Annotated in this window: 42 protein-coding genes and 2 pseudogenes; 30 read left to right on the forward strand and 14 right to left on the reverse strand. The window is 37.4% G+C overall.

The window, feature by feature from the left end; translation table 11 throughout:
* Position 1 precedes the first annotated feature (1 nt).
* Entirely contained in the window at positions 2–400 is a 399-nt protein-coding gene (gene rpoZ, locus ACFIMP_RS00500; protein ID WP_273791104.1) for a DNA-directed RNA polymerase subunit omega, read from the reverse strand.
* 570 nt (positions 401–970) lie between these two features.
* Between rpoZ and ACFIMP_RS00505 the strand changes: the two genes are divergently transcribed.
* Positions 971–1,639, forward strand: a complete 669-nt coding sequence (locus ACFIMP_RS00505; protein ID WP_375638131.1) for a uracil-DNA glycosylase — start codon at positions 971–973, stop codon at positions 1,637–1,639.
* A gap of 48 nt (positions 1,640–1,687) precedes the next feature.
* Here ACFIMP_RS00505 and smpB read toward each other — a convergent pair whose 3' ends face one another.
* Positions 1,688–2,164: an SsrA-binding protein SmpB gene (gene smpB, locus ACFIMP_RS00510; RefSeq protein WP_012231306.1), complete on the reverse strand. Its 477-nt coding sequence runs from the start codon at positions 2,162–2,164 to the stop codon at positions 1,688–1,690.
* Positions 2,165–2,182: 18 nt separating this feature from the next.
* Positions 2,183–3,067, reverse strand: a complete 885-nt coding sequence (gene dapA, locus ACFIMP_RS00515) for a 4-hydroxy-tetrahydrodipicolinate synthase (RefSeq protein WP_375612952.1) — start codon at positions 3,065–3,067, stop codon at positions 2,183–2,185.
* 250 nt (positions 3,068–3,317) lie between these two features.
* Here dapA and ACFIMP_RS00520 point away from each other — a divergent pair, with 250 nt between their 5' ends.
* On the forward strand, positions 3,318–5,408 hold the full coding sequence (locus ACFIMP_RS00520) for a lytic transglycosylase domain-containing protein (RefSeq protein ID WP_375612953.1): 2,091 nt from the start codon (positions 3,318–3,320) through the stop codon (positions 5,406–5,408).
* A gap of 968 nt (positions 5,409–6,376) precedes the next feature.
* Here ACFIMP_RS00520 and ACFIMP_RS00525 read toward each other — a convergent pair.
* Positions 6,377–7,147 carry an energy transducer TonB family protein gene (locus ACFIMP_RS00525; RefSeq protein ID WP_375612954.1) on the reverse strand — a complete coding sequence of 257 codons (771 nt, stop codon included), beginning with the start codon at positions 7,145–7,147 and terminating at the stop codon, positions 6,377–6,379.
* A gap of 243 nt (positions 7,148–7,390) precedes the next feature.
* Between ACFIMP_RS00525 and ACFIMP_RS00530 the strand changes: the two genes are divergently transcribed.
* The 5 genes from ACFIMP_RS00530 to ACFIMP_RS00550 all read left to right on the forward strand — a co-directional run bounded on the left by ACFIMP_RS00530 (position 7,391) and on the right by ACFIMP_RS00550 (position 13,729).
* Positions 7,391–9,568 carry a TonB-dependent hemoglobin/transferrin/lactoferrin family receptor gene (locus ACFIMP_RS00530; protein WP_375612955.1) on the forward strand — a complete coding sequence of 726 codons (2,178 nt, stop codon included), beginning with the start codon at positions 7,391–7,393 and terminating at the stop codon, positions 9,566–9,568.
* A 263-nt stretch (positions 9,569–9,831) separates the two neighbouring features.
* Complete coding sequence (locus ACFIMP_RS00535) at positions 9,832–10,875, forward strand: hemin-degrading factor (RefSeq protein ID WP_375611207.1); 1,044 nt, start codon at positions 9,832–9,834, stop codon at positions 10,873–10,875.
* An 18-nt stretch (positions 10,876–10,893) separates the two neighbouring features.
* Positions 10,894–11,796: a heme/hemin ABC transporter substrate-binding protein gene (locus ACFIMP_RS00540; RefSeq protein WP_375612957.1), complete on the forward strand. Its 903-nt coding sequence runs from the start codon at positions 10,894–10,896 to the stop codon at positions 11,794–11,796.
* A 5-nt stretch (positions 11,797–11,801) separates the two neighbouring features.
* The gene (locus tag ACFIMP_RS00545) at positions 11,802–12,899 is read left to right on the forward strand and encodes a FecCD family ABC transporter permease (RefSeq protein ID WP_375617630.1); all 1,098 of its coding nucleotides are present in this window, start codon (positions 11,802–11,804) and stop codon (positions 12,897–12,899) included.
* Positions 12,896–13,729: a heme ABC transporter ATP-binding protein gene (locus ACFIMP_RS00550; protein WP_375629313.1), complete on the forward strand. Its 834-nt coding sequence runs from the start codon at positions 12,896–12,898 to the stop codon at positions 13,727–13,729. Before ACFIMP_RS00545 ends, ACFIMP_RS00550 begins: the two co-directional genes overlap by 4 nt.
* A gap of 1,119 nt (positions 13,730–14,848) precedes the next feature.
* Here ACFIMP_RS00550 and bgtC read toward each other — a convergent pair.
* Positions 14,849–15,823, reverse strand: a complete 975-nt coding sequence (gene bgtC, locus ACFIMP_RS00555; RefSeq protein WP_375631689.1) for a gene transfer agent tail collar protein BgtC — start codon at positions 15,821–15,823, stop codon at positions 14,849–14,851.
* Positions 15,824–17,687: 1,864 nt separating this feature from the next.
* Here bgtC and thiC point away from each other — a divergent pair.
* The 9 genes from thiC to ACFIMP_RS00600 all read left to right on the forward strand — a co-directional run bounded on the left by thiC (position 17,688) and on the right by ACFIMP_RS00600 (position 29,393).
* Positions 17,688–19,523: a phosphomethylpyrimidine synthase ThiC gene (gene thiC, locus ACFIMP_RS00560; RefSeq protein ID WP_375645487.1), complete on the forward strand. Its 1,836-nt coding sequence runs from the start codon at positions 17,688–17,690 to the stop codon at positions 19,521–19,523.
* Entirely contained in the window at positions 19,520–20,470 is a 951-nt protein-coding gene (locus ACFIMP_RS00565; protein WP_375665962.1) for an FAD-dependent oxidoreductase, read from the forward strand. The genes thiC and ACFIMP_RS00565 overlap by 4 nt, the downstream gene beginning before the upstream one ends.
* A 3-nt stretch (positions 20,471–20,473) precedes the next feature.
* Positions 20,474–20,671, forward strand: a complete 198-nt coding sequence (thiS, locus tag ACFIMP_RS00570) for a sulfur carrier protein ThiS (protein WP_273791115.1) — start codon at positions 20,474–20,476, stop codon at positions 20,669–20,671.
* Between the two features lie 4 nt (positions 20,672–20,675).
* On the forward strand, positions 20,676–21,449 hold the full coding sequence (locus tag ACFIMP_RS00575; protein WP_375612963.1) for a thiazole synthase: 774 nt from the start codon (positions 20,676–20,678) through the stop codon (positions 21,447–21,449).
* Positions 21,446–22,051 (forward strand): thiamine phosphate synthase, encoded by a 606-nt coding sequence (locus ACFIMP_RS00580; RefSeq protein ID WP_375611199.1) that lies wholly within the window; start codon positions 21,446–21,448, stop codon positions 22,049–22,051. The genes ACFIMP_RS00575 and ACFIMP_RS00580 overlap by 4 nt, the downstream gene beginning before the upstream one ends.
* Entirely contained in the window at positions 22,042–22,800 is a 759-nt protein-coding gene (locus tag ACFIMP_RS00585; protein WP_375613049.1) for a hydroxymethylpyrimidine/phosphomethylpyrimidine kinase, read from the forward strand. The genes ACFIMP_RS00580 and ACFIMP_RS00585 overlap by 10 nt, the downstream gene beginning before the upstream one ends.
* Before the next feature lie 444 nt (positions 22,801–23,244).
* On the forward strand, positions 23,245–24,084 hold the full coding sequence (locus ACFIMP_RS00590) for a uracil-DNA glycosylase (protein ID WP_273791211.1): 840 nt from the start codon (positions 23,245–23,247) through the stop codon (positions 24,082–24,084).
* A 73-nt stretch (positions 24,085–24,157) separates the two neighbouring features.
* Complete coding sequence (gene pepN / locus ACFIMP_RS00595; protein WP_375612964.1) at positions 24,158–26,785, forward strand: aminopeptidase N; 2,628 nt, start codon at positions 24,158–24,160, stop codon at positions 26,783–26,785.
* Positions 26,786–27,071: 286 nt separating this feature from the next.
* On the forward strand, positions 27,072–29,393 hold the full coding sequence (locus ACFIMP_RS00600) for a sensor histidine kinase (RefSeq protein WP_375620708.1): 2,322 nt from the start codon (positions 27,072–27,074) through the stop codon (positions 29,391–29,393).
* Here ACFIMP_RS00600 and ACFIMP_RS00605 read toward each other — a convergent pair.
* The gene (locus tag ACFIMP_RS00605) at positions 29,390–29,914 is read right to left on the reverse strand and encodes a methylated-DNA--[protein]-cysteine S-methyltransferase (protein WP_375611196.1); all 525 of its coding nucleotides are present in this window, start codon (positions 29,912–29,914) and stop codon (positions 29,390–29,392) included. The two genes, ACFIMP_RS00600 and ACFIMP_RS00605, sit on opposite strands and share 4 nt — an antisense overlap.
* A gap of 817 nt (positions 29,915–30,731) precedes the next feature.
* Between ACFIMP_RS00605 and carB the strand changes: the two genes are divergently transcribed.
* The 3 genes from carB to ACFIMP_RS00620 all read left to right on the forward strand — a co-directional run bounded on the left by carB (position 30,732) and on the right by ACFIMP_RS00620 (position 36,199).
* Positions 30,732–34,217 carry a carbamoyl-phosphate synthase large subunit gene (carB, locus tag ACFIMP_RS00610; RefSeq protein WP_375612966.1) on the forward strand — a complete coding sequence of 1,162 codons (3,486 nt, stop codon included), beginning with the start codon at positions 30,732–30,734 and terminating at the stop codon, positions 34,215–34,217.
* A gap of 247 nt (positions 34,218–34,464) precedes the next feature.
* Positions 34,465–34,674, forward strand: coding sequence for a cold-shock protein (locus tag ACFIMP_RS00615; protein ID WP_012754908.1), 210 nt, complete (start codon positions 34,465–34,467; stop codon positions 34,672–34,674).
* A gap of 322 nt (positions 34,675–34,996) precedes the next feature.
* The gene (locus tag ACFIMP_RS00620; RefSeq protein WP_375612967.1) at positions 34,997–36,199 is read left to right on the forward strand and encodes a pyridoxal phosphate-dependent aminotransferase; all 1,203 of its coding nucleotides are present in this window, start codon (positions 34,997–34,999) and stop codon (positions 36,197–36,199) included.
* A 1,162-nt stretch (positions 36,200–37,361) separates the two neighbouring features.
* Here the strand turns inward: ACFIMP_RS00620 and ACFIMP_RS00625 are convergent.
* Both ACFIMP_RS00625 and trxB read right to left on the reverse strand, forming a co-directional pair.
* Positions 37,362–38,267, reverse strand: a complete 906-nt coding sequence (locus ACFIMP_RS00625; protein ID WP_273791217.1) for a LysR family transcriptional regulator — start codon at positions 38,265–38,267, stop codon at positions 37,362–37,364.
* A 42-nt stretch (positions 38,268–38,309) separates the two neighbouring features.
* The gene (gene trxB, locus ACFIMP_RS00630) at positions 38,310–39,266 is read right to left on the reverse strand and encodes a thioredoxin-disulfide reductase (RefSeq protein WP_375685890.1); all 957 of its coding nucleotides are present in this window, start codon (positions 39,264–39,266) and stop codon (positions 38,310–38,312) included.
* Between the two features lie 310 nt (positions 39,267–39,576).
* Between trxB and ACFIMP_RS00635 the strand changes: the two genes are divergently transcribed.
* Positions 39,577–40,971, forward strand: a complete 1,395-nt coding sequence (locus ACFIMP_RS00635) for a TrkH family potassium uptake protein (RefSeq protein ID WP_375685891.1) — start codon at positions 39,577–39,579, stop codon at positions 40,969–40,971.
* A gap of 1,208 nt (positions 40,972–42,179) precedes the next feature.
* On the opposite strand, the gene ACFIMP_RS00640 is transcribed toward ACFIMP_RS00635, so the two are convergent.
* Both ACFIMP_RS00640 and greA read right to left on the reverse strand, forming a co-directional pair.
* A complete protein-coding gene (locus ACFIMP_RS00640) occupies positions 42,180–43,238 on the reverse strand; it encodes a glycosyltransferase family 4 protein (RefSeq protein WP_375628658.1) in 1,059 nt (352 codons plus the stop codon).
* A 17-nt stretch (positions 43,239–43,255) separates the two neighbouring features.
* Positions 43,256–43,729 carry a transcription elongation factor GreA gene (gene greA, locus ACFIMP_RS00645; protein WP_007347010.1) on the reverse strand — a complete coding sequence of 158 codons (474 nt, stop codon included), beginning with the start codon at positions 43,727–43,729 and terminating at the stop codon, positions 43,256–43,258.
* A 338-nt stretch (positions 43,730–44,067) separates the two neighbouring features.
* Between greA and ACFIMP_RS00650 the strand changes: the two genes are divergently transcribed.
* From ACFIMP_RS00650 to ACFIMP_RS00660, 3 genes are all read left to right on the forward strand, one after another.
* Positions 44,068–44,382 carry an SH3 domain-containing protein gene (locus tag ACFIMP_RS00650; protein WP_375612971.1) on the forward strand — a complete coding sequence of 105 codons (315 nt, stop codon included), beginning with the start codon at positions 44,068–44,070 and terminating at the stop codon, positions 44,380–44,382.
* 258 nt (positions 44,383–44,640) lie between these two features.
* The gene (uvrB, locus tag ACFIMP_RS00655; RefSeq protein ID WP_375612972.1) at positions 44,641–46,950 is read left to right on the forward strand and encodes an excinuclease ABC subunit UvrB; all 2,310 of its coding nucleotides are present in this window, start codon (positions 44,641–44,643) and stop codon (positions 46,948–46,950) included.
* A gap of 630 nt (positions 46,951–47,580) precedes the next feature.
* Entirely contained in the window at positions 47,581–48,366 is a 786-nt protein-coding gene (locus ACFIMP_RS00660) for a BA14K family protein (RefSeq protein ID WP_375685892.1), read from the forward strand.
* Positions 48,367–48,434: 68 nt separating this feature from the next.
* Here ACFIMP_RS00660 and ACFIMP_RS00665 read toward each other — a convergent pair.
* A pseudogene (locus tag ACFIMP_RS00665) lies at positions 48,435–48,746 on the reverse strand (MBL fold metallo-hydrolase); the annotation flags it as partial.
* Positions 48,747–48,750: 4 nt separating this feature from the next.
* Between ACFIMP_RS00665 and ACFIMP_RS00670 the strand changes: the two are divergent.
* Both ACFIMP_RS00670 and ACFIMP_RS00675 read left to right on the forward strand, forming a co-directional pair.
* Positions 48,751–49,149, forward strand: a pseudogene (locus ACFIMP_RS00670) (sensor histidine kinase); the annotation flags it as partial.
* Between the two features lie 471 nt (positions 49,150–49,620).
* The gene (locus tag ACFIMP_RS00675) at positions 49,621–50,244 is read left to right on the forward strand and encodes a BA14K family protein (protein WP_375612974.1); all 624 of its coding nucleotides are present in this window, start codon (positions 49,621–49,623) and stop codon (positions 50,242–50,244) included.
* A gap of 71 nt (positions 50,245–50,315) precedes the next feature.
* On the opposite strand, the gene ACFIMP_RS00680 is transcribed toward ACFIMP_RS00675, so the two are convergent.
* The gene (locus ACFIMP_RS00680; protein WP_375612975.1) at positions 50,316–50,966 is read right to left on the reverse strand and encodes an MBL fold metallo-hydrolase; all 651 of its coding nucleotides are present in this window, start codon (positions 50,964–50,966) and stop codon (positions 50,316–50,318) included.
* Positions 50,967–51,111: 145 nt separating this feature from the next.
* Here ACFIMP_RS00680 and ACFIMP_RS00685 point away from each other — a divergent pair, with 145 nt between their 5' ends.
* Positions 51,112–51,816 carry a response regulator gene (locus ACFIMP_RS00685; RefSeq protein ID WP_375612976.1) on the forward strand — a complete coding sequence of 235 codons (705 nt, stop codon included), beginning with the start codon at positions 51,112–51,114 and terminating at the stop codon, positions 51,814–51,816.
* An 8-nt stretch (positions 51,817–51,824) separates the two neighbouring features.
* Entirely contained in the window at positions 51,825–53,165 is a 1,341-nt protein-coding gene (locus ACFIMP_RS00690; protein WP_375685893.1) for an ATP-binding protein, read from the forward strand.
* Positions 53,166–53,210: 45 nt separating this feature from the next.
* Here ACFIMP_RS00690 and ACFIMP_RS00695 read toward each other — a convergent pair whose 3' ends face one another.
* Both ACFIMP_RS00695 and ACFIMP_RS00700 read right to left on the reverse strand, forming a co-directional pair.
* Complete coding sequence (locus ACFIMP_RS00695; RefSeq protein WP_273724125.1) at positions 53,211–53,711, reverse strand: type III secretion system chaperone family protein; 501 nt, start codon at positions 53,709–53,711, stop codon at positions 53,211–53,213.
* Between the two features lie 403 nt (positions 53,712–54,114).
* Positions 54,115–54,360 (reverse strand): accessory factor UbiK family protein, encoded by a 246-nt coding sequence (locus ACFIMP_RS00700; RefSeq protein ID WP_273791228.1) that lies wholly within the window; start codon positions 54,358–54,360, stop codon positions 54,115–54,117.
* 305 nt (positions 54,361–54,665) lie between these two features.
* Between ACFIMP_RS00700 and lgt the strand changes: the two genes are divergently transcribed.
* The 3 genes from lgt (at position 54,666) to pgeF (ending at position 57,492) form a co-directional block, all read left to right on the forward strand.
* Entirely contained in the window at positions 54,666–55,544 is an 879-nt protein-coding gene (lgt, locus tag ACFIMP_RS00705) for a prolipoprotein diacylglyceryl transferase (protein WP_375628181.1), read from the forward strand.
* Positions 55,519–56,598 (forward strand): class I SAM-dependent methyltransferase, encoded by a 1,080-nt coding sequence (locus ACFIMP_RS00710; RefSeq protein WP_375612979.1) that lies wholly within the window; start codon positions 55,519–55,521, stop codon positions 56,596–56,598. The genes lgt and ACFIMP_RS00710 overlap by 26 nt, the downstream gene beginning before the upstream one ends.
* A 102-nt stretch (positions 56,599–56,700) precedes the next feature.
* Complete coding sequence (gene pgeF / locus ACFIMP_RS00715) at positions 56,701–57,492, forward strand: peptidoglycan editing factor PgeF (protein ID WP_375612980.1); 792 nt, start codon at positions 56,701–56,703, stop codon at positions 57,490–57,492.
* The last annotated feature ends 179 nt before the right edge of the window (positions 57,493–57,671 follow it).

Consider the following 57,671-nt stretch of genomic DNA (forward strand, 5'->3'; position numbering starts at 1 on the left):
ATTAATAATCGTCACTTTTTTCTGGAACAACCAAACCTTCAATACCCGCTAAAAGCTCTTCTTCTGACATATGATCAAATGAAGTACCTTCTTCTTGCGACGACGTATTAAAAACACTTTCAGCTTCACCTGAATGGGTAATAAATTCACTTGCCATTTCTGGCTCATCTACTTCCACATGCTTTTGCAACGAATGAATAAGGTCTTCCTTTAAATCAGCAGGCGACAATGTTTCTTCTGCTATTTCACGCAAAGCAACAACTGGATTTTTATCATTATCACGATCAACCGTAATCTGCGCTCCTTGTGAAATCTGACGCGCCCGATGACCTGCTAAAAGTACCAATTCAAAGCGGTTGTCAACTTTATCAATACAATCTTCTACCGTTACGCGGGCCATTTATGCCTCTTTCTCAAATAAAAAAATTTAATAGCGGATAGAGGAGTATATACAATAATCAAAATAAAACACAAGAAAAACAACACAAACTTTTATATTTTTTGATTAAAGAACTTATTTAAAAAAATTCTTGGAAAATTTATAAAAATGTATAACCTATTCATGCTTGTTATCAAAATTTCTTTTAAAAGCATTCCAATAGATTGACTTCAAACAAAGGGAGGTCTTTCTTGACAAAATACTTGTCTGGAGTCCTTATCCTTTTAAAAGGAATACCTGCTGTTTAAACCCTTTGCAATAACAGCAGCCTTATACATACTTTTTATGATAATATCTTTATCTAAAGAGAAAACTTTTTTCTTTGAACATCATGTGTATCGCACTCTTATTCATCGAATAAATTACTGAAAGATGATCTCTCTTTACACAATAATGAGCAATAAGTTTATATTAAACTTTCTTCTAAAAAAGTTTATTTATATTCATTATAGATTGTTTATCAAAACATAACCCGTCATATACGCTATATAAAGACTCAAAAAAATAGAAAAACGATTGATGCCTAACACCATGAATAGCCAATTAACATCACTTTACCCAGAACCACCCCAAAATTGCAATTTATGTCCTAGGCTTCATCAATTTATCGCTGGCTGGCGTGTAAAAGAACCAAGTTGGTATAACGCACCGGTGCGCCCATTCTTTCCTTATAAAGGGCCAGATACAACACGCCTTCTTATTGTTGGGCTTGCTCCTGGATTACGCGGAGCAAATCGAACTGGACGTCCATTTACTGGTGATTATGCTGGGCACTTACTTTATTCAACTTTAAAAAAGTTTGGTTTTGCCCAAGGAACCTTTGAAGAAAGAGCAGACGATACTCTTGAACTTATTGATGCAGCAATCGTTAACTCTGTTCGTTGCGTTCCACCAGAAAATAAACCCACCGGTGCAGAAATTAACACGTGCCGCTATTTCTTTTCACCTCTTTTAACAAATCTTCCCAAACTTAAAGCCGTTATTACCTTAGGCACCATTGCGCACCATTCAACGATACGTGCCCTTAATGCAAAAGTTTTATCTCACCCTTTTGGACACGGTGAAATCAATAACATCGGCAGATTACGCATCTTTTCGAGCTATCACTGTTCTCGTTATAATACAAATACTGGGCGCTTGACAGACGCCATGTTTCACCAAATCTTTCAAGCAGCAAAAACATACTTAGATCAATGCTAAAACTGTTTTAAACAGCGCTATGAATAAAGAATATCTAGATCGCATCCATTAGCCATATCTTTTTAAAAGTCTTGCTTTTTCACGTCCCCAATCGCGTTTTTTTTCCGTTTCGCGCTTATCATGAAGCTTTTTCCCACGCGCTAGAGCGATCTCCAACTTAACGCGCCCTCGTTCATTAAAATAAAGTTTGAGAGGAACAAGTGTCATTCCTTCACGAGACGTTGCATTAAAAAAACGTGCCATCTCACGTTTTGAAAGTAATAATTTGCGCAAACGTCGTGGTTCATGATTAAAACGATTAGCCTGCGTATATTCAGGAATATAGCTGTTTACTAACCATAATTCCCCATTCTCAAAACTCGCATAGCTTTCAGCAATATTGGCATGATTAGAACGTAAGGACTTCACTTCCGCTCCCTGAAGGACAAGACCAGCCTCGAGATTATTAAGGATTTCAAAATTAAAACGTGCTTTACGATTGTCAGCAATTATTTTCCGTACGGGCGCGTTCTTTTTTTTATTCATGGCTTTGTCAATATCATTTTATGCTTTTAAAAGACCAGCATGACTGAGGGCTGCATCAATAATCTTCTTTGTTCTTTCTGTTAATGGAACAATAGGAGAACGCACAGTATCACCACAAAATCCTAATTTTGCAGCAGCATATTTAATACCTGCTGGACTAGGTTCAATAAACACAGCACGATTAAGAGGCATCAAGCGATCATTTAATTCTCGTGCTGTTTTATAATCACCACGAAAACAAGCGGCTTGAAGTTCAGCACAAAGCTTTGGAGCAACATTGGAGGAAACTGAAATACACCCCATACCTCCATGTGCATTAAAACCTAACGCCGTACAATCATCACCGGAAAGCTGTACAAAATCTTTTCCACACTTTTCACCTTGTTCACTAACACGCTCAATTCTGCTCGTTGCATCCTTAACACCAATGATATTGTTAAAATCTTGATAAAGGTCTTTCATCGTTTCTACAGCCATATCGATAATAGAACGACCAGGAATATTATAAATTATAATCGGAATAGAAACAGCTTTGGCAATGGAAGAAAAATGCTTGTATAAGCCAGATTGATTTGGTCTATTATAATAGGGAGTGACAACCAAAACTGCATCTGCACCAGCTTTTTGCGCGTATTGTGCAAGCTCTACAGCCTCGCTTGTGCTATTTGATCCCGCTCCAGCAACAACAGGAACACGCTTTGCAACCTGCTCAACACACAATTCTATAATCCGCTTATGTTCTTCATGACTTAACGTTGCTGATTCACCTGTTGTCCCAACAGGGCTTACACCGTTAATCCCTTGTGTGATCTGCCATTCAACAAAATCACAAAACGCCTTCTCATCAATCGCGCCCTTGTTATCAAACGGTGTGATAAGCGCAGTTATAGCTCCCTTGAGCATGATAAACTCCCTATAATGTTTGCTTTTATTTTTTTATAATCGCCTTTTATAAATTTTAAATAGAGCATAATCTTGCTCTATCATTGAAGCAAGATGAATTTCAAAAAAAGCCCCCATAAGATGAAAATGTCCCTCCTTAAATGTTGAACATTTCTTTAAAATAAGCCGTCTATATTAACGCGTTTTTCATGCTTGTGTTCTATAAATCCTTAAGTTTTTACAAAAAGCAAGGTCTCAAGGTCTTTTCTCTATGCGTGTATTTTCCACCTCTCTTTTCGTATCAACCTTTACTACACTTATACTGGCAATAAGAATTTTATTTTCAAGTGCATACGCGCAAACACCCCTTTTGCAAGGGAAAGTACCAATCCCTTTGGTTCGCCCTACTCCCTTTACCGCAAAAGAAGCTCAAGAATCTCTTCAACAGATACACACTACATCACACAATACTGCTACACTTCAGCAACTGAAAACTGGGCTAGATGCACTAGCAAACAACAATATTGCAAAAACAATAAATCTTCGTAATTCAATGGAAAAACATAGCCTTGATCGTCATATTTTGACATGGGCGCTGGGGGTGTCAAACCAAGCTAATATACCCAGTTCTGAAATATTTAATGCAATCAACATGCTAAAAGGATGGCCCGGTATAGAAACGATGCAACGCAATGCTGAACGTGCTTTTCTTAACGAAACCAACGTCACACGCGCAATCATCCAAAAATTTTCTCATCACCCGCCCCAAACAGCACAAGGGATGGCTCTCTTCGCTAAAGCACTTATCGCAACGGGACAAACCACTCGTGCTCAACACGTTATTGCGCCATGGTGGCATAAAACACAGCTTAATGCAAAAGAAGAAGTATTTGTTCTTAAAAATGCAAACGCTGCATTAAAACCTATTGATCATTTGAGACGCATGCAGTTTATGCTCTATGCACATCGTTTTGATTCAGCAGCACGCGTTGCAAAATTAGCCCATGCTCAATCTCTTTTTAATGCTTTTGTGGCCGTTGAAAAAAATGATCCTAGAGCTACACAAAAATTAAAAGCTGTAGAGAGATCATGGCAAAAAGATCCTCTTTTTCAGTTTGCTCGAATACGCCATCTTCGACGAACAGAGCAATATGATGCAGCAGCAGCACTCATGATGAAAACATCAAAAGATGCATTCCGCCTTATGAACCCTCATTCATTGTGGAAAGAACAACGCGCCCTTTCTCGTGAAATGCTCGATTTAAACAAACCAAAAATTGCTTATCAACTTGTTGCAATGCACACTGGTATAACATCTGCATTAGCCGTCGATGCTGAGTTTCATGCAGGGTGGTATGCACTACGGTTTCTTCATAACCCTAAATTGGCAATGCAGCATTTTTCACGTATTCCTCAACTCTCTTCTTTACCTTTTTATGCATCACGTGGATATTACTGGATGGGACGAACAGCAGAAACGCTAGAAGAACATCAAAATGCCCAGCAATACTTTCATCGCGCAGCTCATTTTGGTGCAACTTACTATGGTCAATTAGCCGCTGCACGACTCAACCAAAAAAAGCTTAAAGTTTTCTTTCCCAAACCAACAACCGCTGAGCGACAACATTTTAGTGCACGAAAAGCGATCAAAGCAATTCAACGTCTTGAAGCAGCCGGCTATGCTGATTTTGCTAAAATTTTTTATAGAGAGCTCGGAAAAAAAATAGAAAGCCCCGGTGAATTAGCTCTTCTGGCTGTTATGGCAGAAAAAAATGGAGACTATTATACCAGCCTCAAAATTGGAAAAATGGCTGTTTTTCAGGGGAAAAATGTCGGTGCACTCTCTCATCCTCTGGGAGCTATACCAGCTTCTGCTAATATTTCTGTAGAAGAAAAATCGCTTATCTATGCCATTGCACGCCAAGAAAGCGAATTTAATCCAACAGCCATATCAAAAGCAGGTGCACAAGGTATACTCCAATTGCTTCCTACAACAGCAAAAGCACTGGCAAAAAAATACTCAATCGCATGGTCTCCTAAAAAATTTAGCAGTGATGCTCATTATAATGCAACATTAGGTGCTCATTTTCTCAATGAACAATTAGAACGTTTTAATGGATCCTATATACTAACTCTTATTGGCTATAATGCGGGTCCCCGTCGAGTCAATGAATGGATAAAACGTTATGGCGATCCTCGAGGTCAATCTCTCGATAACGTCATTGATTGGATTGAACGTATTCCTTATACAGAAACACGTAATTACGTGATGCGTGTCATGGAAAATTATGGTGTCTACAAAGCAAGACTCACTGGGAAAATAGATATAAAAACCGACTTGCTTTCTGGTCGACGGAAATAATATGCCTTAACTTCCCAAATAGCATTTGAAAGCGTTGATAAGAAGTGTTTTTATTCCTTTTTAAATAGTACCATACCCACTTTCTTAGGACGTATAAGAAAGTAATTTTAATTGATTCAGTATTAATAAATTCGAAATGATGAATTATCATTATAAATCAACAGGTAGTACAAATAATTCATTTCTTCTCAACATAGACGACAATATCATAGAGATTACAAATATAGGAGAAGAGTGAAACAAATAGCTCATCCTTTTACTGTTGCTTATTAGTCAATATTCAAATCTTGTGAAACAGCATCTTTTAAGACTATTTTTCCTGCTTATAACATTGCTATAACAAATAAGAGTACGTTATTATATATATCGTTTGGATTATCTCTGATAACAGAAAGACAGACTCATTGAGTTAGAAAGCCTTAAAGACAAACAATTCTCTTCTGCCCCTTCCCTTTTCATTCGGTTCTACGACTTTTAAATATGTCAATATCTTTTAATGATGAAGATGAAGCTTTGCTTTTTTTTCTTATTTTTACATATAAGCTCACATCCTTCACACAAAACAGAGCATCCCAAAATAGTATGTTTTTCTTATTTATATTATTGTTTTATTTTAATGTTTCTAAGTCCATTTCACAACGGTGTATCTGAAAAGTACTTACGAAAATCCTCTCACAAATGGTATAAAAATCGATTAGACCTTTAATTAATAAAAGCTATAGCTCTATCATCCCTTAACTCCCAATGTTGCAAAAGCCCTTTCATTTAGAGCACTCATAAGAAGTATATTCACTGCTTTTTAGAAGTTTTTTATCCATGCTCCTCCTCAACTTGTATCATAAGTAAGCGGATGGTTTTGATTGATTCAACATCAAAAAAATTCGAATAAATTATATTTGAACTTTCATTAAAATTATAAACAATCATTATAAATCAATATATTATAAGAAAGCGCCCCGCATAAAAAATCAGCTAAATATTAGGGATACTCTAATTGTTTTATTCACTTTTGATGGTGGTGGTGGTGGAAAAGAACCAACGCGTCGAAGGGCTGCCATCGCTAATCGATCAAGTTCCGGGTCACCAGCAGAGACTGCTACACGACTAGAAAAAATACTCCCCTGCTCATGCACCATAAATTCTAACTTCACCGTTCCTTTTGTACGATTGGTGCGCTGTCCCACAATATAATTTTTTTGCCTTTCTAATTGTGACTGTACCTTTGCTAACCACTCCATTAACAACATATCTTCAAGCCCTGCTGTCCCGCCGCCCTTGTTGATGGAAGAAGAACGTACCGCCTTTGCATTGGAGCGCTTTACTACAGCCTTTGGCATCGGTATTGTTTTTTTGATAAACGCTTTATGCTCCACTTTTTGAGGTAGGGGTTCTTCCAAAGGCTTTAAGTCATCTTGTTCTACTATATGCTGAGGTTCTTCCGATTGAACTTCATCCACGGATTCCAATCCTTCTGACTCCTGCTCTAGGAGATCAGACTGTAATACTTCTTGCTCTGTATTAATATCCGACTCTCTATGAATATCTGGCAAGTCTGTATCAACATCCGGATATACAGTTTCTTGCACAAAAGTCAGCATAATCTCCGATGAGAGCAAACCATTACTTATACCAGTACTTTGAAAATAAAACTGTGCTGCCAATAATACATGCAAAAAGAAAGCCCCAATAAATGCACCAATCCAAAGAGTTAATAATTGTTTCGTATTTGCAAAATTCATCGTTTCTTCTGCCACTATTTTAAGCTTAATATTGGTGTTCAATCTCATTAAAACAGGCTATTTTGAAATTGCAACTTTTTTCTTGACTGATTTTGTCATGTTTAATATGGTCTTCTAATGATTTTGTGCCGTTGTCAAAATCATTCCTACTTGGCTGGCAAGTTTTAATCAGTGAGTCCAGCCTTTTTGTATTAAAAAAATTTCAAAACAGAGAGGGGATGTTTAAAAGGGTTATGATGTGTTATGCAAATAAGACGAAAAAATATCTATAAAAGCTGTGTAATTTTAAGTGCATTATCGGTCTGTATACCTTCATTTGTTTTTGCACAAAATAAAGATGGAAGTGCTGTCACTGAACTTAAACCAATCCTTATTAAAGGAAAAAAAATAGAAGATGCTTCAAATTCAATAACCATTCTGACTGATCGTAAGACCAACAAGAATATTGATGAAAGACAAATAACTGATGTTTATGATGTGAGTCGTCTTAATCCTTCCGTATCCTATAACTCAGAAAATAACAGTTTCGTTATTCGGGGTTTAGATGCAAACCGTGTTCTTACGACAATGGATGGTATTTCTCTTCCATGGTTTAATGATATATTCCGTGGTGGAGGTGGAAACACAACTTTTGATTTCAATGCTCTTTCTACGTTTGATACTATTCAAGGATCAGATTCTAGTCTTTATGGTTCTGGCGCCTTAGGGGGAATCATTGCGTTGCGTACCCTTGATCCTGAAGACCTGATCGTGGAAGAAAAGAATTGGGGAAGCCTTATAAAAGGTGGTTATAATTCTGTTGATAACAGCTGGCGCATCGATCAAGCTTTTGCTGTGCGTAATTACCGGACATTTTTACTTTTTCAAGGATCTTATGTAGAAGGTCATGAGCGCAAAAATATGGGAACAGTAGAAGGGTATGAGGAACGCACGCGCAAAAACCCTTCTCACTTTGATAAAAATAACTTGCTTTTTAAAATTCATCAATATTTGAGTGATAATCACCGCCTTGGTTTTACCGCAGAGCGTTTTGGTCATAATAGTAACACACATGAATTAAATTCGTCTAAAAGATACGCTCCAGGTTCCGTTTATGAGCAGGATAATAAACTTCGTGAGCGCTTTTCTCTTTCTTATAATTATAATGGTAATGGTGATGCAGTTCTTGATGCGTTTAATGGGCAGCTTTATTGGCAAAGGCAATCAAGTCGTTACGTTATGACAGGCGTTCGTGTTTCAGCTCCCAAAGGGGATTATTTGAGAGATAATTTCTTGCGTAATATCAATTATGGTTTCAATGCTGATGCCCTTAAAAAAGTGGATTTTGGCACTATAAACCATACGTTAAAGTTTGTAATGAATGTTTCGTCATCTAAATTTCATCACTATTTGTTAGGTAAAGACAATTGTCATATAAAAGAATACGCTCGGGGATGTCTTTTTGTTCCTGCTAATCGATCAGATTCACCAGACACAAATGGTTACAATTTAGGTTTTGTTTTTGAAGATGAAATTGGGTTGGTTGATGATCGTTTTCGTGTAACACCAGGAATCCGGTATGATTGGTACAAATATGTTCCTCAGAAAACACCTTCTTATGAGAAAGCACTGATTTCTGATAAATTCCCTCCAGAAAGAAGTGGTTCACGCTTTTCTCCTAAATTACGCGTGGAGTGGGATGTTCGTAATCAAGTAACGCTCTATGCTCAGTGGGCACAGGCTTTTCGTGCACCACGTATTTCAGAACTTTACGTCTCTTATATCAAACCTTCTGCTTATTACGTGAAAGGGAATCCTGATCTTCAACCAGAAACAAGCAATGGGTATGATGTTGGTCTACGGTATGGAAATGTAAATTTCGGTGGTTCCTTCAATGCCTTTTTCAATCAATATAAGAATTTCATAGATACTGAGGATAGAGGGCCATCAGAGGAATTTAGATTTGCGCGTCGGCATTACATGAATCGTTTTCACGTGCAAATTTTTGGTGTTGAGACAAAAGCCCATTTAGTTCTTAAAAATGGTTTTCATACCAATGTTGCTCTTGCTTATTCACAAGGAAAAGATCTTGATAAAAAGGAGTATCTTAACTCAATTCCTCCTTTGAAAGCAGTTATCGGATTAGGATATGCAAAAGAGGTTTGGGGAAGCGATATTTTCCTTACTTTGGCAGCTAAACGTGACAAAGTAGCCGGAGAATCTGATTACCAAAAAATTCCAGGATATCATGTCGTTGATATGACAGGGTGGTGGAAACCATTCGGTGAAACGGGACCTATTCTAAGAGCCGGTGTTTATAATCTTTTCAATACAAAATATTGGAATGTATCTGAACTTCCTTCAGGTAAAAGTTCAACACCAAAAGATTATTATAGCCAGCCTGGTCGTAACTTTAAGGTGTCGTTTGTACAAAAGTTTTAGTCACTTCTGTTAATTATTCGGTCAATAAAATCGTATTGATAAAAGGATTAATTATTGTGTTTCTATTTTCAACGTCTTTAAAATTACAAAGATTTGGTAGAAAAGTTTTAATTCTTTCTGTTTTATCGTTTTTTGATTGCTCAGCTGTTGGCGATAGAGTGTTATTTTGTGATAGATTGAACTCTTAAAAGAATTTAATTTATTGCCTTGGAATTGTAAAATTTGAAAGTTAGTTTTTGAGTTAAGTAACATAAGGTAAATTCATGGCACATACAGCTGAAATGATTCTTCGTTTGCGTGAAGAAAAAAAAGAAATGCGAAACCGCGATTTTGCGGTTTCGATTGGTATATCTGAAGCGGAGCTTATTGCGGCTTATTGTACCATTGGAAAAGCAAAAAGGCTACAAACTGATGTTGCTACTCTCTTGGAAAATGCACCTCGACTTGGAACCGTCATGGTCTTAACTCGCAATGAATATGCTGTTCACGAAATAACGGGACGCTTTGAAAAAATTGTTCAAAACGAACATATTCCTATCACACTTGGTGAAATTGATTTGCGTATTTTTACAAAACAATGGAAGTTCGGTTTTGAATATGATGTCGTTATTCTTGGAAAACCTACAAAAAGTCTGCAATTCTTTGATCAACATGGCGTTGCTATTTTAAAGGTCTATTCTAAAGATATGACAAATATGGAAGAGTGGAATAAACTTGTTGAAAAGCTCCTTCTTGAAGATCAGTCTCCTGTTCTTAACATTCTTCCCGTTTCTCTCCCAGCCCAATGTGACATAACAGAATTGGATATTGAGAGTTTTCGGGATCGTTGGCGGAAAATGACAGATGTACACCAACTTCACAAAATTATTTCCGAATTTAAAATTAATCGACATCATGCTGTAAAATATGTTGGTAATGAATTTGCCGATGAATTACAGGTAAATGCTGTTGAAATAATGCTTAACCAAGTCGCACAACAAGAACTGCCAATCATGTGTTTTGTTGGGAATAAAGGGTGTATTCAAATTTTTAGTGGGACTGTAAAAAATATTAAGCAAATGGGACCTTGGCTTAATGTTCTTGATCCAAGATTTGACCTTCATTTACTCACGTCCGGGATTGCTAGAGTATGGCATGTTCGCAAACCTACCCGTGATGGTTATGTCAGTTCACTTGAAGTTTTCGATAAAGATGATGAGATGGTTATTCAATTTTTTGGCGTACGCAAGGAGGGTCAAAAAGAACGTGAAGATTGGCGTTCTTTATTGAATAGTTTGCCATCATGCCAAGAAAACAGCAGTAACTAAGATAAGATAAGGTTAGACATGTTCATATCTCTTTTACATAGGTTATCAAACCTTTTTCTTACGTGTTTACTGCTCTCTCTTACTTGTTTTTCTAAACAAGTAATTGCTGAACCTGCAACGCGTTTTCCTGAAAATGCTCGAATTGTTTCTATCGGCGGAGCACTTACAGAAATTGTCTATGCATTGGGAGCCCAAGATCAACTTGTCGCCCGTGATAGTACAAGCGTCTACCCACAAGAAGCGCTCAAGCTTCCTGTGCTTGGATATATGCGTGCTCTTTCACCTGAGGGGGTTTTATCACTTGCTCCAGAGGGTATATTGCTTGTTGAAGGAAGTGGTCCCGCTTCAACAATTGATATTCTCAAAAAAACATCAATACCTCTGGTGATCATACCAGAAGACTACTCCCGTGAAAATGTGATAGAAAAGATTCGCCTCGTTGGTCAAGCCATTCATCGCGAAGTGCAAGCGGCGGCGTTAATTGAGAAATTGAAGCGTAATTTTTTAGACAACGATGCGCTTTTGGCGAAAGTAACAACACCAAAGCGTGTTCTTTTTGTTTTCTCTGTGCAAAATGGACGCGTCATGGCATCTGGAACAGGTACTGCAGCTGATAGTATGATCAAACTTTCAGGTGCTATCAATGCTATCACCGATTATAAAGGATATAAACTTCTCAACGGCGAAGCATTATTGAAATCAGATCCTGATGTTATTTTGCTTGTAAAACATGGTGCAAGATCAACCAGCATTGATAAGATTTTAGCCATACCGGCAATTCAAGCAACAACTGCAGCGAAAAATCATGCCATAAAACAGATGGATGCTATGTATTTTTTGGGATTTGGTCCACGTACTGCAGACGCATCAAGAGAGCTTATTGAGATACTTTATGGTGCACATCAAAACGGTAAGAGCTGATAAAAATGGTAGACGGTACATCCAGGATGCATTTACCTAAAGAAAAAGAAGGTAAAAAAATAAACCGTTCAAAACAGGGGAAGATTTTATTATTAAGCTTAATAATATTCCTTATTTTCAGTATTTTTGGTGGGCTCTTGAATGGTGCAGCAAAGGTTTCTTTCGTTGATCTCCTCCATGTGATGCTTACACAAGATTTTTCGGTAAGTAGTAAAACGCGTGATTACCTCGTGCTCATCGACATAAGGCTTCCCCGTGTTATCTTGGGATTATTGATTGGAGCAGCTTTAGCTGTCTCCGGTGTTCTTATGCAAGGGCTTTTTCGTAATCCTCTTGCAGATCCCGGAATTGTAGGTGTATCAGCAGGTGCTGGACTTGGAGCAGTCTTAGCAATTGTTGTCGGCATTGCTTTTCCTGTTTCTTTTGCACCTTTTCTAGAGCCTTATAAAGTTATCATAGGTGCTTTTTTTGGTGGACTTTTATCAACGATTATTCTCTACATAATAGCAACGCATAACAGCTTTACCTCTATTGCAACCATGCTGCTTGCTGGTATTGCTCTTGGTGCATTAAGCAGTGCTGTTGTCGGAACATTGATTTTTGTCGCAAATGACCAACAACTGCGTGATATCACTTTTTGGAGTCTGGGCTCTCTTGCGGGCGCTACATGGTTGAAAGTATGGCTCGTTCTCCCTTTTATCGTTATTGGTCTTCTTTTCTCTCCCTTTTTATCACGAGCACTTAATGCCCTTGCTCTTGGAGAAGCTGTTGCTGGCCATATTGGTTTCCATATTCAACGCGTCAAAAATATTGCTATTCCCCTTGTTGCTCTTATGTGCGGTAGTGCTGTTGCTGTCAGTGGTGGTATTGGTTTTATTGGTATTATTGTTCCTCATATTTTACGTCAACTCATAGGTCCTGATCATCGCTATCTCATTCCTTGCTCTGCTCTCTTGGGAGCAGCATTACTTATTTTTGCTGATATGTTTGCACGCTTAATTGTTGCCCCCGCAGAATTGCCGATTGGGATTGTAACAGCACTTTTTGGTGCACCTTTCTTTCTATGGATCCTTATATGCAAACGAGGAACAGACTTTTCATGATTGAAGCGACAAATATTTGTGTTCAGCGCGGAAAGAAGCAGATTCTTAAACACATTAATCTTCAAGCTAAAAGTGGTGCTTTTACCATTATTATTGGTCCTAATGGATCAGGAAAAAGTACTTTTATCAAAGCTCTGAGTGGTGAAATTCCTTACAGTGGAAAAATAACCTTAAATGGTTATAATGTATGCCAAACAAAAACTCATGTAATGGCAAAAATGCGCGCTGTACTACCACAATCAACAACGCTCGTATTTCCATTCTTAGTCCATGAAGTTGTAGGGCTTGGCCTTTCTGTAAACCAATTTAGCATTGCCAAAGCCGAATTGCAAAATCTTATCCAGAAAGCTTTAGAGTGCGTTGACCTTTCTGATTATGGCAACCTGTATTATCACCAATTATCAGGTGGAGAACAAGCTAGAGTACAACTTGCCCGTGTACTTTGCCAAGTCTGGAAACCTGTTCATAATGGGATTCCTCGCTGGATGATATTAGATGAACCTATTGCTAGCCTCGATATTCAACATCAAATCATCGTTATGGATATTGCTAAACAATTTGCTCATTCTGGTGGCGGCGTTCTTGCTGTTCTTCATGACCTCAATCTCGCGGCACATTATGCAGATAACATGATCTTGCTCAAGGAAGGTGAGATTTATTGCGAAGGAAATGCAACTAATGTGTTGACAACACAAAATCTCCGCAATGTTTATCATTGTTCTTTAAACGTTTCTGAATTACCTAAAGAAGATATCCCTTTTATACTCCCTCAAACGACATCCTCCTATGAAATTAGATCTCTAGGCTATCGGCTTCAATCTAAAAACTAAAGTCCATAGCAAAATAAAACACGCAAATATTCAAGAATCTTTTTTATTTTCATATGAACTCCTTTTTGTCATCTGTCATTAAAAAAGAAGACCAATTACCCTAAAGATATTTTTGGAAAAAAATACCAGTTTAAAATCTTTTAAGATTTTACGTAACTAAAAACATGTGAAATTTTATTTGCTATCAAACTGTTATATCATACAAATTTATACAACATAAACATGCGTTTTCCCACTCTTTCTATCACTTTTATCTTTATAAAAATGATTCAAGAAATGCGTATAAATGCCTTTGTTATAATAACGGGTGTATTATTATATCTTCTAAGGACCATATAGAAATCAAGTACCTTTCTCCCCTGCATAAAAGATTTATTTGTAGCTTTAATGGTAATGTTTTCTTTATAATACATATACTTTAGCTTATTTGTATAAATAAATATTGATTTACAATGATATTTTTACTTTTCTCTCTCTATTAAAAAATTGTTTATTGGCATATCACAAAGAATTAACCTATTGAATAAAAACTTTAAAATAAACTCAATAACGCTTTTTGTAAGCCCCCTAATGCAAAAACAATGCGGAATATAGGGATGAGGAGAGAGTATAGAAATAGCGTTTGTCTTCTGCTTCATAAGCATAATGATGATTCCACTCAAAGGGGAACTATCATTTACAGATAAAGCCTCCTACCATGGCAATGCAAAGAAATGAAATCGACAACAAGGTGAGAAATATCTTTATAAGATGAATTAACTCATACAGGGGTATGCTATTTTTGCACAAAAAACGCTAAAAATATTGTACTTTTTTATGCCTCAGGTTGAATAATTTTATTACCTTCCCCTATCAAAACACCTTATGAAAAAATATATCTCCAGATCTCTTCACGGCACAGTTTAAATGATTTTTACACATTTTCCCTATGTTATCATATAATTATAAAATAAATTATATCCTTAACTCTTTCTTTCAATCATTTTAAAATTGTTTTTTGACTCTCTCAAGTATCCTATTAACAATATAGATTTCCTTTTCATATGTAAAAAATAACGCGGAATTGCTCCGCGTTAACAAAATTATCAAGGTGTATAGATTATTATTACTTAAACATACTCATGATTTTATAGCATAGACAACGGTTGTATTAACAGGGCGCGTTTCTGCCTCACCCGTATGGGAAAGAGTTACCTTGTGTGTATGTGCACCAGCAGAAGCTGTTCTCCCTTTCAGGGTCGTATTATAAGTATAATGATTCGGGAGTCTCCCAATATCACCAACGGGCCATCCTACCCCTTGATACTCAAAATTATGCGCATGCTCGCCTGCGTTTTCAATACTCCCAATATGCGTATGTGATTTTATGCTATCTTGTTGTTCATCTGCAAACTTTCTACCACCATCTAAACCCCGACCATTATCAAAGCCGCGTAAAAACATGCCTCTAAAATCAGGAACTTTAAAAGTTTTATTGCTGTCTTTTCCCCATTTATCACCTATTGCCTCGAATAACTGCGGATAATCTTCACGCTTATAGGCCTTACCATCACATAAAAGCCAACCATTTGGCACATTTTGCATAGCAAATGTTGCAATGAATCCAGAGGGGAAACTTTCTATCTTTGGTGGTGTAGGGTTTAATAAATACCAACCCTCATGCTCTTTTATTAAAACACCATTATTGTATACCATTTCATAAATGCCATCTGTTTGAAATTCTCCACCTTCTAATGGTATAACCCCCGTATCAGTGGCTTTATAGATAAGCTTTTCTCCTATATTATTAACAGTTATTGTTGTCACGCCAATATTTACACCACAAGCTTTAAAACGTATGACGATATCATTGTTGTATTTCTTTATAGGCGAAACTGTCTTTAAGGTAATTAATGTTGTTTTATCTTCCAAATTTACTATAAAGCTTGAATTAATAGATCCACCATTATCTGCAAGATATTCGCGCACGCGCTGCATCATCGCCCTTGCACTATCATTAACAGAACTAGGCGGCTGTCCTTCTGCCCAATTAATGATACTATCTGAATAAGCATTTTCATCAGCCTTTAGAGACCAATCATAGATATTAGACATTTTAAATCCCCCATTATTTTCATAGTTTTTCTAACAACTTCTCGTTCTGTGCACTAAAATGTGCTGCCGCTGTTGATTGGTACATCATAACCACTGCACCATCCTTATTTACGCATTTTATCTCTCTTCACTCCTTCCAATTTTATAACCTAAATTCACCAGACGCTTTTCATAACATTAGTATTAATGCTTTCTCTTCTAATGTATAATGTAACCACCTCATCTGATGTTACTTAATATCTTGTTTTGTTGCTTTGCTGTTGTTATATAATTATTTTTTCAATTTTGCATCTTGTTGCAAAATTTATAAATACTTCCAAAATTTTTCTTATTATGGATTTCATATAACCATTACTGAATGTAATAACTTATCACCCACATAGAAAGTTTCTGACTTAAACATTATCTTTTTTTATTTTTTCAATAGTTTAAATCTATCTCGTCGATATTTTATACCATATATTTTAAACAAAGAAATTCTATCTTTTAGCTATCATTTGTATTAAAACTTTAAAAATTAGCTTCAAATTTTTTGCATGCTTCATTATGTTTTTATTCACATGCAGATACTTTGTTCTATTTTATTCAATTGATTTCTGAAATTGTGTCACAAGATTAGCACCAATGTTTTTTTGAACAAGCTTTTGTTCAATCTAAATACATCATAGAGAATATATTCAATATGGCTATTTCCTCACGCTTTCATTAAACTGAAAATGAAATACTTTGAAATACTAAAGAAACACCTCACACCTTCACAAAATTTGAAGGTTGTATCCGATCCGGAAAAAATTAAAAAGCATAACCTAGCGCCCTCCCCCAATTTTTATGAACAATATCCTTGTTTTTTAAACGCCCCATAACCAACTTTTCCCCTCCCACACTTAGCACACCTGCCTCTATATATTATTATATGTATATCTTTTTTGCAAGAACAATAAATCATTCTAAACAACATCTTGCAATTATTGGTGTTCTTTTTAATTCATGGCAATATTATTTTTATAATAAAGATTAGGTATTGTTTCACGCTTTTGTTTATCGCATTCTTAATGGGAACATCCCCCTCATAAAGAATAAAGTACCCCAAACAAAATATAATGATATTGCATATTACGCACTTTTTAAGAAATATTGCTCAAAATATACTCCTTTCATTTTACGACAGCGCACGTCAATGATACAATAGCAAGCCATTATAGATCATCAGCTTTAAGCTTTTGAAGATACAAGTGGAATCCATCATACATTTTGTTGGCTCCCACGTTTTGACAGCCTCACTCTTAGAATGTTCATTAAATGACATTTGGCTTCCTTTCTTCAAGTGCTTTGCCCCATACGCTCCCACTTATGACGTGCAAGGAAGTGTTTTTATACGAAAAGATATATGATGAGAGGATCTTATGGTATTCTGAGTTATTATTTTAATATGAAAAAAATCTCAATCAAAGCCATAAACTATCTACTTTTCCCTGATAATCCGTTTTTAACTTTATTCTGGTTTATAAAAGCTTCAATATCATAGTTTATCACTTCATAATATCTATTTTCACTCTTAAAAACACACCAAAATCGTTTAAAATATATTTTTATGATTGACAATATAGATATTTAAGCCAACCATATTCGTATTAACAAAAATACTTCAAGTGGGAGGAGGCATGCAAATATTAGAATAGATATTGTATCAGTTTTTCAAAATAACTTTTCTTGAGCTGTATTGGGTTTTCTTTGCTACAAAGCAATACTATCCCTATTCATCTGAATGCTCGTGATTGATAATTTGAATACATCTCCATTAACATCGTAACTCCATTAACATCGCAACCTATTTTTGAACTCCGTGTCTATAAGGAAAAAGTTTGTGCAGAAAAATACTCCATCAATCAGTTGTAGCCCCTTTCCCGCTTCACGCAAAATTTATCAACAGAGCCTTCTCTTTTCTGATGTGCGCGTACCATTGCGTGAAATTTCACTGGCTGATGGCAGTGGTGAAAAACCTTTAAACGTCTACGATACTTCTGGCCCCTACACAGATAAAGATATGATCATTGATATTACAAAAGGCTTGCCGGCAATTAGCTTGCCTTGGCTCTCTAAGCGGGATGATACTGAAACTTATCCTGCACGATTAGTTAAACCTGAAGATAATGGATTGACTTCTGATAAAAACCTTACACCAGCCTTTAAGCAAAAACGTTCTATTTTACGAGCAAAAAATGGCAAAGCAATTACACAAATGGCTTACGCACGCGCAGGCATTATTACCGAAGAAATGGAATATGTGGCTATACGAGAAAATGAAGGATTAGTAGTAAAAGAACGGCAGAATGTACCATCAAATGAAACATTTGCTGGATCAATACCAGAAATTTATACTGCGGAATTTGTTCGCAATGAAATTGCTTGTGGACGCGCCATTATTCCACAAAACATTAATCATCCAGAGTGCGAACCCATGATTATTGGGCGTAATTTTCGTGTTAAAATTAATGCTAATATTGGCAATTCAGCAGTAACTTCATCTATGGAAGAAGAAGTTGATAAAATGGTTTGGGCCATTCGCTGGGGAGCAGATACAGTTATGGATCTTTCTACAGGTCGAAATATTCACAATATTCGTGAATGGATTATTCGAAATTCTCCTGTGCCCATCGGAACAGTTCCTCTTTATCAAGCTCTCGAAAAAGTACAAGGTATTGCCGAAAACTTAACATGGGATATTTTCCGTGATACCCTTATTGAGCAAGCAGAGCAAGGAGTTGATTATTTTACCATTCACGCAGGATTAAGATTACCATTTATTCCTATGACCATTGATCGTGTAACAGGTATTGTTTCACGAGGCGGTTCTATTATGGCAAAATGGTGTCTCCATCATCACAAAGAAAGCTTTCTCTATGAACATTTTGATGAAATTTGTGATATTGCAAAAACATATGATATCTCTCTTTCATTAGGAGATGGGTTACGCCCTGGCTCTATTGCCGATGCCAATGATGAGGCCCAATTTGCAGAGCTTAAAACCTTGGGAGAATTGACAAAAATTGCTTGGAAAAAGGATGTACAGGTTATGATTGAAGGACCAGGACATGTCCCAATGCACAAAATTAAAGAAAATATGGAGCAACAATTAGATCTTTGTCATGAGGCGCCTTTTTATACTTTGGGACCTCTTACAACGGATATTGCTCCTGGTTATGACCATATTACATCAGCAATTGGTGCCGCTATGATTGGATGGTTTGGAACTGCTATGTTGTGTTATGTAACACCTAAAGAACACCTAGGACTCCCCGATAGGAATGACGTAAAAACTGGTGTGATCACTTATAAAATTGCTGCTCATGCCGCTGATCTTGCAAAAGGTTTGCCCAGAGCACAGTTGCGCGATAATGCTCTTTCACGTGCACGATTCGACTTTAGATGGCATGATCAATTCAACCTGTCGCTTGATCCAGAAACAGCTTGTACCTTTCATGATGAAACAATGCCGAAAGATGCCCATAAATTGGTGCATTTTTGTTCCATGTGTGGACCAAAATTCTGTTCTATGCGTATTTCCCATGATATTCGTGAGGCAGCCGCAATAAGAAAAACAAAAGGGGAAGGTATGATTGCCATGGCCGAAAAATATCAGAAAAATGGTGACCTTTATATGGAAATTGTTCCTCCTCAAAAAAAGAAAGTAAATAGTTGAAGAACATTCTTATCAAAGGTGCAGGTGTAGGCGGCTTAACAGCTGCCTTTATGTTACAGCAAAAAGGTGCTTCTGTTACTGTATCAGCCCCCCCTCATTCACCTATAGGAAGTGCTAGTTGGTATGCAGGAGGAATGCTCGCACCTTACTGTGAAAGGGAAAGTGCAGAACAAATTGTTGAAGATCTTGGTGTACAAGCTATACAATGGTGGCGTAAAACGCTCCCCAACCTTGTCATACAAAAAGGCACTTTAGTGGTTGCACCTACACGAGATAGAGGAGAGCTTGAACGATTTTCTGTGCGTACGCATAATCACAAAACTATAGATAATACAGAAATAGCTCATCTTGAACCAGATCTTGCTGAACGTTTTAACTGTGCGCTCTTTTATGAAAATGAAGCCCATATTGATCCTCGCAAAGCACTTATGGCTTTAAAAGAAAAGCTTCTCAACAATGGAGCCTGTTTTGTTGATGTAGAGAAGGCTGAAAAAAATTTTGATATTGTTATTGATGCGACAGGAATAGCACGTTTAGGAAAAGATAAAAATATACGGGGCGTACGCGGTGAAATGCTTCTCGTGCGCTGCACCGATATTAAAATTTCGCGTCCAATTCGTCTTCTTCACCCACGGTTTCCTCTCTACATTGTACCTCGACAAGATAATATTTTTATGATTGGTGCAACGATGATTGAAAGTGACTTTGATGGTGCAATCTCTGTAAGATCAATGATGGAACTGCTCAACGCGGCTTATACTTTACATCCTGCTTTTGCTGAAGCAGAAATTATTGAATCTGGCGTTGGTGTTCGTCCATGTTATCCTAATAACTTCCCTTCTGTGCATAAAGATGGTAACTTTATTTCTATTAATGGATTTTATAGACATGGTTTTCTGTTGTCTCCAGAAATGGCAAAACGAGCAATGAAATTGGCATTGGAATAAAACATGCAAATATTTGTTAATGGTGAAACAGTCCAAACAGAAGTTATGACTCTCGGTCTCTTGCTTGAAGAATTGGGGTATGAAGGAAATTGGCTTGCAACTGCTGTTAACGCTGAAGTTGTTCCCATAGATGCACGAAGCCAATTTGTCTTGCATGAAGGAGATAAAATTGAAATTTTAAGCCCAATGCAAGGAGGCTAAAATTATGCTGAATCTTTATGGACGACAATTCTCTTCCCGTCTTCTATTAGGTACAGCGCAATATCCTTCACCAGCAATCCTTCGTGATGCTATTCATAAATCGAATACGGAAATTGTAACTGTTTCCTTGCGCCGTGAAACTGCAGGTGGAAAACAAAGTGGACAATTTTGGAAATTTCTTCAAGAACTTGGGGTAACAGTGCTTCCTAATACTGCTGGTTGTTATACTGTTAAAGAGGCCGTAACCACAGCCCAATTAGCAAGAGATCTTTTTAAAACGGCTTGGATTAAACTCGAAATTATCGGTAATTCAGATACCTTACAGCCAAATATTTTTTCCTTAATCGAAGCTGCTCAAATTTTAAACAATGAAGGTTTCAAAATTTTTGCCTATACAACGGATGATCTCATTGTTGCTGAAAAACTTTTTGACATTGGTTGCCGTGTTATTATGCCTTGGTGTGCTCCTATTGGTTCTGCCAAAGGACCTCATAATACTGATGGATTGCGTTCTATCCGTGCTTACCTTCCTGATGCTATTCTTGTTATTGATGCCGGCATTGGACGCCCATCACATGCCGCCATTGCGATGGAACTGGGTTATGATGCAGTACTGCTTAATACCGCAGTTGCTAAAGCAGCTGATCCTGTTTTGATGGCTGAAGCATTTTCTAAAGCTGTTCAAGCAGGACGTATGGGATATAAAGCTGGCATGATCGAAGCACGCAATGTAGCAGTCCCTTCAACACCAATCATTGGAAAAGCGGTATTTTCATGAAACTGGATCCATTTTACCTCATCGTTGATAACGCTGATTGGATTGAACGTTTGCTTCCTCTTGGTATCAAGCTCGTACAATTGCGTATGAAACATGAAAATCAACAAATAATCCGTCAACATATTAAGCGTGCAAAAAACATATGCAATAAATTGGGAGCACAATTAATTATTAATGATCATTGGGAAATAGCAATTGATGAAAAGTGTAATTTTATTCATCTGGGACAAGAAGACCTAAGCAATGCTGATCTTCACGCAATTCGTAAAAGTGGTATAAAAGTTGGTCTTAGTACACATGATGAACATGAATTGGATATCGCACTCTCTGCTAATCCTGAGTATATTGCACTTGGTCCTATTTATCCGACAATCTTAAAAAAAATGAAATGGATGCCGCAAGGACTAGAGAAAATCAAACAATGGAGAAAGCGGATTGGTGCTTTACCTTTGGTGGGTATTGGTGGTTTAACACCAGAACGCGCAGTTGGTGTTTTAAAAGCAGGAGCAAATAGTGCTGCTGTTGTGACTGATATTATCCTCCATAAAAAACCTGAAGAGCGTGTACAACAGTGGATAAAAGTGACACAAACATGGCGTTGATACCTTCCATTCTTATTGTTGCGGGCACTGATCCAACAGGAGGTGCTGGTATTGTTCGTGATATAGAAACCTCTGCGCATTTTCAAATAAAAGCAAATTTAGCAATTACTTGTGTTAACGTACAAGATGATAATCGCGTTGTCGAAATCATTCCAATGCGTGGAGACCTCGTCGCTGCGCAAATGCGTGCTGCCCTAGAAGCAAATCCAATAAGCGCAATAAAAATCGGTATGACGGGGACAAAAGCAATTATAGCAGCAATCTGTAACGTACTCAAAGACTATCCCCATGTTCCAGTTATTTGGGACCCTGTACTTGTCGCTTCATCAGGAGGAAAACTAATAACGGAAGCAATCATCGACACGATGATCGATAAACTGCTTCCTCATGTTGATCTTTTAACACCGAATAGAGAAGAACTCGCTCTTCTTAGCCAAAGTCCATTGGCATCTCATGATAAGCAAGCAATACAACAAGCAAAAAAACTTTTGTCATTGGGAGCTCGCTCTATTTTAGTAAAAGGGGGACATGCGGAGGGTCCTCTTGCAATTGATAGCTTCATTGACAAAACTGAAGTCATAAATATCTCTACTCCACGTTTAAAAGGAACAATGCGAGGAACAGGTTGCATTCTCTCAAGCGCTATTGCAGCGCATTTAGCATTAAATGAACCTCTCATTTCAGCTGTAAAAAAAGCAAAAGAATATATCCACACATTGCTTTTAACCCATTGTAAAAATAGTTTATAATGTCTTAGTATTTTTCTCATATAAAAGTAATATTTATATATTCATTAATATATTTATTTTTTAATAAAAATTATTTAAAAAATATAATAATAAAAATTTATACTTTATTTTATAAATAAAATACTACAAAAGTAACTTTCATTAAGTATTAAATATAGAATATAATGATAACAAATATTATAACACCACTTGCATTCAGTAAAAAAATCTTTTATTATGAATGCGTTTAGTCTGTTTAAAAAGTTGAAATAGCGCAATTTAAACAAATTGTACATTTAAAGATGTATATAATCGCGAACATTCGCATTTTACGATTTGCCTTTTTTGTGAAAAGAGAGAATCCTATCAGCGTTCTTATACATTAATGGCTAGCGAATACATTTAATAAAACTTGAAGGATAATTTTGTTTGATCTATAATCGCTAGATCATTAGAAAAAGTAAAATGTTAAATCAAACGCCGTGCTCAATTTCCTATGAAGAACTCTTAAACTTTTATAAAGAAAGTGGTGCGGATGCCGTTCTGACGGATTTCCCTATTGATCGTTTTAAGCAGTCTGCTTGTTCAGAGAGAAAATTAATATCTGTCGTGAACATTTCTCATAATCAACAAGCATCTCCCAAAACATCTCCAACCGTAAAATTAGATCATCATCAGCTGCATAACTCTAGGACTATACAAAATGAATCCACAGCTATAGAGAGTGCAAAAAGTGCAAAGACACTTGATGAATTAAAATCTGCTCTCCTTGCATTTAATGGCTGTTCATTAAAATTGACAGCAAAAAATACCTGTTTTTCAGATGGAACAGCAGGAAGCCCCCTGATGCTTATAGGCGAAGCACCAGGACGAGACGAGGATATACAAGGAATTCCTTTTGTGGGAAAAGCCGGGATGTTGCTTAATAAAATCCTCGCATCAATTGGTTTAACAAGAAATAATGTTTACATTGCCAACACTATTCCTTGGCGTCCGCCAGGAAATCGTACACCAACACCAAGAGAAGTTGCCTTGTGCCGCCCTTTTATTGAACGGCACATTTATTTAGCGCGTCCTCGTGTTCTTATAGCACTGGGAGGTGTTGCTGCACAGTTTCTTACTGGATCTCAAAATGGGATTATCCGAACAAGAGGGAAATGGCATATCTATGAAAGCGAGGATAATATAAAAATACCTGTTATGCCAACTTTCCACCCAGCTTACCTTCTTAGAACCCCTAGTCAAAAGAAGCTTACATGGATAGACTTCTTAGAAGTAAAAAATCGCCTCGACAGCCTTTTGTAATTCTTTAATCCTATCTTGCTTCTAAAATTAACACACCCTTCTTTAACTCTTAAAATACAAATGGGAAAAAACTATGAAACAGCCAATAACATCTATTTATCGTTTGGAAGACTACCAACCAACCCCTTACGTTATCCCTAAAACACAACTTTCTTTCCAATTGGCACCGACAAAAACCTATGTTACAGCCATATTGTCTATTGAATCCCGTCACGATACAAAAGAATTAACACCTCTTATTCTTTCTGGTGATGATCTTACTTTAATTTCCGTTTCTATTAATGATGAGATATTAGCTCCAAACACTTATAAAGTGACGCCTTCACGTTTAGAAATTACAACGCCACCAACGGCTCCTTTTACATTGAAATTGGTTACAGAACTGAATCCTGAAAGCAACCGCCAACTTATGGGGCTTTACCTTTCAAATGGTGTTTATTGCTCACAATGCGAATCGGAAGGTTTTCGTCGTATTACTTATTTTTACGACCGCCCAGATGTTCTTTCTACCTATAGAGTGAAAATTGAAGCAGATACCCAAACAATCCCAATCTTGCTTTCAAATGGTAATCTGGTGGAAACAGGAACTTTAGAAAATAATCGCCATTTTGCCATTTGGGAAGATCCTTATCCCAAACCATCTTATCTCTTTGCTTTAGTAGGTGGAGATCTTGATAAGTTAGAAGACCATTTTACAACTGTATCTGGACGACGTATCGAGCTTGGTATCTATGTAGAAAAAGGAAAAACCGAACGCGCAACCTATGCAATGGATGCTCTTAAACGTTCCATGCGTTGGGATGAACAATGTTTTGGGCGCGAATATGATCTTGATGTTTTCAATATTGTTGCTGTTTCCGACTTTAATATGGGAGCAATGGAAAACAAAGGCCTTAACGTTTTTAATGATAAATATGTTCTTGTCGATCCTGAAACAGCAACCGATCAGGATTATAGAAATGTTGAACGTGTCATTGCACATGAATATTTCCATAATTGGAGCGGTAATCGTGTTACCTGTCGCGATTGGTTTCAACTCTGTTTAAAAGAAGGATTCACTGTTTATCGTGATCAGGAATTTTCATCAGATCAAAATGTACGCAGCCTACAGCGAATTGAAAATGTAAAAGCATTAAAAGCAACGCAATTTGCAGAAGATGCAGGACCTCTTGCGCATCCTGTGCGTCCTCGTCAATATAGCCAAATTAATAATTTTTACACAACAACTGTTTATGAAAAAGGTGCTGAAGTTGTTCGCATGATACGGACTATTTTAGGTCCTACTCTTTTTCGTAAAGGCACTGATCTTTATTTTCAACGTCATGATGGACAAGCTTGTACAATTGAAGATTTTATTACCTGTTTTGCTGAAGTGTCTGGTCAAGACTTCTCCCAATTCATGCTATGGTATGAACAGGCAGGAACACCCAATGTAGAAATCGATAGTCATTATAGCGATGGTGTTTTAACAATTCATGCAAAGCAACATATTCCCGTTACCCCACAACAAAAAACAAAAAAGCCCATGTTTATCCCTATCGCTTTTGGACTCCTAGGACCTAATGGAGAAAACCTCACCTATGAAGCAGATACAGATATTCAATCAGATGTTATGCTTTTATCCAAGGAAAGCCAAACCTTTACATTAAAGGGACTGCGTGAAAAACCCGTTTTATCACTGCTGCGAGACTTTTCAGCACCAATCATTCTACACACTCCATTCAATGAAAGAGAACTTATTTTTCTTGCACAACATGATGACAATCACATCAATCGCTGGCAATCTCTTAATCATTTAATGACGCAAGCTTTGATTCAAAGCATTCAAGATAAAACACAAGAAAAAGCAACACTTCCTTCTGCTTTGCTAAAGCTGATTGAAACGATTATAACAGATGAAACCTTAGAGCCTGAATTTCGTGCCTTCTGTTTAAATTTACCTAGTGAAGTTGAGCTTGCTCATACAATCGGTAAAAATATTGACCCAGATCGTATTCATTATGTCCGCAATCAGTTTTTAGTTTCACTTGCACAAACTCATCAAGAGCTCTTAACAAAATTCTATGGACAAATGCAAACCCAAGAGCCCTATTCACCAAACACTGCACAAGCTGGAAAGCGAGCATTAAAGAATATCATACTGGATTACCTTTCCATTGCTGAAGCCAATCCAAATCGAGCTGCTATACAGTATGCAACAGCTGATAATATGACTGACCGTATGGCGAGTATCGCTGTTCTCGTGAAGCGTTTTAATGAAAGTGAGCAGGCACAAAATGCCTTAAATGATTTTGAAAACAGCTATCAGAATGACCCTTTGGTCATGGATAAATGGTTTTCTATTCAAGCAATGGTTGCTGGCACATCAACACTCGAGAATGTTCAAAAGCTCATGCAACATCCGCTGTTTTCACAAGATAATCCTAATCGTGTACGTTCTCTAATCGGTGTTTTTGCCTCTAACAATCTCACGGGCTTTAACAGGATGGATGGAGCATCTTATCATTTTCTTTGCCAAGTTATTTTGGAAATTGACAAAAAAAATCCACAGCTTGCTTCACGATTATTAACAATGATGCGCTCTTGGCGACAATTAGAACCTATTCGACAACAAAAACTTGAAACTGAATTAAAAATGATTGCTGCTGCGCCAAAATTATCAAGCGATGTTGCTGATATCATCAACCGTCTGCTTACTTGAAACAAAAAATTATTTTAAATCAATATGCTATAATATTTTTTAAAATAAATTCTATAAACTATTCGATCATCATTAAATCTATAAACAGGCAATCTAAGCCTGTTTATAGATCACGTTTAAAGTACTTTTTTCTTTTCATATTCCAAAATCATAAAAGTAAAATTATTTTTTTTTAAAAAAAGACTGGACAGAAGACTCCTGTTTTGATTCATTGCACTCGATGGGGTTACTATGAATATCGAAGCAGTTTTTAAATCACATTATTCCAGAATTAAAGGAACGCGAGATGGCTAAATTGGACGCATATAATGCGCCAAGGGAGGTGTATGCTGATTCAAAATCAAGCGCTCAAAGTCGCAAGGAGCGGACAGAGCGTACCAATCTGTTTTCTGGTTCTGCCTATAAAAAACTTCTTTTTATTGAACCTTGGCTGCGACGTTCACTCCCATTTGTAATTCTTGCATTTCTTGTTATACTAGCAGCAATCCGTTTCCTATCAATCTATGATTGGCGCAACACAATTGATAAAAACACGCATTCTACCATCGCTCTCTTAGCTTCTCATATTACCAATACAATCGACCGTGACTTACTTGCCGCCACTCGACAAGGAAAAGCTGCTGCTCTTTCTCATAATCATTTACAAAATATCCTGACTAATTTTCGTAACAAAGGTTTTATAAAAACCAGCGCTGTTATTGCTATTGTCGATCAAAAAGGCAATGTCCTAGCTTCATCAAGTTCCGAGATTGTCTTAGGAAAACCCTTACAGAATTTTACCTCTGAAAGCATTACTTTACAAGCTCTAGGAAAACATGCTGGAATCATGAAAATTACAATAGGAAAAGATATTCCTGCTCTCGCTTCCTTTCAGCAAACAGAAAATGGACAATATGGGGTATTCATCAGTGAAAAAATGCAACATATTTACATGGAATGGCGGAAAGCTCTCTCGTTAAATATAACCATGTTCATTGGAACTAGTGGCGTTATCCTTGCTCTTCTTTATGCTTATTACAACCAAATTGTACGAGCACGCAAAACAGATCTTGTTTCAGAAAAAATTCAAAACCGTATTGATATGGCAATGATGCGTGGACGCTGTGGACTATGGGATTGGAATATGGCAAGTGGACGCGTCTACTGGTCACGAGCAATGTACGAAATGCTCGGCTATGTCCCTCAAGATGCATTGCTCTCAATTTCCCAAATTAGCGCCATTATCAATCCAAATGATGCGAATTTTTTTGACCTTGCTCAGGAATTAATGAGCGGTAAAAAAAAGCATATCGATATTAACGTTCCTATGCGTCATGCTGATGGTCATTATGTATGGATGCGCATTCGTGCCGAAGTTACTGAAGAAGAAGAACCCCATTTGGTTGGTATTTCCTTCGATATTAGTGAACAGCAACAATTGGCTGAACAAACAGCGCAAGCCGACCTTCGTATCCGTGATGCGATTGAAAACATTTCAGAATCTTTCGTCTTGTGGGATGCTGAAGGACGTTTAGTCATGTCCAACAGCAAATTTTGCGAATATGCCGCTATTCCTAAACAAATTCTCCAATCAGGTATCCAACGTGCAACCGTCGAAGCCATGGCACGCCCTGCACTCAGTGAATATCCCCTTAAAGATGATGGTACTGGTAACTTAACCAGTATTCGCCAAACGGCAGATGGTTGTTGGCTCAAAATTAACGAACGACGAACCCAAGATGGAGGATTGGTTTGTATTGGTACTGACATTTCTGAGCTTAAACAACAACAGGAAAAATTTGAAGACAGTGAAAGGCGTCTTTTCTCTTTCATTCAAGAACTCAAGCGCGCGCGAGGGAGTGCTCAACAACGCGCAACAGAAGTTGAAAAACTTAATAAAAGTCTGAAAGCAGAAAAAGAACGCGCCGAAAGTGCTAATAAGGCTAAATCAGAATTTTTAGCCAATATGTCTCATGAATTGCGCACGCCTCTGAATGCTATTCTTGGTTTTTCAGATATCATGTTGCAATCGACTTTTGGTCCTCTTGGTTCACAACGCTATAAGGAATATATGCATGATATTTACAATTCAGGAACCCATCTTCTAACCCTTATCAATGACATCCTTGATATGTCAAAAATCGAAGCAGGAAGATTTACGCTTGATTGTAAAAATACCGATCTTGAGCCCATCATTAGTGAAGCAGTACGAACACTAACACCTCAAGCTCAAGAAAAAAATATTGTTGTTACAACAAACATTACCCCAGAACTTCATGCTGAAGTTGATGGTCGTGCAATGAAACAGATTTTCCTTAATCTCATCTCTAATGCCGTTAAATTTACGCCTTCTGGCGGAAATATTGATGTCTGCGCTTTCAAGAAAAAAAATAACCTTATTTTTAAAATTACAGATACAGGCGTTGGTATTCCCCAATCAGCAATTAAAAAACTTGGGCAACCTTTTGAACAAGTCGAAAATCAGCTCACTAAATCTCATACGGGCTCAGGTCTTGGATTAGCCATTTCACGCTCCTTGCTAGAACTCCACAAAGGAAAACTTGAAATTACTTCAAAAGAAATGAAAGGAACAACTGTAACGATTATAATGCCCATCACACAAAGTTAAATTTTTCCATTTTGTTCCCGTTGTAGTAAAATCTGTTTCCGTTTTTCCCCCCAACGATACCCTGAAATAAAACCATTTTTACGCACAACACGATGACACGGAATGATAATAGCCAATTCGTTACGTGCACAGGCATGAGCAACGGCACGAAAAGCTTTCGGCATACCAATACGGCATGCTAAGATCTCATATGAAATTGTTTCACCACATGGTATATCACATAATACTGCCCATACTTGTCGTTGAAAAACTGTACCATTTATATCTAAGGGAAAATTATATTTTTTTACCAGCTTAGGTGTTTCTATCATGGCTATAATATGGGCAACTTCTCTCTTAAATGTATTGTCACCTACAACTTGTTGTACATCACCAAAGCGTATCGTAAACTCCTGTAATAATTGCTCTATAGTGTCTCCTAACGCTATATGACAAATCCCTTTTTGAGACCTAGCCACCAAAAGCTTTCCTATTGATACATCTTTCAGACAGAATACTCTCGTTTGGGAAATATTCAGCATTTTAGCCTTCTTTATATTTTAAAAAGTTTTGAACATCATCCATAAAGTAAAGGGAGAGTATTCACTATCTTTTAAAAACAAACAAAATCATTCTGAAATTATCTCCTTAGCCATTGTATTAAAATACACTCTCACCTTTTTATGAAATGGAAAGATACATAGATTGACTTTCTTCCTACCCTAAGACGGAAACTTCGACCAGAGCTGATCTATCAACAATCTTGCTTTTTATATAACAGATTCCAACTGAACCCATTTGATATGGTTTATTTCATAAGCTCTCTACAGACAAATCCTGCTCTGAATTCTATCATACACTCTAACAAAAACACCTTAATGTGGTAAATTTTCATACCTTATATCACAACTCTAAACGGCAGTATTTTACGGAACAACACGATAAGCTTCCCATTTTATTTTACGAAATCCCATCGAACCATAAATAATAGCTTATGTTTTACAAGCAACAGAAAAAGCGCGTGCTCTCTTAAGCAAAAAACGTCATAAAACACAAAGAAAGTATGCCGGCAATGGATTGGAAAGATGTTCCGGCTTTTTATGCTCCACAGTATGCTTGAATATTCTAATTTGTTGGAGCACTGTTATTATTTTTTATCAAAGGTCATACTTTTGATAAACTGACGAGATGACTCAACTCAAAAAAGAAATTTATCTTCAATTTTATGAAAAAAAGCATGGAAAAGGTATTTTAATGCTTACTTTCTTTTTCACTTAACTTATAAAATGACGGTAGCCTCAGAACTAAAATATTTTGCCCGCAACAATCGCACACAGATATTTGTCATAGGAAAAAGTCATGCCCAAACGCACAGATATAAAATCTATTCTTATCATCGGAGCAGGACCTATTATCATTGGTCAGGCATGTGAATTTGATTATTCAGGCACTCAAGCCTGTAAAGCATTAAAAGAAGAAGGTTACCGAATTATTTTGGTAAATTCTAATCCTGCCACGATTATGACAGATCCAGATCTAGCTGATGCAACTTATATAGAGCCCATTACTCCTGAAATAGTTGCCAAAATTATTGCTCACGAGCGTCCCGATGCCCTTTTACCCACTATGGGAGGACAAACAGCCCTCAATACTGCTTTATCATTAAAGCGTATGGGTATTTTAGACCGCTATCATGTTGAAATGATAGGAGCCAATGCTGATGCTATTGATAAAGCTGAAGATCGTGCTTTATTCCGCCAAGCGATGGCAAAAATCGGTTTGGAAACGCCACGCTCTATGTTAGCCAATGCAACAGAACTGAAAGAAGAAAATCGCCAACAACACGCAAAAACGTGTGCTGAACTTAAAGCAAAGCTTTCTGGTGCTGCGCTTGACAAAGCACTCGAAGAACTTGAGCGCAACTGGCGACATACCGAAGCTGATCGCAAACAACATTATATCGCTCATGCAACAGCAAAAGCAGTTCAAGCTCTTGATGTTGTTGGGCTTCCAGCTATTATTCGTCCTTCATTCACCCTTGGTGGAACTGGTGGTGGAATCGCTTATAACCGCTCTGAATTCTATGAAATTATTGAACGTGGGCTTGAAGCTTCACCAACAACAGAAGTATTAATTGAAGAAAGTGTTTTAGGGTGGAAAGAATATGAGATGGAAGTTGTTCGTGATAAGAACGACAATTGTATCATCGTTTGTTCTATTGAAAACATTGATCCGATGGGGATTCATACCGGTGATTCGATCACTGTAGCACCTGCTCTCACCTTAACCGATAAAGAATATCAATGTATGCGCAATGCCTCGATTGCTGTTTTGCGTGAAATTGGTGTTGAAACGGGGGGATCCAATGTACAGTTTGCTGTCAATCCTGAAAATGGGCGCCTCATTGTTATTGAAATGAATCCGCGTGTTTCTCGCTCTTCAGCGCTTGCCTCAAAAGCAACGGGGTTTCCCATTGCTAAAGTAGCGGCTAAACTGGCTGTTGGTTATACTCTTGATGAATTAAAAAATGATATCACGGGTGGTGCAACACCAGCATCATTTGAACCTTCTATTGACTATATTGTGACAAAAATTCCTCGTTTTGCGTTTGAAAAATTTCCCGGTTCATCACCTGTCCTCACAACTGCGATGAAATCTGTAGGAGAAGTCATGGCAATTGGACGCACTTTTCAAGAATCGTTACAAAAAGCACTCCGTGGACTTGAAACAGGGCTTACGGGTCTTGATGAAATTGTGATTCCAGAGCATGCTGAAGGTGATGAAAAAAGTTCTATACGCTCCGCCATTGCCATACCAAGCCCTGATCGTCTACGCTATATTGCTCAAGCCATGCGCACAGGCTTACCCTTAAATGAGATTCACCAAATTAGCAAAATTGATCCGTGGTTTTTAGAACAAATAGCCTCCATCATTGAAATGGAGCAGCGTATCCGCATTCATGGATTACCCCAAGACGCAGATAATTTACGTATGTTAAAAGCTATGGGCTTTTCAGATGCGCGATTAGCCTCCCTTACAGGGAAAGAACCCGATTATATCGCAGCTTTACGCAAATCACTGAATGTTAAACACGTCTTCAAACGGATTGATACTTGTGCCGCTGAATTTTCTTCTCCTACAGCCTATATGTATTCAACATATGAAGTTCCCTTTGCAGGTGTAGAGCACTCGGAAGCACACGTTTCTGAACGCAAAAAAATTGCTATTTTAGGCGGTGGACCAAACCGCATTGGGCAAGGTATTGAATTTGATTACTGTTGCTGCCACGCTGCTTTTGCACTGCGTGATGCAGGATTTGAAGCGATTATGATTAACTGTAATCCTGAAACAGTTTCAACCGACTATGATACCTCTGATCGCCTTTACTTTGAATCTTTAACAACAGAAGACGTTATCGCTATTTTAGAAGCAGAACAGGAAAAAGGAGATTTGGTTGGAGTCATCGTCCAATTTGGCGGACAAACACCCTTGAAATTGGCAAGCGCTCTAGAAAAACACAACATCCCCATCCTAGGTACTTCACCTGACGCTATCGACTTAGCAGAAGATAGAGATCGCTTTCAAAAACTGTTATTTAAACTTAATTTAACACAACCTCAAAATGGTATTGCCCACTCCATTGAACAAGCACGCCTCATTGCCCACGAACTAGGCTTCCCCTTGGTTGTACGTCCCTCTTATGTTTTAGGAGGACGTGCTATGCAAATTATTCGTGATGAACGTAGCTTACAAAATTATTTACTTGAGAGTGTCCCTGAATTAATTTCAGAAGATATCAAAGTCCGTTATCCTAACGACACAACAGGACAAATCAATATATTGCTTGGTAAAAATCCGCTTCTCTTTGATACCTATTTAACAGAAGCAATTGAAGTAGATGTTGATTGTCTATGTGATGGCAAAGAAACACTAATCGTTGGTATTATGGAACATATTGAAGAAGCTGGTATCCACTCTGGTGATTCAGCATGTTCTCTACCAGTCCATACGCTCTCAAATAAAATAGTTACTGAATTAGAGCGCCAAACCAAAGCATTAGCACAAGCACTTCATGTTCGCGGCTTAATGAATGTACAATATGCTATAAAAGATGACACCATTTATGTCTTAGAAGTCAATCCCCGTGCTTCACGTACTGTCCCATTTGTTGCAAAAACGATTGGTCGCCCTATTGCTAAAATGGCTGCACGTATTATGGCAGGAGAAACGCTTCATGATGCTCTTGAAGCTTATGGTGGATTACCTTCTTTGCAAAAAAAACAACATATTGCCGTCAAGGAAGCAGTATTTCCTTTTGCTCGTTTTTCAGGTGTTGATACACTTCTTGGTCCAGAAATGCGCTCAACCGGTGAAGTTATGGGACTTGACTATGAATTTTCGCTTGCTTTTGCTAAAGCCCAACTTGGAGCTGGTGTAAAACTCCCTAAAGAGGGAACTTTGTTCGTTTCTGTAAGGGATGAAGATAAAAAACGCATCTTAAATCCTGTAAAACGTTTAACTGAGCTTGGCTTTTCTGTTGTCGCCACAAGTGGAACACAAAAATTTCTCACCGAACACCACGTTGAAGCAAAAAAAATTAACAAAGTTCTAGAGGGACACCCCCATATTGAAGACGCTATTCGTAATCGCCAAATTCAATTGATTTTTAATACAACTAGCACTGCCAGTGCCATCTCAGACTCAAAATCATTACGTTATGCAGCACTCATGCAAAATGTTCCCTATTATACAACAATAGCTGGAGCCGAAGCCGTCGTAGAAGCGATCAAAGCACTCAAAAAAAGGCACCTTGAGGTACGTTCACTACAAAGTTATTTTAGTTGAATTTTTTTCTACTTAGCAAAATGTACACTGTTTTCTTATTTTTTCTTTATATAAAAATTGATTAAGACTTGCTTTTTGTTCTAAAAACTTTTATAGAGGTTTCATCGAATTTTCGGTTACGTGACTTTCTTTCCTGTGCAATCTGCACTTTCGACGAAACTTCTCCCACCTAATTTCGATCTACAACCGTATTGAAGAAATGAAAGCTTCAATGCTCAATATAATTATATATTCTAAGGAGTTTCCTATGTCTACAGGAACAGTTAAGTGGTTTAATACAACAAAAGGTTTCGGATTCATTCAGCCTAGCGATGGTAGTGCAGATGTATTTGTACACATTTCTGCCGTCGAGCGTTCAGGTCTAAACAGTCTTAATGAAGGGCAAAAAATCTCTTATGATGTTCTTCAAGATCGTCGTTCAGGAAAATTTGCCGCTGGTAACCTTGCAGCACTTTAAAGTTTAAATTCTGCAATATTTTATTTAGAAATCTTCGTCTGTAAAGACGAAGATTTTTTTATTTTGTATAAAGCATTATTTTACCTTGTTAAAATAAAAGACTGCTTATCTCCTTTGCACAATTTATCAAACCTCTCTTATACTTCCTCAAAAACTTTCATAAAATCTACGAAGAGATTATCTTGTAAAATATCTCAAAAAAGAAGAATATAAAGCCCGTGTAAGAGTATTTTGGAAGTTTTTTATTGCATACAATATAATCTCTTATAGAATATCCTTAAAGCAATAACCATTTGTTGATATAATATAAGGATTTAAAATTATGGCTTTTATTGCCGACAAACTGTCTCGTATCAAACCTTCTGCAACAATTGCTGCTTCTCAAAAGGCCCGCCATTTAAAAGCATTAGGGCGCAATGTTATTGCTTTAAGTGCTGGAGAGCCAGACTTTGATACCCCAGACAACATCAAAAACGCGGCTATTGAAGCTATTCGAAGGGGAGAAACAAAATACCCTCCCATATCAGGAATTCCAGAATTGCGCCAAGCAATTTCTGCAAAGTTTAAAAGAGAAAATAACCTTCTTTACCAACCAGAACAAATTATTGTTGGTACCGGTGGAAAACAAATTCTCTTTAATGCATTCATGGCAACTTTGAATAAAGGAGATGAGGTCATCATTCCATCCCCTTATTGGGTTAGTTATCCAGAAATGGTCGCACTCAACGATGGTACGCCTGTCTTTTTAGAAACAAAAGCCGAATTTTCTTATAAACTCCAACCACAAGAGCTAGAAGCTGCCATTACCCCCAAAACCAAATGGTTCATCTTTAACTCTCCTTCAAATCCATCAGGTGCCGCTTATACACATAATGAATTGAAAAAACTTACAGATGTTTTAGTAAAATATCCTCATGTTTATATCCTTTCCGATGATATATATGAACATCTCACATATGAGGGTTTTACCTTTGTGACTCCAGCTCAAGTAGAACCAGCGCTTTATGAGCGTACACTCACAATGAATGGTGTTTCTAAAGCCTATGCGATGACGGGATGGAGAATCGGTTATGCAGGCGGACCACAAGAATTAATTAAAGCCATGGATACCATTCAAGGACAGCAAACATCTGGAACAAGTGTCATTTCACAATGGGCTGCGGTTGAAGCACTCAACGGGCCACAAGACTTTATTGCTAAAAATAAAAGTATTTTTCAAGCACGCCGTGATCTCGTTGTCTCCATGCTAAATCAAGCTCCTGGCATTCACTGTCCAACGCCTGAGGGTGCTTTTTATGTTTATCCTTCTTGCACCGGACTTATTGGAAAGAAAACACCCAATGGTCAACGTATTACGAATGATGAAGACTTTGCCATAGCGCTTCTAGAAACAGAAGCTGTTGCTGTCGTCCAAGGATCTGCTTTTGGACTTGGATCAACTTTTCGTATTTCTTATGCAACATCAGAAGAATTACTTGAAAAAGCTTGTATACGTATACAGCGTTTTTGCAACAGTTTAATTTAAAATTTTTAATATCATCTCTTGTGATTGTTTTTTGCCGAATGTTAGTATATCCGAGAAAATATCTGAAACTGTGTCATGGTCTAAATCTATCGACTCAGCAAAAATATCTATGAATAAACACAAAAATAGATGCTGTAGATAAAGATCAAAAAAATTTAGCTATCAAATAAATGAATCGGTCTATTATCATAAGAGATGACAAGCCTATTCTACTTTCTCCATTCAATTTATAACTCTAAAAAAGACCGAGCACTTTTAAACACAATTGCCCTTATAATCAAAGGCCCTTACAATAAAATCTCTTCTATTTCTCAGCTTCTTCTTCGTCCTAAAACGAAGAAGAAGCCACCTCCCATCGTTGTGTAAGCAATCCAGTTTCCTTTAAGTTCTATTTAATAACTACTTGATTTACTTCATAGGCTTTATGAACAAGACCTGCCTTAAATATTCACCTCACATTCTAATAAAAAGCACTTCATGTATAAGGTTTTAAATATTTTATATCACACCCCTAAAAGACAGACTTTTACAGTACAATAGAATATCCCCTCTCAAACTCCTCATTGAATTTTAGTATTCTTAAAAAAATTGTTGGATATCCACCAGTTTCGAAATTTTTTCTTTATCATCTTCCCATATATTGCAATTTCTAGGGACTCTTTCAAAAATTAAAAAAAAAGCCGGACATATGTCCGGCAAATTTGGAAAATCCTCAGAGATAAAATCAATCTGATAGATCTTCGTAAGGGAACACTCAAGAAAACGAAACTGGGAGGCAACATAATCAAGAGATAGTATTCTATGTCATTTTATAAGGAAAAGCACAACAAAGACTTAAGCGTATCTGCTATGCAATAAACACATAGCTTTAAATTTGTCTCCATCATGTACCACTCTCTTTAATTAAATAGTAAAAATGTTAACTACACCATCACACGATTGTCCATTTTTCAATATATAATAACCCTCACGGTTGCTAGCATTCATAAAAAACATTTATCCCTCTTTTCAAAAATATTTACCCGTACGAACTCCCTCCACTTTTAATGTGCAACAAATAATTTTAATTGATTCAATATAGGCAAATTTGAAACGAAAGAATATTACGGGAGTCTCAAGTTGCAAAACAGCTAATTATTCCTTATAAATTAAGATATTAATATTAAAAAGACCACTGGCGAGCTTTTAAAAAAATATAATCTCGAAAAGCATTTAACCTTGCCAAATTCTTTAAATTATAAGGATAACAAAAAAAAGTATCAAAAGAAGGAATATCAACCATATCAGGAAAAAGACGCACTAAATGCTCATCATTATTGACGATATAATCAGGAAGCACAGCAATCCCAAGATCACGCATAAGCGCATTCTTTATTGAGATGATATTGTTGATTTGTAAAACTGAAACGCGCAATGATCCATCACTTCTACCAGCCTTTTCCAACCAATTTAAACCAGACAAATAAGGTGGAACAGGTTCACCGAACGAAATAATACGATGCTCATCGAGATCAGACAATTTTTCCGGCTTTCCATAATTTGCAATATACTTTTCCGAAGCATAGACATGCATATGAATTGTAAAGAGTTTTCTTTGTATAAGATCAGGTTGTTTGGGTTGATGTAAGCGAACAGCACAATCCGCATGACACATTGTCAAATCAAGCTCTTCATCGGAAAGCAAAAGCTGAACCTGCATATCAGGATAAAGACTAAGAAATTCTGGCATACGCTCTGCAATCCACCCTGCCCCCATTCCAAAGGTCGAGGTCACACGCAAGTGCCCCGTTGGTTTTGCATAGCTTTCACTTAATTGCAAACGCACACTTTCAAGCTTCATCAAAACATCATGAGCTGTACGATAAAGAGTTTCTCCCTGTTCTGTAAGAATCAAACCACGCGCATGACGTTGAAATAAGGATACCCCAACCTCTTGTTCTAAAGCCGAAACCTGTCGTGAAACGGCTGATTGAGATAAATGAAGTTTTTGAGCAGCATGCGTAAAAGATCCCGCTTCTGCTGCAGCGTGAAAAACCCTTAACTTATCCCAATCCAACGGTGGCGCCACAATTAATTCTACCTCTATATTCTCTATGTTCTCAATGAATGACTAACGCCTGGGTATATCCAAAAACCGTTCTGCTTCCAACGCTGCCATACATCCTCTTCCCGCAGCTGTTACAGCTTGGCGGAATGTTTCATCTGTCACATCCCCAGCAGCAAAAACACCAGCAATGCTTGTTGCTGTTGAGTCGGGTGCTGTCCATAAATAGCCGCCTCGTTTTTGTTTCAGCTGTCCTTCAAACAGAGAAACAGCAGGATCATGCCCAATGGCAATAAATATGCCCTCTGCATTCACTTTCATCTCGTGACCTGTCTTAACATTTTTCAGACGTGCCCCTGTTACAACAGCGCCCATTGAATCTTGAGCTGGCAGCCCCACAATTTCTTCAACCACATGATCCCAAAGAACACGCACATTATTACAAGCCAGCAACCTATCTTGCAAAATTTTTTCTGCCCGAAACTGTCCCCGCCTGTGAACCACGCTTACACTCTTAGCCAAATGCGATAAATAAAGTGCTTCTTCAACAGCCGTATTTCCTCCTCCCACGACAATAACGTCCTTATCACGATAAAAAAAGCCATCACATGTAGCACAAGCGGAAACACCTCCGCCCATAAAGGTCTGTTCACTTTCTAAACCAAGCCAGCGCGCTTGAGCTCCTGTTGCAATAATCAGTGCATCACAAGAATATTGTGTTCCTGAATCCCCATATAAGACAAAAGGATACTTCAACAAATCAGCCTTTATAATTGTATCATAGACAATTTTTGTCCCCATATTCTCAGCTTGTTTTGCCATTTGTTCCATCAACCATGGTCCTTGAATGGGATCTGCAAAACCTGGATAATTCTCAACATCAGTTGTAATTGTCAATTGTCCCCCCTGCTGCAAGCCCGTCACCAAAACAGGCTTAAGCATTGCTCTTGCTGCATAGATCGCCGCTGTATAACCAGCCGGACCTGAGCCAATAATCAGCAGACGAATACGCGATTGTACCATTAAATCCCCTTCACTTTATTATAAATTAATTATTCTATAAATGATAACGGAATGCAGCCTTTTAAAAAAATATTTTTCAAGAGCCCTAATTATGTTATGTATACTTCTTTTCAAGTTTTATGAAAAGGTCTGATTACTAATTCATCAAGGCACGCTAATGTTAAGAATTAATCCTTATCCTATAAAGAGAAAAATGTAACTTCTTATGAGCACAAAACCATAATAAAAAGAGATACAAAGATAGGGAACGATCATTTTTCAATTTATTATCAATGTCTGTGCACGTTTTGCCTTAATCATGGGAGGAGCAATGCTTTTGCCAATTTTTGTGGATTTGCACGACAACAATCGTAATTGGATAAGCTTTCTCTATTCTTGTGCCATAACCACCATGTTAGCAACGCTGATTCTTTTAGCAACTAAGGGAGCTACTTGTCGCTTTTCAGCACGGCTTGGCTTTATGCTCACTGTTTGTCTTTGGCTTACAGGAAGCATCGTAGGTGCCTTACCTCTTTATCTTTCTCCTCTTCCCATTTCTCTAGCAGGAGCCATTTTTGAATCTGTTTCTGGAATTACAACAACAGGCTCCACAGTCCTTTCTGATCTTGATAATTTATCGCGAAGTATTTTGTTATGGCGTTCCCTTATATGCTGGATTGGGGGCATTGGTTTTATCGGTTTAGCCCTCTTGCTTTTGCCTTCACTGCGTGTGGGTGGCGTGCGACTTTTTCATATGGAATCATCTGATAAATCTGAAAAAATATTGCCTCGCATCAACCAAATTGCTAACGGAATTATCATCGCTTATGTTGGGTTAACATTGGCTTGTATGCTTTCTTATTTTGCTGCAGGCATGAATTTATTTGATGCCATTAACCATGCAATGAGTACAGTAGCAACAGCTGGTTTTTCAACGCATGATGCTTCTTTTGGCTATTTTTCTGATAAACCAGCCATCTTAATTATTTCAACAATCTTCATGTTGCTTTCTGCTTTACCTTTCGTACTTTATGTTAAATTAGTCCTTCCTGGACACTCCAAACGCTTCCTTGACCCACAAGTGATTGTTTTTCTCCATATCGTTCTCCTTTTCAGCTTTGCTTTAGCGGCATGGCTACGGTTTTATGATCATCGCGCGTTCCACTTGATTTTCCTTGATGTCATTTTTCACCTTTCATCCATTATTAGTACCACAGGTTATAGCGCTGAAGATTATCAACTTTGGGGACCGTTTGCGCTTGGAATTTTCTTCATTGTTTCTTTTACAGGCGGATGTGCTGGTTCTACTTCTGGTGGCATGAAAATCAATCGCCTCATTATTCTTTGGCGTATTACACAAACAAATATAGAAAAACTTCTTTCTCCTAATGTCGTTGTAAAAGCGCGCTACGATCACTCAAATATATCAAATGATGTTGCTCAAGCCGTTTTGTTTTTTGTCTGTCTTTATATGTTTTGCCTTGTTATCGGCACTGCACTTTTGCTTACGACCGGTCTTGACTTTACCTCTGCCTTTACGGGGGTCTTAACCGCACTTTCAAATGTTGGTCCAGGCTTTGGAGATATTATTGGCCCCATTGGTAATTTCTCTACAATCAACGACCATGCTTTATGGATTTTAAGTTTTCTAATGTTAGCTGGACGCCTTGAAATCATAACAATATTCGTCCTTTTTATTCCCGCTTTCTGGCGTGAACAATTCTAATGCAGAGAGTATTTTATTCTACCATGATAAAAATTTACAAGATAAAAAGGTGTGAACAGTATGCATCATAATATTCACCCCTTACTCAATCCACTGAAGATTTTCTAAAATTTCATACAAATCATCATATCAATGATATAAAAATAATTCAACAAAAACAATCAAATACCAATATTTTCAAAGCCATAACATATAAAACTTCACTTTATTGATCTTCTTTATCAAATAAAGTGGACGCATAGAACATTCTTTTTTACGAATAATCTCTCATGCAAAAAATATGAATATTTGCTGATAAAAGTGTTTTTTCTCTTTAATAGAGTTACCTCCTTATAGAAAAAAATGCTATTATATTACGAACTCACAAGCTTATAAAAAACATCTCACAGTACTCATCACACCCATTCCACGACAGCCTTCATGAAAGATATAAAATGGTCACCATCATTTTTACTTAAATAATAATAAGGTGCAAGTCGGTACTACAAAATAAGATATAAATTAGTACCACCATATTATTTTTTTCTGTTAATGTCGTAACAGCCTGCATTTCAGACAATTTATAAGAAATCTCTTTACACCTTGTCTTCAATAGTTTTTATCCACCACATGCCTTCTTCCGATTGTGATGTGCTAGAGGATAGCTCTCATTGATTTAATATCAACAGATTTGACATAAGAAAATCTTACGCTACTCAAAGCTCTTATTCAAATTGAAAAGGTAAATTATCTATAAAAATCATATATATATATTGATCTTAAATCCATCTTATCATGAATTTATTGAAAATATGTACGACTATTTTATCCATGGAGATAGCATCATTATCTTTTTAAGACAAGAAAACGTTTTTTTGCTATCTATTTAAGTCTTACAAAACGAACAATATCAGTACGACACCGTATAAGATAGTGCATAAATCCCCAGACTTGAGTTAAAGCATTATTTTCTTATTCTAAAATATCAATGAATAAAAGTAGCTTTCCTCTCTCCTAGTATGCTTTATCATAAACTACATATCGCTCTCAAGCGTATACATTTTTAATCTTTTATCCAAAATTTTGAGAACTTCTTATAGCGTTCTACTAAAGACAATATAAATTTTGTAAAATAACATTTATATCATTGAGCTGTTTTCTTGATGACTATGAAAAACCTTTAAGGAAAATACTTTTTATCATCCCTCAAGAAGATTTTTGATATCATATCAAAGTGTTTTTTCCGCAAACAGTTCTTTGTAAACACTTTCAATCTTGCTTGCCTCTTTTTCCAAAGGAAAGTGAGTACGAACATGGGTTAAAGCTTTCTTTCCGGCTGCCAATGTTTTTTCTACATCAGCAAAATAAGGTTCAATTGCTGCTGTTAAAGCCGCTCCATCTCCTGCTTGAACAACCGTTCCTGTTCCCTCGACCACCAATTCTTTAAAAATTCCTACATCACTCGCCACTACAGCCGTCTGTGATGCCATTGCCTCCAATGGTGTCAGACCAAAACCTTCCAAACGAGACGGAGTTACATAAAGTGATAAACGGCGATACCACACAGGTATATCAAGCCTTTCACCAAGAAAAATAATGCGGTCGTTTAAACCAGCTTCAGCAATCTTCTGTCGTAATTTCTTTTCAAAACCATAATGCTGTTCTGTAGTCCGACCAGCGATAAGTGCTGTCCATTCGGGATAGTCAGGCAATAATGCTATCATCGCGTCCACAAACAAATCAGTACCCTTTAAATAGCGCACGCGCCCAAAACATCCTACCGCATATTTTCCTGGCACCCCAGTTGCTGGAAAGTAATCATCAGGAATTTTGGGGGGTGAAAAACGCCTAATATCCACTCCATGCATAATAACCTTATGAGGCACTTCTAGATAGGTTCCCGTACATACACTAGTAGCGATAACTTTATCCATACGACGAAGCAACCATTTGGTAAAAGGCTTGTGTTCGCGTCGAGATGCCGAAGTAAAGATGAGTTTAAGCTTCATTCGCAAAACATCGCGTAAAAACACCCCGCAAAGCATCTCAATATTGCGTCGTGCATGCCAAATACGAAATGGCTTCCCTTTCGGACTTTTCCAAAGTCCGAAAAGGTCCTTAAAGGCAAGTGTCGGTAAAGTTCGTGGTAAACCAAACCCCAAAGTGGATATACGCACACCCTGTTCGCGTTGCAGTGGAATAAGCTGAATAATCGTAGATGTTACTCCCGACAAACGCCTTTTAAAGTGAGGCGCAATAATTTCAGTTTCGTCCAAAGATACACGCATAATAATCCATATGTTATTTAGATGTACTGAACCTTAATGATCTCGTAATTATGCGCACCACCTGGTGCATTCACCTCAATCACATCACCTTCTTGCTTGCCAATAAGTGCACGTGCGATAGGCGAAGAAATAGAGATTTTACCAACCTTTACATCAGCTTCTTGATCCCCTACGATCTGATACACTTTTTTTTCCTCAGTATCCTCATCCAAGAGTTTAATGGTTGCACCAAATTTTATTTTGTCACCTGAAAGACGCGAGACATCTATAACTTCTGCTCGTGCGATATAATCTTCAAGCTCATTTATACGCCCCTCATTATGACTTTGTGCTTCTTTAGCTGCATGATACTCAGCATTTTCAGATAAATCACCATGCGCACGCGCCTCAGAAATTGCTTCAATAATTCGCGGACGCTCCTGTTGTTGACGCCAACGCAACTCTTCTTTAAGACTCTCAAAACCAGCTGTAGTCATCGGAACTTTTTCCATAATCCGTCCCTTTCTATTACACGGAAGGTTTAATAAAAATACAAAAAACGGCTTCCAAAATTACTTTTGGAATCCGAAAACTACGATCTTTTTTATTATATAGTACAGTATCGCTGTTTTCCATATAAAAATAAATAAAGGAAACAAAACATGCACAAATAGTGATTAAAACATCTCATTTTGGTGTTTAAAACGTTAAACTTCACTCTTCTCTTTAAAGTGTCCTAAAGAAGAAAGAATTGTATTTTTTTCTGTTTTATCATAATCTAGTAAAAGAAATTATATAGAATATGAAGAGAGAAGGATAGAAAATCTCTAAAGAAATTCTTTACAGAAAAATGAAAAAAATCGTCATTTTTTTTATGTTTGGCTCTTTCTTTTTAGCCACAACAATATCAGAGGCAGCAGATGCTTTTGTTACGAGAAATCTTAATTTTAGAACAGGTCCCAGCACTCAATATGCACTTTGCGGCTTAATCTCTGCTGGAGAATTAGTTTTTGTTAAAAACTGTGAAGGAAATTGGTGCCATATCCGATATAACACTCAAATAGGTTGGGTGTCATCTCGTTATCTTTCATTTAAAGATGGAAATGATCTTTATCACACATATACAATGTCTTTAATGCCCAAACGTACCGATTATTCTCCATAACAGCTATAATAACTTATGCCCTCTTGAATATCATCATGGCAAAAATGCAATAGTGTTCACGAACAACCACAAATATGCTCCTTCCAAAGAAATACTTCGAAGAATTTGTCTCATAAAAAACTTGATCAATATCCTAATGAAAGCTCTAATAAACCAAAATAAATCTGTTCAATAACGTTTTGCTGTTGTCGTAATAAATTTGTAAAAATTAGTATTTTCTTTAAAATCACCAGCACTTTTCTATCAAAGGATACAACAATGAAAAATGGTGTTACTGCAACAGTAGAAGCTCTTTCTGCTCTTATTGCTTCAGGTAATCCTCTTTTTAAGAATGGTGCATTATGGACACCTCACCGCCCCATTCGTCCTGAAAAATCTGAAGGTGGTATTCCATTTCAACTCGAAACATCTTTTAAACCAGCGGGAGATCAACCTCAAGCCATTAAAACTCTGGTTGAGGGAATTCAAAAAAATGAACGTACACAAGTGCTTTTGGGTGTTACCGGCTCAGGGAAAACCTATACAATGGCCAATATCATTGAAAAAACACAGCGTCCAGCTTTAATATTAGCTCCCAATAAAACTCTAGCAGCGCAGCTTTATGGGGAATTTAAAAGTTTTTTTCCCCATAATGCCGTCGAATATTTTGTTTCCTATTATGACTATTATCAACCAGAAGCCTATGTTGCACGCTCAGACACTTATATTGAAAAGGAATCCTCAATTAATGAACAAATCGACCGTATGCGCCATGCTGCAACACGCGCTGTCTTAGAGCGTGATGATGTTATTATCGTCGCATCTGTCTCCTGCATCTACGGAATTGGTTCCGTAGAAACCTATACGGCCATGACCTTCGAAATAGAAAAAGGGGACAAACTCAATCAACGAAAACTCTTGGCTGATTTAGTCTCTCAACAGTATTATCGACAAGATATCAACTTCGTTCGTGGTTCCTTTCGTGTACGAGGGGATACAATCGAAATTTTCCCTGCCCACCTCGAAGATCGTGCTTGGCGTATTTCGCTCTTTGGCGATGAAGTGGAAACAATTACGGAATTTGATCCTCTCACCGGACAAAAAACAGGCGATCTTCAATCAATTAAAATTTATGCCAACTCACACTACGTAATACCACGCCCAACACTTAACCAAGCGATGAAATCTATCAAAATGGAACTCGTTCAACGCCTCGATGAGTTGAACGAAGCTGGACGTCTTTTAGAAGCACAACGTTTAGAACAACGTACAGTTTTTGATTTGGAAATGTTGGAAACCACCGGTTCATGTCCGGGAATTGAAAATTATTCACGTTATTTAACAGGACGAAATCCCGGTGAACCACCCCCAACTTTATTCGAATATATTCCACTCAATTCTCTTGTTTTTATCGATGAAAGCCATGTAACCATTCCCCAAATTGGTGGTATGTACCGAGGTGATTTTCGCAGAAAAGCAACCTTAGCAGAATATGGTTTTCGCCTCCCTTCTTGTATGGATAACCGTCCTTTGCGCTTTGAAGAATGGGATGCTATGCGCCCACAAACGATTGCTGTCTCCGCAACACCTGGACGGTGGGAAATAGAACAATCTCACGGTACTTTTGCAGAACAAGTTATTCGCCCCACAGGGCTTGTTGACCCACCAACAGAGGTTCGTCCAGCCAAAAATCAAGTCGATGATGTTGTGAATGAAATTCGTAAAACAATTCAAAAAGGCTACCGCACACTAGTGACCGTCCTAACCAAGCGTATGGCCGAAGATTTAACGGAATATCTCCACGAACAAGGTATTCGTGTACGCTATATGCATTCCGACATTGATACATTAGAACGCATTGAAATTCTACGCGATCTTCGGCTTGGCACCTTTGATGTCCTCATCGGTATCAACTTGCTCCGAGAAGGCTTAGATATTCCAGAATGTGGTTTTGTTGCCATTCTAGATGCCGATAAAGAGGGCTTTTTGCGCTCTGAAACTTCCCTCATACAAACAATCGGACGTGCTGCACGTAACGTAGATGGCCGTGTTATCCTCTATGCAGATACGATCACTGGTTCCATAAAACGAGCCTTACAGGAGACACAAAGACGTCGACAAAAACAAATAGCCTATAATGAAGAACACCATATCACACCGAAAAGTATCAAAAAAAATATCGGAGATATTCTCAATTCAGGCTATGAAAACAACCATATTCGTACAAATATCCCTGATGTCATCGAGAAAAAAAATATGGTTGGCAACAATTTAGCATCTCATATTAAACACCTCGAAAAATTAATGCATGAAGCAGCTGCTGATCTTAATTTTGAAGAAGCAGCACACCTTCGCGATGAAATCAAACAATTACAAAAGATAGAACTAGAACTCGCGGAAAATCCCTTAACACATCATAGCGAACAATCCACCCATGAGCGCGTATTACAACCAAGTCTTTTCTCCAAACCAAACCTTGCACACATGGGACCAACCATGGACACTGGTATTTTGGAAAATCAAAAAGGAAAATCTCGTAAAAACACCCCTAATCAAGCAACAATAAAACGAAAAAAACGCAATCAATGAAGGAGCAAAAAATTTCAAACCGCATAAAATAATCTTCAGTTCTTCTAAAAAAAGACGAAAGCTCAAAAGCAAACAGCGTTATCCGAAAAATAGACAACCTCCAACATCAAGGGTGCTTCAATTTGTCTAAAACAACATGAGAGAGAACATTTTATAAAAATTTTCTAAAATATATTATCTTTATACAGTTATACTCTGATATCTAACTCAATATTATTTATCCTTACAAGAAAATATTCAAATAGGACACTGTCCTATAACACAAATAAAGTAAAATAAGACTTTCTCATAGAACCATAAGCCTATGATAAAAAATGATAACTTTTATTCATATCCCTATTGTTCAATTCATATTGTACCAAACAATAAAAAATTATCCCTAAATAAAGAGTTTATATTCCATAGTAAAAAATCGTGGACTCTCAATACAAACTTATTAATTAACCTCAAGCAGAGTACATTAATTGAAATCAAAATTCTGTTATGATTTCATTTTACTGTCTCCGCGATAGATTTAACTAAATAAATTTTTATTTTTTTTGTCACAATAAAGCCCAAAATTGTTCAGGCTCTATTCAGTTTGAAACGTGTAGGATGTGAAAAATACGAATTTACACAAGGAGCATCATTATGAAAAAAGTGATCAGGTTAGCGGTATTATCAGCAATGTCAACTGTGACCGTTTTGATGCCGCTAAATGCAACGCTTGCGGATATGGCATGGAATCGTAGTGACTCTATCTCGAGAGAAATAGATGATATGATGAGGAAGATGCGTAAAGAAACAGATGATGCGATAAGGGAAATGAGGAAGAAAGCTGATATTCTGCCTTGCGGTTTTTCTCGCTCCCATTGTTCTGATAAAAAACGTAGCTTTTTATCTGATGATTTCCAAAAGTTTGTTGATGATTTCCACAAAAGTTCTGATGACGACAAGAGAAGATTTAAAGCCAAACATGAAAGGTCTGTAGCCAAACAGAGTAAGACGGAACAACAACATCATCATCATCACCACCACCACCATTATCATCATGTTGAAAACAAAACATATCATTACGTCGAGCGCAAAAAGACAAAACACAGTAATATTCATATAGATAACTCAGGAGATGCTTTAGCGGTGGGTATTCTTGGTCTTGCAACAGGTACGATTCTTGGTACAATTTTAAAAAAACCAGAACAGCCACAAGTGGTTTATCAAATAGTACCACAAAATCAGGTAATTTATCAAAAAGTTCCGCAAAATCAAAGAGTTTATCAAGTGCAGCAAACAGTGGCATATGAGCCACTCCAGCAATCATTAGAATCTGATTGGCTTAACTATTGCAAGAAAAAATACCGTTCCTTTAACCCTAAAACAGGGACCTTTCGAGACCGTAATGGTTTGGAACACATTTGTTATGCCCCAATAAATTAACTTCTGTTCCGTCCTACTAAAAAGTCTTAAATGGCACAAAAAAACGCTTCAAAGCGTTTTTTATTTGCTCATATATTAAAATCTTGAAGAAAAGGATTATTTTGGCGCTCATAGCCTATGCTACTTTTGGGACCATGCCCACAGATAAAACAAACATCATCGCCTAAGGGTAAAACTTTTTCTCGAAGGGATTGCATCAATTTTTCATAAGAACAGAAGGGGAAGTCCGTACGTCCGATAGAACCACGAAAGAGAACATCACCCAAGAGGGCTAAGCGCTCTTTTTCATTGAAATAAATAACATGACCAGGGGAATGCCCCAGTGTATGTAAAACCCTAAACTTATGTCCAGCAAAATACACACACTCACCATCTTCTAACTATATCGAACAACGCACCACGATGCTTTCGGGTGTAAGCCATGATTTAAGAACCATTCTCACCCGTTTTAAACTTCAGCAAACATTAGCAAATACTGACTTTGATATTAAGCAGCTTGAACAAGATGTGAGCGACATGCAAAATATGTTAGAAGATTACCTTGCTTTTGCCCGTAGTGAAGAAAGTGAGTGTGTTAAAACTTTTGATTTAAATGCTCTTATGCAAAAATTCTCTACCGATGCACATCTTCACAAACGCCAATTTTCCTACACCATTGAAAGCCCTACACAAATACAAGCACGTCCACGTGCCTTCACGCGTCTCATCAGCAATATTGTGTCAAATGCATTTTGTCATGCCAATACTGTCAAACTAACAGCCATATCCCAACAAGAATGTTTCCCATATATCAAAAAAGTTCCCGCAATATATTATATTTATACAGTTATAATATGATATCGAACTCAATATTTAGCCTCACAAGAGAGTAGTCAAACAGGACTGTATTCAATCACACAAATAAGGTTCTATCTTAGCACCATAAGCCTATAATAAAAAACGATAACTTTTGTTCATACACCTATTGTTCAATTCATATTGTATCAAGCAATAAAAAAGTACTCATCAATAAATAATTTATAACCAATAGTAAAAAATCTGGTGATCTAAATACAAGCTGCTTAATTAACCTTAAGAAGAGTACATTAATTGAAATCAAAATTCTGTCATGATTTTATTTTACTGTATTGATAATAGTTTTAACTAAATGAATTTTTATTTTTTTGTCACAATAAAGTCCAAAATTGTTCAGGCTCTATTCAGTTTGAAACGTGTAGGATGTGAAAAATACGAATTTACACAAGGAGCATCATTATGAAAAAAGTGATCAGATTAGCGGTATTATCAGCAATGTCTACTGCAACCGTTTTGATGCCATTAAATCCAACGCTTGCAGATATGGCATGGTATCATAACTATGACATGAGAAGGGAGGCTGGTTTACCGTCTCACAATTTTAGCTCCCATTTTTCTCATAGTGAACATCACTCTTTTGATAATCCCCACACGCGTCATTATGTTAGCCATAAATGGGGAGCACAACAACACCATCATGTTGAACACAAGACATATCATTATGTCGAGCGCAAAAAGACAAAACACAGTAGTATTAATATAAATAACTCAGGAGAAGCTTTAGCAATGGGCATTCTTGCTCTTGCAGCAGGTGCACTTCTCGGCAAAATTTTTAAAAAATCAGAACAGCCACAAGTTGTTTATCAAACCGCACCACAGCATCAAATTGTATATCAACAGGTTCCACAGGAACAGATAATTTATGAAGCTCCGCAAACAGTGGAATATGAGCCAGTACAACAATCATTAGAATCTGATTGGCTTAACTATTGCAAGAAAAAATACCGTTCTTTCAACACTAAAACAGGAACTTTCCGAGACCGTAATGGTTTGGAACACGTTTGTTATGCCCCAATAAATTAACTTCTGTTCTGCCCTACTAAAAAGTCTTAAATGGCACAAAAAAACGCTTCAAAGCGTTTTTTTTTATTTGCTCATATATTAAAATCTTGAAGAAAAGGATTATTTTGGCGCTCATAGCCTATGCTACTTTTGGGACCATGCCCACAGATAAAACAAACATCATCGCCTAAGGGTAAAACTTTTTCTCGAAGGGATTGCATCAATTTTTCATAAGAACAGAAGGGGAAGTCCGTACGTCCGATAGAACCACGAAAGAGAACATCACCCAAGAGGGCTAAGCGCTCTTTTTCATTGAAATAAATAACATGACCAGGGGAATGTCCTGGGGTGTGAAAAACCTTAAACACATGTCCAGCAAAATGAACGCACTCACCATCTTCTAACCATTGGTCAGGAATACAGATGCAAGCATCAGTGATGCCATAATTTTTTGCGCTTTCGCTCACGGCATCCATCACAGGCTTATCATCGCGATGTGAACCGATAATTTTTACATTAAGCGCTTCTTTCACTTGCATTGCTGCTCCTACATGATCAAAATGACCATGTGTTATCCAAATAGCCTCAACGATAACACCATTCTTTTCGATTACGTCTTGAATTCGTGGCCAATCACCACCAGGATCAACGAGAACCCCCGTTTTACTTTCACTATCAAAAAGCAAAGTGCAATTTTGTTGGAATGTCGTAACTGGAATAATATGTATATTAAGACTACCCATAATATCCTTTTCAAAAATAACTTTTTTAAATTTATAAATAAAACTTTCTTTCCTTTAAGGTAAAGGTGCTGCTCGACAGCTTTATACAACTTATGTAAACTTGCATTTTGTGTAAACTAAATTTTTATCAAGGTTTTTTTTAAGAATGAGCAATCACGTTCAAGTTTTGTGTGACGATGCCCCTCACCTTCTTGTGATTGATGACGATACACGTATTCGCAATCTTTTATTTCAGTTTCTCATTAAAAATGGATTTCGTGTTTCAGTTTCAGCTAATGCGAATGAAGCAAGACGACTGTTAGCAAGTTTAGATTTTGATCTTCTTATTGTTGATGTCATGATGCCTGGCGAAAACGGTATTGATCTCACTCATTCACTCCGCCAAACAAAAGATGTCCCTATCTTTATGTTAACAGCTTTATCAGAAATAGACAATCGTATCCGTGGATTAGAAGCAGGGGCAGATGATTATCTGGCTAAGCCGTTTGACCCTCGTGAACTTCTCCTTCGCATCAACGCCATTTTACGACGTGGTTTTCCCCCTCACCAACCTAAAATTGAGCAAATAGTTTTTGGTCCTTATATATTTTCAATTTCACGACGCGAACTCAAAAAAGGAGGAGAAATTATTAAATTAACAGATAAAGAACAAGAAATGATGGTCATGTTTGCCGAAAATGCAGGCGATACAATTCCGCGCCATAAATTCGCGACCGATGACAGCAATATAAGTGAACGTGCCATTGATGTGCAGATCAACCGCCTTCGTCGTAAGATCGAAAAAAACCCAGCACTGCCTATATGGCTCCAAACCGTGCGAGGAATAGGGTATAAACTCTCTATTGAATAGGCACAAGAATGATCAAACCTTTAAGATTTTTTCTTCGATGGTTAACGAAAAAAATGCCTAAACGGCTTTATGTTCGCTCTTTGATCATTATCATTGCTCCCATGGTGCTTCTGCAAACGGTGATTGCTTATGTCTTTATGGAACGCCATTGGCAAATGGTAACGGAGCGTCTTTCAACGGCTGTCGTGCATGATATTTCAGCCATTATTGATATTCTTGAAACATATCCCCAACAAGATAACTATGAAGATATCAAGCGTATTGCACAACAACGTATGGGATTAAATATTTCTATTCTATCTCCTACCTCCTTACCCCCTCCAGGACCTAAGCCATTTTTTGCAATTCTTGACTATTTTTTAAGTGAAGAAATCACCCGCCAAATTAACCGTCCCTTCTGGATCGATACCGTAGGAGATTCTGATCTTGTTGAAATCCGTATCCACCTTGGTCACAACATCTTACGCGTCTTTGCTCCACGCAGCCAAGCCTATGCTTCCAATACTGCTATTTTTTTAAGCTGGATGGTAGGAACAGCTCTTGTTTTATTGCTGATAGCAATTTACTTTTTACGCAATCAAATCAAACCGATTCAACAATTGGCTGAAGCAGCAGAAAGCTTTGGACGCGGTCGTCCTTTACCAAAAGGATTTCAACCACAAGGAGCTGATGAAGTCCGTCGTGCAGGCATCGCTTTTTTACGTATGCGAGAACGTATTGAACGCCAAATCGAACAACGCACCATGATGCTCTCAGGAGTAAGTCATGATTTAAGAACCATTCTTACACGTTTTAAACTTCAGCTAGCATTAGCAAATACTGGCTTTGATATTAAACCGCTTGAGCAAGATGTAAGTGACATGCAAAATATGTTAGAAGATTATCTTGCTTTTGCTCGTGGTGAAGGAAGTGAAAGTGTCAAGACTTTTGATTTAAATGCTCTTATGAAAAAATTCTCCGCCGATGCTCATCTTCACAAACGTCAATTTTCTTACACTATTGAAGGTCTTACAGAAATCCAAGTACGTCCCCGTGCTTTTACACGCTTGGTCAGCAATCTTGTATCAAATGCATTTTGTTACGGCACGACCGTTAAACTAACCGCTAACTCTCAACAAGAATCTTTTATATTGATAATCGATGATAATGGACCTGGAATTCATAAAAATATGCGCACAGAAGTTTTTAAGCCATTCTTTCGACTTGATAAAGCGCGAAATCAAGATGCAAGTGGAACAGGCCTTGGTCTTTCTATTGCTCAAGACATAGCACGCAGCCATGGTGGCAATATACAATTAGATGAGAGCCCACTCGGGGGATTGCGCGCTATTCTTGATATCCCCCTATGAGCAATATTTCAGCAAACCGTCTGTAAAAATAACAGACTGTATATTTTAGGCATTCCCTACAGTTTCAAACAAAGTGTACTGTAGTGCCTTGTAAGCACTTTCTCCCGACAAAGCAACCATCTGAAATGCAACATAATGGCTTTCACAGGCTTTAAGTGCATGTATCAACAATGTTTCAACCTGTATATGAGATGGATGCATCCCACCAGCCAAAAGAAGACCTTGTCGATAAATAACTGAATTATTCCTTTGCCAGTAATCAAAATGTCCCAACAACAACTTTTCATTAATTGCTAGCAATAAGCGCTGTATTTCAGCTGTTCGAGCATTTTTAATAGAGAGATCAAACGAACAAGCTAAATGAAGTGCTTCATGCTCTTCCATCCATGAAAAAGCAAGACGATAGTTTGCGCGTTTTCCTTCCACACAAACGCTAATTTCATCTTGTGCATCCCGCTCAAACGACCAATCATATTCACAGGCAATCTGTTCGATAAAGTCAACAGGGTGCTCTTTTCTTTCTGTGGCGCAAAATGCAAGCCTCATCACAATCCTCAATCATCTTAAAACATTGTCAACAGAATATAAACCGTCTAAACTGTAACAATATTTTGCTACAATCAGAACCTTTACACCAAACAAATACACATAAAAACATCGACAGTACACAAACACCCAGAACACAATCGCGCTGTTTAGGGCAACCTGATAGTCATAAAACGAATCATCAAGTCTTTTCAGTGTATTGATACAATTTCATAGCGCCAGCCCCCCTGATTCAAAAAAATGTACTTTACCCCCAAAAAAAATCAAAAATAAACAAATGCTCCGCTCTAACAGACTCAAGATTAAGCATTTTTTAGTTTCACGCATCATATTGAAAAATTGGGGATATTTTTTTGAAGATTCTTTTTTAAAACTATTTTACTTTTTTGTGTCTGCGTTTTTTTTAATCATCTTTTTTTAAATCATCAAGGCGTCTTTTCAAATCAGCGTTATCAGCATGGATTTTCAGCACCATCTCCTTAAAAGTCTCAAACTCTTCGCGAGAAACAAGATCAAGTTTGTTTGCTATCTTTTCAGCCTGCACACGAAAAGCTGTTCCAGCTTCACGTCGTATGCCTTGCGCAACGTCAGCAGCATCCGTTGCTAATTTTGCTAATTCATCAAGAATACGATTTGATCCATTACGCATAACCTTTTTCCTTAAATTTTAATTATTGACGCACGCATTATAGCGTATTCTCATAACATTTAGATACTGTAATTTGTTCCTTTTACTCTATATTTTACATACTGTGCAGATTTTTCATAATGATTTTGTTTAAGATTTTTTAATATTCCTTTTATCACCATATTTTTTACCGCGATAAATCAGTGGAAATCTATCTCCCTTTCTGACTAGCCTCCCTACTGACTTGACCATTGTGTATTCATCTGTCATTTCTGACCATCAGAGTCACTTCATATTCATCTCGTATAATGTAAGATGCTTAACTCATGAACAATTTGTCTTGTCCAACCATTGCTTTTCCGTCTTTTCTTGATCCTGTTATTATCCAGCTAGGTCCCATAACACTTCATTGGTATGGACTTGGTTACGTGCTGGGTATTCTTTTTGCTTGGTGGTATGCGCAAAAATTATTAAAAAAAACATCTCTATGGTATAGAAACTATCCTCCTATGGATAAAGAAAAAATCGGAGATTTTGTTGTCTGGTCTGCCATAAGTGTTGTTGTCGGAGGGCGTTTAGGACAAGTTCTTGTATGGGATCCCATTTACTATTTTAACCATCCAAGTGCTATTATTGCCGTATGGGATGGGGGAATGTCCTTTCATGGCGGACTTATTGGTATTATCATTGCTATGATCTGGTTTGCCCGTAAAAATCGTATTAACATACGAGCCATGTTTGATATCATTGCTGCAGGTGCTCCTATTGGTATCGGCATTGTACGAATCTGCAACTTCATTAACCAAGAATTATGGGGTAATATTACTACACGTCCTTGGGCTGTTTGTTTTCCTCTCGATCCTTACTATTTACCGCGCCATCCAAGCCAGCTTTACGAAGCATTTATGGAAGGATTTCTTCTCTTCATCATCCTGTGTCTTCTTATTTTTGGGTTCAAAGCATTAAAACGTCCCGGTACTGTATCAGGAACATTTATTATAGGCTACGCAGTAACACGCAGCATTTCTGAAATTTACCGTGCGCCTCAAGAAGATCCAGAATGGTTTTCGACTCTTTTCCATTCTACTGGTTTTACCTATGGCATGGCTTTATCTCTTCCCATGCTTCTTGTAGGGTTTTATCTTCTTCTCCACGCCTTTAAATATAAACCGACAGAAAATGGCCAATCTCAAAGAAAAAATTAAAGAAATTATTGTCCTTAATGGACCAATCACTGTTAGCCAATATATGACGTTGGCACTCACCGATCCCCAATTTGGTTATTATCACACACAAACCCCTTTTGGACATGCTGGTGATTTCATTACAGCACCTGAAATAAGCCAATTATTTGGAGAGATGATTGGCATTTGGACTCTTGCAAGCTGGAAAGCTCAAGGGTGCCCTCACCCTTTTATTCTCGCTGAAATAGGTCCAGGACGAGGAACTTTGATGGATGACATTTTGCGAACTATCCAAAAGCTCTCTCAAACGGCATTTAATGCTGCTGAAATTTTTCTGATCGAAATAAGCAAAAAACTTGCAAAAGAACAAAAAAAACGCCTTTTCTCTTATCAAAAACAAATCCATAGCATTGAAAATTTTAATCAAATTCCTTCAAAACCTCTCTTCCTCATTGCTAATGAATTTCTCGATACACTCCCTATCAACCAATATATTAAAGTCAATGGAGAATGGAAAGAGCGCCGCATTACAGTCAATCAAAATGGAGATTTCATCTTTATTGCTGCCCCGCATAAACTTCCCTCTTCTTGTCTACAAACCTGTTGTTCTAAAGTGCCTGACGGAACAATTTTTGAACATGCCCCCTTACGGCATCAATTCATGCAACAAATCAGCCACCATTTAGTGCAAGTGACAGGTTCTGCTTTACTTATCGACTATGGTGCTTGTGAGCTTGCCTTTGGCGATACCTTGCAAGCACTCTCAAAACATAGATTTCGTGATGTTTTTGATGCCCCTGGTGAACATGATTTAACATCCCATGTTGATTTTTCTTTTTTAAAAAACATAGCTCTTGAACAAGGCTGTTTTGCTGAAATCTTAGAGCAAGGAGAATTTCTTTTTAAAATGGGGCTACTGGAGCGCGCAAACCAGCTTGGAGTTGGCAAAAGTGCTCCTTTGCAAGACAAAATCCGCCAAGACATCGAACGGCTCGCTAGTCCAGATCAGATGGGAAAATTATTTAAAGTTTTACATTTCAGTGATAAAAATATCTCCATACCTCCCCAATTTTAATGATCGGCGCTTTTGTCAATAAGCACATCATTATCTGAAATATTCATTGACAAATATGAACATCTCCATCCTCACTTTAAATAATCTCCATAAGGAACTTTTATGAAATCTATCCCTCATCCCATTCTTGCAAAAAATCTTTCTACTTTACACCCCCATGGAATAAAACATGGATTTTTTACACGTCAAGGTGGTGTTTCAAAAAATCTTTATCATAGTCTTAATGTTGGGAAAGGTTCAAATGATCAACTTGAATATATTGTACAGAATCGTCTTTTGATTGCCAATTATTTTTCTATTGAAGCGCAAAATTTAGTCACAGTTAATCAAATACACTCCTGTAACGTTGTCGTAGCTCATCAAGCAACTATCGGTGCACCTCCTCAAGCTGATGCTCTGGTTACAACCACCCCAGAACTCGTTATTGGGGTTCTTACAGCAGATTGCGGACCCATTCTGTTTGCTGATCCACAAGCTAGAGTCATCGCTGCAACTCATGCTGGCTGGCGTGGAAGCTTAAATGGAATTATCGAGAAAACAATTGCTGTTATGGAAAAACAAGGAGCCAAAAGACAATCAATAACAGCAGTCCTTGGACCTTGTATTGGCCCCTATCACTATGAAGTAACAAATGAATTTTACGACCAATTTATTGATTACCACAGCAAATACCAAAAATATTTTTTAAAAACAGACAAAATAAATCGCTTTTATTTTAATCTATGGGCATTTATTATAAACCAACTCAAAGAAGCAGGTGTTAATGCTTCTTGTGTAGAGCTTTGTACCTATCAAGATGAACAGCGTTTTTTCTCCTATCGCCGTGCAATACACCGCAACGAACCCGATTACGGACGGCAGATTTCTGCTATTATGCTGAAAAACAAAAGATGAGCCCCTTTATGCTTGAGAACAATACCAAAACTGCAAAACTAAACTTTTTACCCAAATGTAAAAATAAATCCCATTGTACTTTGCTTTTTTCACGAAATTATCTAGCAGCCCATAAAATATGATAGCCTTCGCTATGATCATTTTCAATGTTTAGTTATAATGATTGAAGGCAAGATGAT

Origin of the sequence: Bartonella sp. AP65SXKL (genome assembly GCF_042195725.1) — a bacterium.
GTDB lineage: Bacteria > Pseudomonadota > Alphaproteobacteria > Rhizobiales > Rhizobiaceae > Bartonella.

Excerpts from the sequence above, each read along its gene's own strand:
- ACFIMP_RS00535 (WP_375611207.1), top strand. The coding sequence starts at position 9,832 with ATGGCACATACAGCTGAAATGATTCTTCGTTTGCGTGAAGAAAAAAAA.
- ACFIMP_RS00640 (WP_375628658.1), bottom strand. The coding sequence starts at position 43,238 with ATGCGTGTATCTTTGGACGAAACTGAAATTATTGCGCCTCACTTTAAA.
- pepN (WP_375612964.1), top strand. The coding sequence starts at position 24,158 with ATGAAACAGCCAATAACATCTATTTATCGTTTGGAAGACTACCAACCA.
- ACFIMP_RS00690 (WP_375685893.1), top strand. The coding sequence starts at position 51,825 with ATGATCAAACCTTTAAGATTTTTTCTTCGATGGTTAACGAAAAAAATG.
- dapA (WP_375612952.1), bottom strand. The coding sequence starts at position 3,067 with ATGCTCAAGGGAGCTATAACTGCGCTTATCACACCGTTTGATAACAAG.
- pgeF (WP_375612980.1), top strand. The coding sequence starts at position 56,701 with ATGAAATCTATCCCTCATCCCATTCTTGCAAAAAATCTTTCTACTTTA.
- ACFIMP_RS00525 (WP_375612954.1), bottom strand. The coding sequence starts at position 7,147 with ATGAATTTTGCAAATACGAAACAATTATTAACTCTTTGGATTGGTGCA.
- ACFIMP_RS00695 (WP_273724125.1), bottom strand. The coding sequence starts at position 53,711 with ATGAGGCTTGCATTTTGCGCCACAGAAAGAAAAGAGCACCCTGTTGAC.
- ACFIMP_RS00575 (WP_375612963.1), top strand. The coding sequence starts at position 20,676 with ATGCTGAATCTTTATGGACGACAATTCTCTTCCCGTCTTCTATTAGGT.
- uvrB (WP_375612972.1), top strand. The coding sequence starts at position 44,641 with ATGAAAAATGGTGTTACTGCAACAGTAGAAGCTCTTTCTGCTCTTATT.
- ACFIMP_RS00700 (WP_273791228.1), bottom strand. The coding sequence starts at position 54,360 with ATGCGTAATGGATCAAATCGTATTCTTGATGAATTAGCAAAATTAGCA.
- carB (WP_375612966.1), top strand. The coding sequence starts at position 30,732 with ATGCCCAAACGCACAGATATAAAATCTATTCTTATCATCGGAGCAGGA.
- ACFIMP_RS00580 (WP_375611199.1), top strand. The coding sequence starts at position 21,446 with ATGAAACTGGATCCATTTTACCTCATCGTTGATAACGCTGATTGGATT.
- ACFIMP_RS00550 (WP_375629313.1), top strand. The coding sequence starts at position 12,896 with ATGATTGAAGCGACAAATATTTGTGTTCAGCGCGGAAAGAAGCAGATT.
- ACFIMP_RS00545 (WP_375617630.1), top strand. The coding sequence starts at position 11,802 with ATGGTAGACGGTACATCCAGGATGCATTTACCTAAAGAAAAAGAAGGT.
- trxB (WP_375685890.1), bottom strand. The coding sequence starts at position 39,266 with ATGGTACAATCGCGTATTCGTCTGCTGATTATTGGCTCAGGTCCGGCT.
- ACFIMP_RS00585 (WP_375613049.1), top strand. The coding sequence starts at position 22,042 with ATGGCGTTGATACCTTCCATTCTTATTGTTGCGGGCACTGATCCAACA.
- ACFIMP_RS00685 (WP_375612976.1), top strand. The coding sequence starts at position 51,112 with ATGAGCAATCACGTTCAAGTTTTGTGTGACGATGCCCCTCACCTTCTT.
- ACFIMP_RS00540 (WP_375612957.1), top strand. The coding sequence starts at position 10,894 with ATGTTCATATCTCTTTTACATAGGTTATCAAACCTTTTTCTTACGTGT.
- ACFIMP_RS00600 (WP_375620708.1), top strand. The coding sequence starts at position 27,072 with ATGGCTAAATTGGACGCATATAATGCGCCAAGGGAGGTGTATGCTGAT.
- ACFIMP_RS00505 (WP_375638131.1), top strand. The coding sequence starts at position 971 with ATGAATAGCCAATTAACATCACTTTACCCAGAACCACCCCAAAATTGC.
- ACFIMP_RS00675 (WP_375612974.1), top strand. The coding sequence starts at position 49,621 with ATGAAAAAAGTGATCAGATTAGCGGTATTATCAGCAATGTCTACTGCA.
- thiS (WP_273791115.1), top strand. The coding sequence starts at position 20,474 with ATGCAAATATTTGTTAATGGTGAAACAGTCCAAACAGAAGTTATGACT.
- ACFIMP_RS00620 (WP_375612967.1), top strand. The coding sequence starts at position 34,997 with ATGGCTTTTATTGCCGACAAACTGTCTCGTATCAAACCTTCTGCAACA.
- lgt (WP_375628181.1), top strand. The coding sequence starts at position 54,666 with ATGAACAATTTGTCTTGTCCAACCATTGCTTTTCCGTCTTTTCTTGAT.
- ACFIMP_RS00635 (WP_375685891.1), top strand. The coding sequence starts at position 39,577 with ATGCTTTTGCCAATTTTTGTGGATTTGCACGACAACAATCGTAATTGG.
- ACFIMP_RS00615 (WP_012754908.1), top strand. The coding sequence starts at position 34,465 with ATGTCTACAGGAACAGTTAAGTGGTTTAATACAACAAAAGGTTTCGGA.
- ACFIMP_RS00680 (WP_375612975.1), bottom strand. The coding sequence starts at position 50,966 with ATGGGTAGTCTTAATATACATATTATTCCAGTTACGACATTCCAACAA.
- ACFIMP_RS00530 (WP_375612955.1), top strand. The coding sequence starts at position 7,391 with ATGCAAATAAGACGAAAAAATATCTATAAAAGCTGTGTAATTTTAAGT.
- ACFIMP_RS00590 (WP_273791211.1), top strand. The coding sequence starts at position 23,245 with ATGTTAAATCAAACGCCGTGCTCAATTTCCTATGAAGAACTCTTAAAC.
- ACFIMP_RS00650 (WP_375612971.1), top strand. The coding sequence starts at position 44,068 with ATGAAAAAAATCGTCATTTTTTTTATGTTTGGCTCTTTCTTTTTAGCC.
- bgtC (WP_375631689.1), bottom strand. The coding sequence starts at position 15,823 with ATGTCTAATATCTATGATTGGTCTCTAAAGGCTGATGAAAATGCTTAT.
- greA (WP_007347010.1), bottom strand. The coding sequence starts at position 43,729 with ATGGAAAAAGTTCCGATGACTACAGCTGGTTTTGAGAGTCTTAAAGAA.
- ACFIMP_RS00710 (WP_375612979.1), top strand. The coding sequence starts at position 55,519 with ATGGCCAATCTCAAAGAAAAAATTAAAGAAATTATTGTCCTTAATGGA.
- ACFIMP_RS00660 (WP_375685892.1), top strand. The coding sequence starts at position 47,581 with ATGAAAAAAGTGATCAGGTTAGCGGTATTATCAGCAATGTCAACTGTG.
- ACFIMP_RS00520 (WP_375612953.1), top strand. The coding sequence starts at position 3,318 with ATGCGTGTATTTTCCACCTCTCTTTTCGTATCAACCTTTACTACACTT.
- rpoZ (WP_273791104.1), bottom strand. The coding sequence starts at position 400 with ATGGCCCGCGTAACGGTAGAAGATTGTATTGATAAAGTTGACAACCGC.
- ACFIMP_RS00605 (WP_375611196.1), bottom strand. The coding sequence starts at position 29,914 with ATGCTGAATATTTCCCAAACGAGAGTATTCTGTCTGAAAGATGTATCA.
- smpB (WP_012231306.1), bottom strand. The coding sequence starts at position 2,164 with ATGAATAAAAAAAAGAACGCGCCCGTACGGAAAATAATTGCTGACAAT.